Source organism: Natrialba aegyptia DSM 13077 (assembly GCF_000337535.1).
Lineage (GTDB): Archaea > Halobacteriota > Halobacteria > Halobacteriales > Natrialbaceae > Natrialba > Natrialba aegyptia.
This window is the reverse complement of sequence record NZ_AOIP01000045.1, coordinates 1-53,354: the sequence shown is the minus strand read 5'-3', so window position 1 is coordinate 53,354 and position 53,354 is coordinate 1. Positions and strand designations below refer to the sequence as shown.

The window sequence follows — 53,354 nt, the reverse complement described above, 5'->3', positions numbered from 1 at the left end:
AATTCATGCACTACTACAATCGCCAGAGACCGCATCAAGCTCTCGACGGAAAGACGCCGATCGAGGAGGTGCAGAACTAGACAGTGCCGATCTGCTGACTATAGAGGATGAATGTAGTGAAAAGAGATAATCTGTTATGCAACAGGCCAATCACATTTGCGGCAGCAGTACCTGCCTGCGGCGTCCGGATGCTTAACTATGCGCAAAACGTGACTCCGTACAATGACGATCACGACGGAATTCCGACTTCGTTCATCCGCGCTCCCGCTCGTCAGTATTCCAACGACGTTCCCACCCGACGAGATCGTGTGCTCTCACGCCCTCTGTATCGAGCCAGACGCTCGGGTGTTCATCGTTGAGATCAACGCCGAGGATGACGTCTCCGAAGCGCAACTCGCAGCACTCGACGAAGTCGTAACAGTAACCCTGCTCGGAGAACGGGGCGATAAAACTGTCTTCAAGCTCACCGTCGAACTTGATGACTCGATCTCCCCGGCCTTTAACCCTGAACGCTTCGATGGTGTGAAGATGAAATCGACGACTATCACGCCGGAGGGCTGGCACGAAACGAAAGAATTCAAAGACTACGAGACGTTCCACGACTTCCACATCACTTTTGAGGACCACGGAATCTCGCTCGACCTTATCTCCATCACATCCGACCAATCCTCGTCCAACAACGCTACAGGCGAGGGACTCACTGATCGCCAACGTGAGGCCCTGACTCTCGCCGTCTCTCGTGGATACTACGAGAGTCCACGCCAAGTGACGGCTGCGGAACTCGCCGAGGAGTTAGATATCTCACAACCTTCCCTGTCAAGCCTTCTCCGGCGCGGCGAGCGCCAGCTCCTCACCTCCTCGCTCGACATACAAGAATCCTTAAACACCCTTTCCAGATAGCATCGAAACCAAGTCACACGACACCCAACTGAAGGGTGGGTACAATCCATGGATATCACCAGAGGCTGTTCACAACCCTCCAACGAGGGGCCCGACGAGTACTTCACAGGAAACGCCCGAATCGATCCTCTGTTCGACCCACAAAACGAGGCCCGCGCAGCGGCGGCGAGCGTCACGTTCGAACCCGGTGCCCGCACAGCGTGGCACACCCACCCGCTCGGCCAGCGGCTGATCGTGACGAGCGGCTGTGGCCTCGTGCAACGCGAAGACGGAGAGATCAAGCAGATCCGAGCAGGCGACGTGGTCTGGTTCCCACCAGACGAAAAACACTGGCACGGCGCGACGCCAGACAACGCTATGACCCACATCGCCATCCAGGAGGAGCGTGACGAGGAGGTCGTCACTTGGCTGGAACACGTTACCGACGAGGAGTACGACCCAGAATCAGATAGCTAACCCAACGCCTCTATAGCTGGGCCGTCACCCGAGCATCCCTTTACCACTTTCGAGGAGAGATCACCAATGAATGCATGGCCAGAAAACGAACTAAGAGAGATTGTGGAATCCGATGACTTGCACATCACACCGTTCCGTGAGGACAATGAGACGTACGGCGCGCCGACGTGGATCTGGTCCGTTCAGGTTGACGACGACCTCTATGTACGTGCCTACAACGGCCAGAACTCCAGTTGGCACCAGGCTGCAGTCCGAGAAAACGCGGGCCGAATTGAGGCCGCCGGTATGACGAAGGAGGTCACATTCGAGCCAGCAGATGGACCAATTAACGACCGCATCGACAAGGCCTACCGCGAGAAGTACGATGGTAGCCAATACCTCGAATCGATGGTCAGCGAGCGCGCCCGCTCAGCCACCGTCAAGATACTGCCATGCGAAACAAGCGGCTAATCCTTGAGCGCCTTGAAGACACATTTGTGGTGCTAAAGATCGGCCTCGCGGAATCGGGGGTCGAGTACCTGGAGGACCCGACGAACCAGTGCCGAGCTCGTTATGAATAGTACTTAAACACCCTTTTCAGATAGCATCTAATCTAACTCATTCCATACCTTTCTTCCCGTTGATGACAGCAGAGTTTGGTTCCGAATTAGATGGACAGGTTGCAATCATTACTGGGGCGTCTTCCGGGATCGGTGAAGCAACGGCCAAGTCCCTGGCATCGCGGGGTGCGAGTGTCGCACTTGCTGCTCGACGTGAAGAGGAACTCAACGATCTCGCGGCCCAGATTGAGGGCGAAGACGGCGAGACACTTGTAGTGCCGACCGACATTACCGATGACGAGGATATCGACAACTTAGTCGAAACAACGACCGCCGAATACGGTCACATCGACATCCTCGTGAACAACGCGGGTTATATGCCACTGACACATATCGCGGATGCAGACCGCGAGACCCTCCACAACACTATCGATGTTAATCTCGATGGGGTCATCACGCTTACTCATGCCGTCATTCCGGAGATGCTGGACCAAGACAATGGGCATATCGTAAATCTGTCTTCGGTTGTCGGACGATTCGCAATGGAGAACAGTTCGCACTACATGGCTGCAAAAGCCGGTGTAGCTGGCTTTGGAGAGGCGCTACGACTTGACGTTGCCGCAGAGGGCATCCGCGTCTCGACTATCGAGCCAGGCGCTGTGAATACGGAACTTACTGAGGACATTCCGGATGAAGATCTGAGGTCAGATGTAGAGGAATACAACCAATCTATGCGGCAACTCCGGCCCGACGATATTGCCCGGACAATCACGTTCGTCGTGACCCAGCCAGAGCACGTGGATATCAATGAGGTCTTGGTCCGACCGACAGACCAAGTGCAACCGTAGCCACACCGGACGGGACTTAAATACCCAGACGACGCACGTCGAACATCATCGTGTTCTGACAGGTTCTAGGCGACATATTCGCCTACCTACATACCAGCTGATTCCTGGAGTATGGGATGAAACCAATCTTTGAAAAGAACGGCTCTGTTGAAATCCTCAGGGAGTTACAGGTACGTCCGGTAGTCTGACCGGATGGAAGCCCTCCCGAAATCGCGGTTGCTCCGGTTCGTCGAGCAGGCATTTCACTTGGCACGCCGAGCTGTCTCTCGTTACTCCTCGAAGTTCTCAAAACGACGCTATACACTCCACCAGCACATCGTTCTCCTCTGTCTCAAAGTTCGGAAGAACACAACGTATCGGATGCTTCTCGACGAACTCATCGAGATGCCCCGCATTCGGAAAGCGATCAATCTGGCCGAACTCCCGTCACCCTCAACGTTGTGTAAAGCGTTCAACCGGCTCGATATGGCAGTCTGGCGTGTCCTGCTCAACCTCTCGGTCACCCTTCTCCCGACCAATGGTGTCGTCGGAATCGACGCCTCCGGCTTCGACCGATGTCACGCCTCGAAACACTATACGAAGCGAACGAAGCTGACGATTCAGCAGTTGAAAGTGACACTGCTCGTAGACACGAGAGCGAATGCTATCCTCGATCTCCACGTGACGACGACCAGAAAACATGACTCGCAGATCGCACCGTCGCTCCTCAAGCGGAATGCCGGGAATGTGGCGATTCTCCTCGGTGATAAGGGATACGACGACCAGAAGGTTCGCGCAGTAGCCCGTGACGCTGGCGTTCGTCCTCTCATCAAGCACCGAGAATTTTCGTCGCTCCACAAGGCGTGGAATGCTCGGCTGGATGCCGACCTCTATGGCCAGCGGAGTCAGAACGAGACAGTGAACTCCCGTCTCAAACGGAAATATGGCGCATTCGTCCACTCACGACACTGGTGGAAGCAGTTCCGTGAACTCGTTGTCGGCTGTCTCACTCACAACATCGATAAAACACTCTGAACAGTGTAGGTGTAGATCGACGGTGAAGCGAACCAGGTCGGAACGTCCCTGATTTTCGTCAGAACCGCCATGACCGATACAAAGCTTGTAACTGCCAGTTCAACAGGAAGCGAATCCAGAGCACCAAATTTATGGTACGCATATACCTCTAACCGATTGTGCCACTTCTCGCCGAGTTCGACGCCTGCTGTGAACACTTGCCCTTCGTCGACATCGCCAAAGCTCTCCCCAATGCGACGGTGGTACTCGACCCACGGTTCAACCATGACGAGCTTCCGCTGTTCGTCCTTTCGGTGACCGATGGCAACCAGCAAGTGGTCGAAGATGTCCTGGACGAGGTTGGTGAAGCTGGCGAGTACACAGTCCTTGGAGAGGCCGGGAGCACGCGGCGGTATCAGGTCGTTCCCGAGCAGAGCCTTGAGGAGAATCTCTCTCCCTACATCGACGACCTGCCGAGGTTGAAAGCGCTCGCCAGTACTGAGTCCATCATCGAGCGTACCGAGGTAATACCGGCTGGCTGGCGTCACAATGGCTGGTTCGCCAGTCGAGAGGCGTTCGACGCTTTCCGTGAGTTCTGGCAGCAAAACGGTGGATTCCGATTACACCGGCTCACACACGAGGGAGACACTGAACCACCCGGTGAAGGACTGACTGATCGTCAGCGAGAGGCTCTTCGAACGGCCTACGAGAGGGGGTATTTCGACATTCCACGACGGACCTCACTTGAGGAGGTCGCTGATGAGTTGGATATCTCCTCGTCGTCGGTTTCTGAGCGCCTGCGCCGGGCACAGACCCAACTCATCGAAGAAACCATTGCGACGACGTGGCCGTCGCTCCCGGAGTAGCGTTGCCGACCAAATGGGATGGCGTGTGGGCCAATTTAAAAGGCCGGACGAATGAGAGACATGCCTACCCCGTCACATCCCGAACCACAGACTGCCATGCAGACAGTCACTTCCAACGACCGAACGGAAATCGCATACGAAATGTACGGCGAGGGCCCCCCGATAGTTCTCGTACACGGTAGTGGCGAAACGCGCCAAGCGTGGAATCCACTTTACCCACACCTCACAGACAGATTTACAGTGGTTGTTCCCGACCGACGGGGCCGTGGGAAGAGCGGTGATGCCGACGCCTACAGTCTCGACCGGGAAGTCGCAGATCTCTGTACCCTGTTGGACATCTTCGATGACGACCCCGCAGTATTCGGCCACTCATTCGGTGGACTCATCGCACTTGAGGCCGCCCAAGAGTCCTCGCTTGACCAGCTTGTGCTCTACGAACCCGCTCTCCAGACCAGCAATGATGCCAACGACTTGCCTGCGAGAATGCAAAAACGGATCGACAACGGAGAGCGCGAAGCAGCGATGGAACTGTTCTACCGGGAGGAAGCGGGACTGCCAGCGCCAACGCAGTTACCCATCTGGCCCGATCGGATTCATTTCGACCTCGCCGAAACGGTTGTCAGAGAGTTGCGCGCAGTCCAGGCGTCCGACCATGGAAGCTCCGTCGATATCGACTGCTCGACACTCTTGTTGACTGGCGAGCAAAGCCCGGACCATCTCCGAAGCAGTATCAACACACTCCAGCCCACTCTCGGACAGTGCGTAGAGCTTGATGCCGTCGGACACGTCGGTACGCAGACAGCGCCCGAACGGGTCGCAAATACGATTCAAACCGACAGTTAGGAGTCTCAAACGCGAGTCTGAGTGGGTCAGTGAAACGCCGTTGCAAACAACGTCGTCACGCATCTGGAACTGCGTCCAGGGAGGTTCAGTTTCTCGCCAACAGTCTGTTTTTGGCACACAGACAATCACTCTCTATTACAGGGGCTTGTCTGTCCCCAATCTCATACTAACCTCTCCGCAAGATGCGCGCCTTCGATTCAGCACGGCTCCGAGAACATATCACCGAACGAGGGTTTCAACAGAGCCAAAAGAACCTCTGACACCCTACACTGAGGGAAAGCCCGGCAGCACAGCGAGCTCGAAGAGAGCAATGCAGAGGGAGGGAAGGCGAGTGGGGCGTGCCGTAACCACACACCAGTCGAGGGACAGCTACAGTATCCCCACCTTCAGCTCAGCCTGGTGGGCTTTCGGTGGGAGTGTACACCTCTCTCCCTCTCTTCTCGAGCCATCTCCTCGGCGACATCGTCTCCCTCACAACCAACGTTCCGTCTCCCTCCCTCCGCTACGATCTTCCCTCACTCACCCCCATCCCTTTCGCCCTTTTCCCCTCGAGCGGCGCCTCCACGCCAACCCCGCTCTGCCCTACGTAGTCCGAGACGTTCACACGCCTATCTGCACTCACGCAACATCGTCTCCTCAAGCGTACCAGTGTGTTCTGTCTTCTCGAGTGTTCCGTTCACCACCAATATCGAACCCATCGATCGTCCACGTCGCATCCCCGTCAGGCCGATCTCAGTTGTCCAACACTCGGACTACTGTCTCGATCGTCACCCAGGGGTACCGGCCGTTCCAGCTACACAATACTCGGTCTGCCCTTAAGAAGCAAGATCACTAGACCAAGAGTGTTAGGTACAGGGCAAACATTTATCTGTGAGACGTACGTCTCACACAGTAATGAGTACTGACACCAGTGATGCCGGTGAAGGTAACGGCAACGGTACCAGCAAAATCGACGTCCGGGTTCCAAACCGGCTCCTCGAGGAGATCGACGAGGAGTACGAGCGTCGCGGGTATACCTCACGGTCGGAAGCGATCCGCGACGCACTCCGCGACTGGATTGATCCACCGACGAGGCTCTCTGACGAGACGCTCGAAGAGCTTGAAAAGAGCCGCGAGCAGCGGGAGCAGGGCGAAACGCAATCAGCCGACGATGTTCGCGAGCGCCTCGGCTTGAATGACTGACGTCAAGTACACTGAACAAGCGATCGGCCACCTTGAGAACCTTGACCCGCAAGTCGCCGATCGTGTGATGAATAAAGTCGATGAGGCGACTGACTGGACCGAACACCGACTCGAGCGTCTTTCCGGCTACCCATATTACAAACTTCGCGCCGGCGACTACCGAGCGATCATCACATGGGATCGCGACGACAACGTTCTCATCGTTGAGGCGATTGGTCACCGACGGAACGTGTATGACCGGCACCTTCCCCCATGACGCCTCTTAATGCGAAATTATCGGAGTGAAAAGATTGACTCTTTTGCGGAGTACGACAGACAGTTGTTGAGGAGAGGTACCGTTCAGTGCGCACTCTTGCATAACAAGCTAATGCTGCAGTTCGGATCACCTCAAGAAGACGCCGTGTTGTGTACAGAGGATACACCTAACAGGCTTTACCCGTTGAGCGAGAACGTTACGGTATCGTGCGCGAGTTCGTCTTCACTGTTGAATACGAGAAGGGGGCTGACGAAGTGATGGATCTCTTCATCGAACATCCAGACTTATACGCCCTGTCGATGGAGGTCAATGCGACCAGCGAGGCAGTGTGGGGAATCGACAAAATCGTCGGCCCGGCTACTGTCCTTGACAAACTTGACGGCCGCTTAGAACGCATCGCCAGTGATTCGAATACAACTGGGATGTGTGGTGCGCCCGTGACTGAGTACGAGTACACGATCCTCTCGTTGAACCCGGAGTCACGGAAAATCCATTCACTTCGCCGTGAAGGGGATGGCCCCCGGTCGATTCCACTCGTCGCCGCGAACCATGTCGGCGAGGGGCTAATAATGCGATCGGAGCGTCGTGGCAACCAATTCCGATGGCGTTTACTCATCGACGAGCCTGTAACAGCGATCCACGAAAAAGTTCGTGAGAACCTTCAGGAGGGACTATCGCTGTCCGTCGAACGGCTCGGCACGCCGCCGTGCCTGCTCGAAGACGGTCGTGTCCAGCAAACTCTCACGCCCGAACAGAAGTCGGCACTCGAGGCTGCAATCGAACGCGGGTACTACGAGGAGCCACGGCAGCAGTCGGTCACCGAGATCGCCGCCGACGTGGGTGTGTCGCGTTCGACGTTCCAGTACCGTCTTAACCGGGCTGAAGCGTGGCTGGCACAGCAGTTCGTCGCCGACTCCCTTGATGTCGACCTCGATGTGGATCTCGATCCCGAGGACATCGAATTCATTCAGTAAGCGAGCGCGTCGAACGCCGCGTGGGTTGGAATATGTCGAAATAAATCCCACCACGATGGCTTCCGTAGCTGGTCTCGTATGTCAACGACGGCTGAAGCCAACGTTCAGTTGATTCGCAACGCCACCATCCTCGTGGACGTCGGTGGCACGACGTTCCTCGTCGACCCGATGTTTACACCACAGGGTGAGATGCCGACGGTGACGGACAACCCGGCAATTCCTGACTCACTTACCACGGCGAACCAGGACCGGAACCCACTCGCTCCACTGCCCGAGGTTAACCTATCCTACGACGCCATCGTTGTCACGCACCGCCACCCCTACCACTGGGACGAGGCAGCCAAAGCGGAACTCGACGCCGACGTGGCGCTGTTCTGTCAGCCCGAAGAGGCCGACGCCTTCACCGACGAGGGCTTTACTGACGTCCGCCCCGTCGACGACGAAACCGCGTTCAAGGAAATCACCATTCACCGGACGCCCGGCCGCCACGGCCACGGTGAGCTCGCTGAGGGAATGGGGCCCGTCTCGGGGTTCGTGTTCAAGGCCGATGAGACGGTGTACGTTGCGGGCGACACGATCTGGTACGAGCCGGTCGAAGAAACACTCGATCAGTTCGAGCCCGACACGGTCGTCCTCAATGGCGGTGAGGCCCAGTTCGAGCAGGGCGAGCCCATCACGATGGGCATCGAGGACATTTCTGCCGTCCGTGACGCTACCGATACTACGGTTGTCGTTGTTCACATGGAGGCAATCAACCACTGCTTGCTCACCCGTGACGAACTGCGGTCGGCGACTGAGGATGTTCACGTTCCTGAAGATGGTGAGCAGATCACCCTGTAAGGAGAGAGAATTTACCTGACCACAGGATGTGCTTCGGGTCACGTCCTTTTGAGGGCGACACGGCAGTGTTTCCTTCAGCACTGCATGGCATTTTAAACTGCGCCTGATAATCCATGTGGCTGAAAGGATTAACAGTATTTTGGTCGGTTAATACGCCCACCTACATACCAGCTGATTCACTGGAGTATGGGGGGAGACCAATCTTTGAGAAGAACCTCTGACACCCTGCACTGGGGGAAAGCCCGGCAGCACAGCGAGCTCAAAGAGAGCGAGCGAGCAGCCCGGAACCTGGAGGTGGGCGGGTGCCCGTGGGAGGGCGGTACTGTGCGGTGCGGTCCTCCTCTGCTCGCCGCTCCATACCCACCTCACTCCACTACTCTCATCCTTCCACTATCTCAAACCGCATCGGCTCTCTACCCTCTTCTGTACGGCTTCCGCATCCACGACTTCATCGAACTCCCCCATGCTCGCAGCTGTACTCGGATCGCTCGGCGTAGATCCTGCCGTAGCACCGCCACTTCCGAGTAGTACGATCGCGCACCCCTCGGCAATTCGTGGAACCGTTCCTGGCACTCCAGACACGTGTACTCGAACTCAGCTCGAACTCTGTTCTGGTGCCCCTCGAGCTCGCCCCCTTCGCTGTAGTGGAACTCCTCGTACACGAGCTTCTTCGAGACGAATTTCCGACCATCACACCGCGGGCACTGGTTCATCATCAGCGGCTCGTCCGATCCCTGCCTCGAGACAGTACCCGGTCTCATCGATGCTATCCTGACCTGCTCACCCTCACTACTCTCCTCACCATCCTCGGCTTCGTCCGCTGCAGTGGTATCAGCCTGGCCGTCGTCTTCTGCGTCTTCCTCGCCTGGCGCTGTTCCTTCTTGAACCCAGTCGTCGAATTCCTCGCTCAGGATCTGGTCGTCGTCATCTGCGTCTTCCGTCTGGTGTTGGTCAGTCCAGCTCATATCCCGACTCACCCCTCTCAGGTGGGTGAACAACACCGCTTCGCTATCGTCTAGTCTGACGTCTTCCCTGCCACTCTAAAGGTTTCATAGAACACTTCCCAAGGATTGATTTCACCCATCACGTCGTCGAATTAGCCGATGTGTAGGTCTGCGAATACACCGTTACAAATCATGTTCTGAGGGGTCACAAAGTGCGATACGCACTTTATCGTTAGAGACGCTGACTATCACGACGTTTAACCCGTGTCTTTCAGCAATATTCTGTATGCTTTCCGGGGCATTTTCCGGGTTAGCATTCACAGCAGCACTACCCGGTAGGTAATCGCAAATTCGTATCAAGAGCGACTGGTTCTCACGTTTCAGTTTCCTCTCCCGTGCAATCTTACCGATCAACCACTCCCCGGAGAGTCCCGGTACAGCAGTCTTTCCGCTATCGAACTCGAACCCAGCATAGCCCGCGTCCCGTAGTTCCTTCTTCACCCCTTCCCAATCCATCAGTAGTCGTCTAATCGAGCGATGATGATAACTCCTTGTCCTGTATGTGACGTTCGCCGGGATCAACACAACTGGTACGCGGGCCATTCTATGACAGCATCACTCTACGTACACCACCATCACGATCACCTAGCCTGACGTTCTCCTAGCTGCTCTTCACTCACCACCGCCCTCGAATCCCACCTCACCGTCGACGTCCTCGCCCACGGCCACATTCCTCCTCTCGAGGAGAGCAACCCACACTGTACCACCTCCCCTCCAGGTCCGCTCTATCCCTATCCTCGAGTGCTCTTCCAAACTCCCCGTCACGGCCTGGCTCCTAGCTTGTACGTTCCTCCCACTCTCCCCTCTCCTCAGCTTCATCTCCAGTCCCCTGCTCCAGTCCTCTGCCCCTCCACTCCGATCACCACACTCCTCCCTGATCTCTGCCCTTCACTCGTTCTCTGCACCTCACTCTTTTCTCCCCCTCTCACCTCGAGCACCATCCTCTCTCTATTTCTCCCACCCCTCTTCTTTCTCTATTGGCTCCTCACATTCTGCTCTCCTCTCAACTTTCTATCACATCTATTACCTTGTCTCACACCCCGTCCCCTCCCACCTCTCTACCGCTCTCCACTCTCCCACTGATCGTGTTCTGAAAATGCTTCTCATTCCCCTACCGACCACCCCCTTGTTACTGCCTCTGCCTTCCACCCATTCTACACCCAACTCAATCCCTCCATTCTCGAGTCCGCACACTCCTCCAGACCGAACCTCCAGTTTCTGATATATACACCGTCCCTTGCCCTCTGAACTCGCCACGTCTCACTACCCGTCGCGCACACCTCTCTTTCTGCACAAACCCCCATTCCTTTGGACGATTTTTCGTCATTCACGACCGGTTTTAAGCCCTCAAATCGTTTTAAATTCCCGTTGCGCATATCTAAGGTCGTAACAACACGCGCAACGAGCAAAGATTTCAAGCACAAAAGTCAAAAAACGCGCAACGGGGAGTTTCAGCCACCCAACTCAGCCGATTCTAGATTTCAATGTTCAAATTGAGGAACGACAGAAGAGATAGTTAGATGTCACATTCTTAGAAGAATCCCCCTTATCCGCTGATTTCTCCATCATCAAGGCTCAGATAATGCGCAACGGGATAATATCTCTTAGACAATAGTTGTAATTAATATATTCCATATATCATATTGGTTGAGTAGAATAGCACCAAATCCGGTTTTTTAGATCTTCTGTATGGTTTCGAAAGAAATAGCCTAAAGAGAGGGTTGAATCCGACGTGAGTTTTCTCTATATTAAATGGGGTCGGTTTCCTCGAGTTGGTCGTACATGTCGTCGGGGAATGGGAGGCTGCCATAGATTGAGTAGGGGCACTGCTCTTTCCCGATACAGTACCGTTGCATATCGTCATTATTACAATTCATTGGCAGGGGGGTGTTCCCCTCGGAACCAATGCCACGGTCGCCCCGTCGGGCTTCGTACTTGATCTGGTAGGCAGAGATCTCTGGATCGAACCATGGCCACCGGCTGAACAGATCTTTGAGTTCATCAGTGATCGCGTCGACGGGCTTCTCGCGATATTGCGGAAGCCACATCACCATCCGAACGAGATTGAAGAGGTCTTTTCGGACTGGCTTTTCCTCTTGGAGCCGTTCGTCGAGTGCTGCCAGACAAGGTAATTCAAATAGGTCTTCGAGTTCCGTGATTTCAAGTGGCCGCGATCCACCGCCCGAGTGGCCGATCCGATACGTATTGACGCGGTCACTCCGATCGATCGTCACCGACCGATGTGACGTAGAATTAGCGAGTTTTTTTGCGACACTACGGTGGTTGGACAGTTGCCCCAACTGAGCTTTCTCACCCTCGTTCTCTGGTTCGTATGCCTCGAGCGCGTCGGACAACTCCTGAGCAGTATGAAACTCGCCGATCTGAGTCTGGGGTGACGCTCGCACCGCATTTTGGAGCAGTCGGACGATCTGCTCACCTTGATCCCAGTTTTTCCACACCTTCTCGTACTGGCCGATCTCGAGGGCGTAGTCAGTCCGTTCGGTGATGGCAGTTTCGTGCTCTCGAAGCCACTTGCGTTGTGGTTCACCGAGTTCATCCTCTTGAACTGCCTGTAACCGGCCAAAACACCTCTTGGCGTACGATCGATAGGTGTCATGGAGGTGGTCGAGCGGGACGTAGAGGTGGTTGTTCTTGACCTGTGTCCGAATTTTGCCCTTCTCGTCGCTACTTGTAGCTTCGGTGGATGCTCGCGCGAGACACTTTCGAGAGGCAGCCGCCATTGGGATTTCCACGTAGAGATCGGACTCATTTTCGGCAGTCTCCTCCTCGTCGAATTCGGGCATCGGTTTGACGCCCGTACAAACGCGACCCGGGTGGGGACCGTCCTGACTGGGGCCTTTCGCGTAGAGGACCTCAGCCATCTCTTGGTAGAGCGTCGGATCGTCGTACTCATGCACAAGTGCGAGGAGATTGGTCGCGAACAGCTCGCGGATGTTATGAAGGACTTGATTCCGACGAGGCGGTGTGTCTTCGAAGCGGGGTTGTTCGCTCACGCAAACGGTACTGAGAGTAGCCAACAATACGAGCGTGGCAGGTTCGTCGACGAATGGATACTCGAGCGGACGGTTGCGCTGGGAGCTCTTGAACGCAGCAGTCCCGAACTGTTCGAGATCCGAAAGCAACGTCTCTCGGTCTGGCGTATTATCGACGACGTAGCGGTCGTACCCGCGGGCGAATAGCTGGACGATCTCGTTATCGGTGTAGTTGGTTGGGACCGCTGCAGCGAGGTAGGCATCTCGGTCAGTCTCTCGTGGGTCAATCATGGGTGAGTTCAGTCTCCGTTTCAAGGAACTGTGGTCGGGCTTCCGTTCGGGGATCGAAGGTTGGGCTCTCGATCGGCTGGACGACGCGACAGACGTCAGCGTGCAACGAGTAGGGAACGCGAAGCAGACGACTCCGGTCGGCGGTCACAACGGGATCGATCGGAATCTCATAACGCTCGAGCAGGAGGTCGTTGAGCACTTCTCGGCTTTTCTCGTCGTACCCGTATTCAAGATCCTCATCAAGCAGGTAGACGTGGACGCCTTGACCGGAATAGACGACCATCGTCTCCTCGGCACCAAACACATCCATGAAGATCTCACGCGTTTTGAAGCCATACTCGATTGCACGGTCGATATCCTCAAACGAGTAGGGATACCCCGTCGGGTCGGCGTCACGAATCTCTGTCTCGGCGAGCAACGTGTCGTCACGACTCGCATCTGCTGATTGGATCTCGAGGTCGGTCTCGTCAAGCTCGCGTTCAGCGCGTGCTGTGGCGATATCTTTCGCATCGATATCGACCGCGAGGACCCACGATCGGTCCCAGTTGTCTAACCCGTAGTAGACGCCATCCGAAATCGGATCGCTCTTCTCGAGCAGATCGGGATCAGCCAACATGTACTCACTCCCTTGGAACGGGTCATACCGTGCGGGAGACTGGATAAACGAGACGAGTTCTTCGAAGTTGTTAAAGTTCTGTGAGACTGGCTCGCCATCTGAGGTGGTGCGCCACGTCGGCCGTCGGATGAAGTCTCGGTCAGGTCGCTTCTCTTTGCGGATGGGATGGCGTTCGCGGAAGCTGATCCCGAACTCTTTCGGTGCCGTTGGTGTGATGAACGGCGGCAACTGGTCTACATACTTGGGGAACTCCTCGGTATAGTACGCATAGACCTCGTCACGGGTTGCCTGTCGCCAGGTCATAAGGGTCTACCACCGGTGAATGCGAATGTCATGTCAACAGTCATTTTAACCTCGTTTAAGTCAGCTTCCTGAAGGTGTGGATAGTCGTCATTCCATCGGCTTCGAATCCTTCAACTGCCTCCTGGAGAAGTGAAAATGAGTTAGCTGTTCGACCGCTCACATTCTCAGGGAGACGTTCTGCATCGGCGAGTACATTCACGATCTCGCCAGCGTCGTCACGTGATGGGAATGCCCACACGGCATCCGCGTCGGCCGCAGCCATCTTCTCGTAGTCACTCACAACTGCTTCCGCGTTATTTGACGTCATCTCTACTTCTCCAACCCACACGAGTTCGTCATCAATGTCGAACGCGGCAACGTCGAACACCGTCTCCGAGGACTGCTGGTAGTATCGCTCCACTCGATCGACCGCTTCGAAAGTCTCGAGCCAGCACACCAGGAGTTCGACTCCAACTTTGTGTGGCGTCTTCTCTCCAAGATCACCAATCCCCGGTTGGGCGGTGACCGTCTCATCCAGAAGCTCTCGGCCAGCGGGCAGGACCGTATAGTACGGTCGTCGATCTACTTTCTCTCTTTCGAGCAGTTCGAGTTCGGTCAACACATCAACGTCAACCCCATCAAGGTCCTCTTGCAACTCCTCCATCCCTTCCAACAGCGTGTAATCCGGGAGGTCACGATTCATCGCGTCGAGGACGCGTTTGAGGAAGATCGCGTCGTCTCGCGAGAGCCCCCGCTGCCGGAGTTCATCGTCCGTGACCGGGCACTCCTCTTCGCTCGTGGCCGGGTCGAAGAAGGCGGCTCCATTTGCAACGCCAACTGGATCATCATCGGTGGTCTCCACGTCACTGCTATCATCTCGATCATCGTGCTGATCGTCGGCCCCATCGTCAGGACCGGTCTTCTCGAGCGGCTGCTGGCCGTCTGTATCCTCACTCTCTTCGTCGAACTCCACCGTCACTTCACTCTCATCTTCGTCCAGTGCTGGCGGTGCGCCAGCACGCCGATCTGTGTCGCTCCAATTCGACCACTCCATCGCGTCCTCGTGGGACGGTACGTACAACCCGTATTCGTCTTCAGTCCGCTCAAGTACTTCCGGCAGAAGCTCTTCGTCGAACTGTTGTTGTTCGGCCGCCGTCAATGGCTCGTCGCTTTCTGGGTGCCCGGTTATGATCGGGGGCGAGTGCAAGGTCAACGGCGCTGGTCGCTCCTCACCGAATCCAGGGGAAACGAGTTTCGTGAACCACTCGCCCGCTGCCATCCGGTTGTTCCGGTTCCGGACATCCTCCACAGACAACTCGTCGTGCGTGAACGTCTTCGCGAACCGATCCTTCATCGAGATATCACCAATCAATTTCGTATGCACCTCCGTCAGAAGTTCCTCGTACGCACCATTCCCATTGTGGAACTTCTTGACCTGCTCGGGGTACTGCATGATGAACCCGAGGCTCAGTCCCGACGATCGACCCTGAGGGAGCAGTTGATCGGCGACCAGTTCAGTCGCGACGAACGGTGCAGCCTCTTCCATGATGACGTTGACCACGTTCTCAGGGTTCGTCCGCCGCCGTCGTTGGATCGAATGCCACAAATCACTCAGCATGACTGTGGTGAACCCACGCTGGGCGTCGAGCGTGAGATCGCCGAGGTCGAACAGGATCGTGACATCTTCATCGAGGAACTCACTGAAGTCGAAGTGGGTCTCCTGCTGGTGGAAGCCGTAAAGATCGTCTCCGGTGGATTCGGCTTCGCGACCGGGTTTGTGTCGAAGCATCCAGTGAAGATGGCGATCCTCTTTTAGTTTGTTCAGCCGGTTCATCACCGCCCCCATCGTCGTGTCGAACTGGTTTTCGTCCTTGGCAAACTGTGCGGCGAGTGAATCGTGGATGTCGGCATTGATCTCCGAAACCTCCGGCAGCTCCTGATGATGGTGCATTCGCGTCGCGGCCTCGACGAGATCATCCAACCCGAAGACGTCGTCACCGTGTTTCGGATCGAACAACGCTTGGATCAGGAACGTCAGAATTTCGTTCGCCACGAACGCCCGTTCGTACTTCTCCGCTCCCATGATCATCCGCATCAGCTCGTGGAAGTGGTCGACTTTCTCCTTGACTGCCGTCTCGCGATCGTTCCCCTCGAGCGCTGATCGAATATCGAAGAACGAGATGGCTGGGAGTGTTCCTGGCTCCCGGAAGTAGTACACGTCGTCGAGATTCCCGAATCTCTTGTAGTGAGCCATCAGGTAGTTCTTACACATGTTGTCGCCTTTCGGGTCGAAGAGGACGTTCGGGCCGGGTGTCGTCTCGGCGAGCGAGCGTAACATGTGATACGTGACTTGGCTTTTCCCGCTCCCAGTCGCGCCACAGAGCAACCAGTGGCGCGACTGACGGTTTGGTGGTAACCGAAGCGGGCCCTCGACAGCACTGTTGGCGTCCTGACCGAGGACCATCCCCGTAGTATACTGACGGCGTTGGGCGGTGTCCAACCCGGGGAGGGCCGTGCGACTTTCGGGATTCGCGTGCGTCTCTTTGACCGCCTCGTCGGTGAGATGCTCGGTACTGGGGACAATGACCATGTTGCAGAGCTCGCCGGGATCCAGATGGAGGTCGGGTTCGGAGCGGCTCACCCGCCCACCAGCGACGACCTCACCCTCGAGAAACCGATTAAAACAGCGTCGCGAACGCTTGCGCTGACTGCGCTCGAGAACTCCTTTCTCGTGGAGTTCCTCACCTTCGAGTTTGTAGTAGTCACCGGCAAGCGGATCGAACACGGTACTCAGATTTCTCAGGTCGTGTTCGATTTCGGATGTATCGCTTAGAAACGAGTTCGTAGGGACAGTCACCGCCCGCAGGTTGGTCGTGAACGTATGTCCCCAGTCTTCGTTTTTGATCTCGTCGATGCGCTTAGATCGAGATTCACTGAGTGACTCTGACCGCGATGAGGACGACTCGGTGTTCTTTGGACCGCGTACAAACTCTTGAAAGGCCACGGCGATTTCACCAGCCAACGTATCGCGTCCTTGTTCGATTTCGTTGATGTGGTATTCACCCTCTTTCGTCAGATCGGGCTCGCCTTCGAACGCGGCCTGGAAGACGATCGGGTGATCCGTGCTTGCAAAATGATCGATCAGCACGGTCAGCGGCGCGTGTGAGGTCGCCTTTGACCGATCGTCCTCACCCATCTGCCCATCGAACTTCTTGATCGCCGCCATCGGATCTCCACTGCCGGTCCACCGCAACCCATACGGTTCAACCTCATCCGGATGGGGGCGCGCAAGCACACCCTCACCAGTATCGACTGGCGTCTCGAGGGAGAACGTGAGCGACCCTGGATCGCGGTTTTCTGCGTTCTCTTTCGCACGGAGTGCATCGAGGTCAACACTCGGGAGTTGCGTGCCGAGTGGGTGACTGGAATCAGGATCAGAACCTTCTGTATCGAACGCCTCTGTACTGATGCTCTCGTCGCCGATCTCATCTCGATCGACCTGCTCGCTCATGGTCGTCGCTCCTCCATCAGCAAGCGTCGGTTTGGAGCCACGGACACGAACGAGTGCCTCGACTTCAGCCGGCGTACACTGGAGGGTGCCGTTCTCGAGGGCGCTTTCGAACTCGTCGTAGGAGTACTGCTGGGGCGCGACGAGTTTCTCCGCAAAGTCGACCGTGACTCGCTCGAGTTCTACCGTGTCGGGATAGGCCGATTTGAGTCGGTCGTAGAGCGTGGAGAGGTGTTGCTCACAGGTGTAGTAGAATTCGATCGGCGAATCCGTCCCGTCGCTGTAAATCACAAACTCAAACGTGAGCAGGTCGGGCTCCGAAAACGGATTGAGTCGCTGCCACCACGACTGGCCGCCTCGTTGGACATCGTGCAAGGGACGGATCTGGTTGATGACTTCCTGTGGTGGTCGCTCGCCCGTCGATGGAACAACGCGAATGTACTCTTGCTTGCGCTCGAGTGGCGAGCCAGCGGACGCCTCAAGTTCGAGCAATCGTTCGTGAAGCTCTGTTGGGTTCTCGATCGCCCAACACTGGAGTTCGGGCGACGTGTGGTCGAACGTACTGAACGTGACGGTGCCAGACGACAACAGCTGGCCGAGAGGGGACTGATGAAAAGTGGTGTCGACGACACGATCGAGCGGGAGTTTCGTGAACCCATCGCCACGAATTCCCCGCGTGCGAACGTAGAGTGTCTCCGACGTGAGGACGTACGTCGTGCGAAGCGCCTGAACAATCGGACGCACGCTGATCGCGACGCCTACCAGACCAACCAAGAGCGGAACAGCACTCAACCACCAGAGTGGAATCTCGGCAGTGATGAGCTCCGTCTCGAGCGTGTAGGGCTCGAGTCCGATGAGCGACGGTCCTGTTGTGACCCCGACGATGCTCTCGGTCGCCAGAGCAAGCGCGACCGCCACGAAGACGAGTGTGACCAGATACGTCCGAAGGCCGCCTCGAAGCAGTGGCGTGCCCGTCCACTCCACGTCCAAGTCGGAGACCTGCCTCACTTGCTCGTCCTCTGCAACAATCCACTCAAAGGATTCGGCGTCTATATCGGGGGTACTCTCGGTTTTCTCAGTCGTCTGCATCGGTTGTCACCTCCGTGGTCGAGGAGGGGTCTCCAGTTGCTGTCTCCGGTTCACACATCGTGCTGGCAGCATCAGCCCAATCGTCAAGCAGCGTGAGCGGGATCGACGTCTCCTCTGAAAGTGACTCAGTATCTGCCACAGCGAGCTCGCCAACCGTCTCGATACCCGCTTCGGCGAGATATCCTGCGTACGTCTCGCCGACTCCAGAGATCGTGGTGAGATCGTCGCCTCGATCTTCTGCCGTTTCAGCACGCGAATCCTCTGCTCCCTTCTCATTCGGTTCCTCTATCGCTTCTTCATGCGGTTCCTCCGCTCCCTCATCTGCAGCTGTTGTCGCTTCTTGACCGGCCTCAGCAGTCTCACCAGCGTCCATCTCGTGGTATTCGGTCTCCACACCGGCTCGCTCCCGATCGGCGTGTTCGATGACTGCCTCGTCGGTTTCGGACTCATTGTCGATCTCATCCAGATCCACCTCCTCGAGCAACGATTCCGGGATATCGTAGTCGTCGAGCCGGTCCTCTGCGGCAAGGAATCTGGCGTCGTCGGCGTCGATATACCGGTTTTCGACGAGATACTCCCACGGGTCGAGATCATCGTCGAGGACGGAGACTTCGTAGTCGTTCACGTGGAGTGCAAGTGGTTTCGACCACTCATTGACTTCGAGCAAAAATTCCGAGTAACCCCCGTCTTCGCCAGTCTGAGCCGTCGTCAGGAACGTTTTCTCGGAAGGGGTGAGATCGTGGAAGTCGATCATATCTTCGGAGACCGACTCGTGGTGGAAGATTTGCTTGATATCGCAGAGATTGTAGACGTTGCGCGCTTTCTCGGCGGCCTCCTTGGACTGGTCGTCCGACTGGGCGACGAACTCATCGACAGTCTGGGAGATGAGCGTGATTGCCGTGTTGAAGTGGCGACTGTGCCGGATGAACAGATCGATCATATCTGTCGTCGCCTCCCGCCGCAACAGATAGTGCGCCTCGTCGATCGTCACCTGCGTCCGCCGGTCGTGATCGCTGGCCGCTCGCTGGTAGATCCAGTCGAACATCACGTGCATGAACAATGGTGCCTGCCCCGTGTCGGCAAACATCGACATGTCGATCACGACCAGTCGATTGTCGAGTTCGACGTTTGTCCGGCCGGTCAGGTTGTCGTTCTCGCCGCCTTTCTGGAACGCCTCGAGACCCAGCAGCAATTGGTAGGCGTACTGCTCGTCGCCATCTCGAAATCGTGTCTCGAGCTGGTCAATCTCGGGCCAGATCCGCTCGTCGTTCGCATCCTCGTGCAGTTCCAGGAATTCCGATGGCAGGCCACCGTCTGCGATCTCCGCGAGGATATCAAGGAGGTCCTTGATCGTCGGACTCGTGTTCTCGTGGGTCGCCGTCTCTTCCGTAATGCCGTACTGGAGGTAGGCAAGTCGGACCGCTCGCCGTAGGATCCCCACCTGTTCCTTGCTTAACGACTGCTCAGCCACCGCCGAGAAATGGATGCGAAACAGCTCCATCACCGAGCGCAATTTCTTCTTAAACGGGTCATCCACAGCGTCGTCGATACCGCGCTGGATCTCAAGGGGATTGACTGTGTTATCACCGCCAAAGCGGATCACTTGCCCACCAAGATCGTTCGCGAAGTCGACGAAATCTGCAAGCGGATCGAGAACCAGCATCTCGATCTCGGGATCCATCATCAACCGATGGTACATCTCGTGTTTCTCGGCGAACGTCTTTCCGGAGCCCATTGTGCCCGCAATCGCTTTCGAGTACGAGGAGAGCTCGTATCTGTCGAGGATTACGGGTGTGTCCGTCGTATCAAATCCATAGAATATCCCCTCGGGGTCGGTAATCACCGGCTCGATAAACGGAAACATCGTGCCGATGGCGGTCTCCTGCATCAACTGAGTCGACTTGATCGAATCGTCACCGAGCGGGCCGAGTGCGTCCTGTGATTCGACTTGCCGTTTCTCGAGGGGGACTGCTTCTGCGTTCGCAGTACTGAGCAAATCAACGACGCGTTCGGTTGCCTCGTTGAGTTCTTGTTCGGTGTCGGCGACCACTTCGATGTAGATCGCGAAGTCGAACAGCTTCGTCTCCCCGAGGATGATGTCCCAGATGAGATCCTGGACCATGTCCCGGTCGGCCTCCTCTTCGTGGGTGTCGGTCTGGCTCTTCTCGTGTTTCTTGTGGAGGCGAGCCCGTAACTGGGTGAGGCGTTTCTGCAATTTACGGAGGACGGAACCGGTATCGCGTGGCTGGATATGTTGGGTGACCCGAATGTGATCGTTCGTCGTATACAGTTCATCGAGCCAGCCCAAGGGGACGCGTTCGGGGTAGCCGTGGATCGTTAGCGTACGGACGAACTTGTCGTTGCGGATCATGTACCCCGATTCGAAGAAGTTGGAGACCTCTTTCAGCTTTCGTGGGGCGATAATATCCCGGTCGGCGAGCGACTGTTCGGTGTCGTCCTGGACGACCCCAAGTCGGAACTCACCTTCGTCGACTTCCTCGAGTTCGAGGAGATGCTCGGCTTGCTCGCGGATGTTTTCCTTGGTGAGGTCGTCGCCGTTGGCCTCGACGATCGCTGCTGCCCGGTCGAACGTCTCGTCATCGATCTCCTTGAGCGTGTGCTTACTACCCGAGGTGAGACGAGAACGAAGCCCTGAGAGAAGCCCCATCAGTACTCTCCCTCCGTCTTGGTCGCTTGATTGAACTTCTCGAACTGTGGGTCGACGTGGTTGTAGTAGTGGTACAGGATTTCCATGGTCTCCTGACGGTCGGTTACCTGGTCGATCGAGACCTCCGTCCGGCCGAGCTTGTTTGTAATCCGGCGCTGTCGCTGTCTCACTTCACGAATGCAGAGCTCAGTTCGTGCGTCTTCGTGTGACTCGCCGAACGGCGTGTGAGCAAGTACTCGCGAGCAGGCAGCACCGATGAGCGGGAGATCGCCAAGCTGGCTCAGAACGCTTCCCGTGTCGAGATTCTTGTGGACCTGATCGGCGTCGACGCGTGTGACGATGTAGAAATCGCGTTGTTTGAGGTCGGCGTCTGTGATCCGGTCACTCGCCCACTGGATGTAGAACTTCCGTCCGTACTGGAGTATCGGCGTCTCTTCTCGAGCAGTCGTACTCGACGATGCCGTGTAGAAGCGCTCGAGATGCCCCGTAAGGTCAAACGTTTTCGGGTAGCAGGGGACGGCCACGCTGAACTCGAGCGACATGAGGAAAGACATGTACGCGCTCATCGTGTCGTGTCTGGCCTGTTCACTGAGCGAGAGCCAGTTCTGCGGATGGACTTTCAAGAGGCCGATGTAGCTGTCGCCGTCGACGGCGATACCATCCTCCCGGACGTAGTCGAAGCTGAGTGTCTCCTGGGTCGTTGTCGATCCACCAAGACGATCCTTGAGGTCGAAGTGATCACGCGCTCGGGAGCGCTCTCGAGCGGTTGGGAGGTCCGTGTCGATATCGTCAAGGAATTTGTCGAGTGCTCGCAGGACCTCGAGGTCGGACTCGGGTGTGGGCGGCGTGTGATCACTGCTGGCAGTCGGCTGGACAACGGGCTCCTCGTCCTCTTCGTGTGATTCTGGGGTTGTTTCGGTAGCTGTCTCGTCGGTGGGTGCAGTTCCCATTGTCGATCACCGTCCGTCGGCTTCCGCTTCCTGCTCGGCTTCGATCGTCTCGATATCGAGGCCAGCCTGCCGAACGTAGACGACGTCCTGGGCGACGGGCGTCTCTGGTTCGGGTCGCGTTCTCCGGTTGTGGTACTCGTTCGAGCCGAGATAGTACTCGGCGGCGGCACGAGCATAGCTGATGGGTCGTTGGCCGGCAGGGGAAACCAGCAAAACGAGGATGCCGATGGCGAGTCCGATCCCGCCGGCACCCAGGAACAGTGTCCCAGTGAAGCCAAGGCTTTGGGCGATACCCATGGCCAGGAACGGAACCACGAGAACCTCGCCAGCTTCTCGGGCGGTCAACCCGAAAACCAACTTCGTATTAACGACACGCCCTGCGATTGGGAATGTTTCCATAGACAATCTGTACGTCTTAGGGATATCTAGTTAAAAGTTACCCCCGGTTTTGATATTCCAATGACGTACCGGTTTTGAACGATCTTGCGGTCCCAACCTACCTCTTGCTGGGCACGGTCTCAAGACTGTTGGTCTGGCTGGTCTGGGAGCGACATGTGGAGATCCTCGAGCGTGAGTTCGTCAGCGTCGCGTTCGGCGGCACGCATCGCGGCGTCGTCGATAATCCCGACGATATCTGCGCTACTGAGTCCCTCTGTCTGCTCGGCCATCTTCCTGGATGCGTTGTTGTCAAGGCCCGTCGGCAGTTCGTCGAGCCGGACGCGGAAAATGGCCGCTCGAGCGTCGCGATCTGGAAGGCCGAGTTCGTACTGCTGGTCAAAGCGACCCCGGCGAGTAGCCGCCTCATCAAGGAGTTCAGCGCGGTTCGTGGCTGCGATTACGAGGTAATTCGGATCGTCGGCGTCCAGATGGGCAAGGAACTCATTGACCACCTGAGCGTGCTCGCGGTGAAGATCGTTGTCGCGCGACGCGAGGAGTGCGTCGATCTCGTCGATAAAGATGACGCATCGATCGAACTGTGCAGCCTCCGCAAACAGTTGGTTGACCTGCTTGGTGGACTCATTGACCCAGCGCGATTTGATATCGCCCGCCGAGAGCTCGAGATACGGGTGGTCGAGTTCGCCGGCGATGGCTCGAGCGAACAGCGTCTTGCCTGTCCCTGGAGGACCGTAGAAGAGAATGCCGTTCGGTGGGGAGATGTTGAAGCGTTCGTAGGCGGCATCCAGCCGGGTCAGCGGACGGATCACCGAGCGCTCGACCTCCGTTTTGAGTGGCTCCATCCCACCAACGTCCGCAAATCTTGTGTCAGGCGCAGACTGCCAGCCGTATTGGAGTTGAGAAGGAGTGGGCTGTTCTTGAGCCGCTCCATCGCTGGAGTGGGACGTCTTAGGTTTGGTCTCGGCTTTCTCTCTCTGGGCAGCCGCGTCCAGTGCGGCTGTCTGCTCCCCTTCTCCCGTCGCGATTTTCTCATCGAGAAGTTCTACGGTGGTTCCAATACTCACAGATAGCATCAGTGGAACACACGCGAGCCAACTGGCTCCCATGTACCAAAAGTTATCAAACATAGAAGAGACTCGGAGCGGAGCAAGGATGCTTGCGAAAGCGGGCCAGTTATTCTCCCAAGCAGGGAGAAACCACACCGCTGTCAATATCGCTGTTCCAATGAAAGTTCCAACCAGCCAGATCCGATCCGCTTGTTCGGGCTTCTCACCATGAAGTGGGTAGAGACCACCAGTCAGCAGAAGTGCAGTAAATGGGGTCGCCATCCAAATCACAGGGATTGCAATTAGCGCTATAATTGGATCGGAAAAATACGCTACAATCCAAACGATTCCAAGTGGAACAATGACATAATTCGCAGTAAAGAGGCTGAGAGAAATGATGCCAACAACGACTTTCTTCAGGACATTCTTGGGTTGAGATGTTCTGTCCATCTTCCGTTAGTTATTGTTGTTGTCGTATTCGTCCAGTGGCTGTTGACTTGATTCCGGGTCTGGAGATGTGTCGGCGGCGTTGTTGCTGGCTTCGACTGTGCCACTACTAGTCGATTGTTGAGTTGACGTGTCGATAACGGGGTTTTCCCGATAGCGTTCCAACCCGGCCGCCGCCCACTCGGTCGGGGATTCGTGAAGATTTCGAGGTCCGTAGGAGACACCAGCTTTCACGTCCGAAGCTGCGCGTTTTCCACCTCTCTTCGCACCAGATCCTATTTTATTACTTCCGCTCACATATCTATCCGGGATTTTCGACGCGGCTGCACTCCCAACTGCTGCTTTCGTTTGGCCGACGCGTGATCCTACTCTACTGGCAGCACTGCTCGCCCTTCCACCTATCTTTCTGTCGCCCCATCTGGCCCCTCTCGCTCCTCCGTACCTCGCCTGCTCCATCAGTGCAGTACGTCTCGATTTCCCACCCGATTGGCCCATTGAAGAGGTCTGAGCTTGCGACCTCGAGCTGCTCTTTGCACTCCGACCAAGACCTCTCGGCGACATCCCTGCCATCATGGCAGCTTTGAGGCCGACGAGTGCGGGGGCGAGCAGTCCGATCAGCCAGAAGAGCATTGCTTCGATGAGTTCGCCAAACTCCGCCTCAGTTACTTCCTCTCCCTCAACGGCGACATCCGAATACGCGCCGACGGCTGCCGCACCTGTTTGTAGTAGCCCCGCCATCACGATCCCTGCAAGCAGCATGTACGCTGTCGCCCGCAGGAGCGTTTTTGCGATCGCCGAACTGTGGCGGAGTGGGCCGAAATCCAGGTAGAGCATGGCTCCGAGAACGGGGAGCAGGATGAACGTCGCGTTGAACAGGAACTCCCGGAACACAAAGACCCCGAGAGCGAGCAAAATGCCTGCGACGGAGACCGAGCTGATTATAATCCCGCCGATGATCGCCCCCGCACCCAGCGAAGCTGCCCCTTCAAATCCAGCCTCGAGCACTTCGGGGCCAAACGCGTCGCCGTAGTCGTTGGTGTAAATGTGCAGGATGATCGCGTTCGTAAGGAGCAACCCAAAGTGCATGATCTGACGACCGACGGCGACGAAGATGATTGTTTTCAGCGTTTTCCAGATCAGCATGAAGTTCGTCACTTCCCGCTGATCGGAGAACGGAGCGGAGGCTATCCCAGCCATGAAGACAATCACCAGTAGTTGAGGGAAAATTGCCAGATTATGCTCGAAGGCACCCTGCATTGCCGGATCGTTGTAGGGGCTATCGAAGATGATGAACGACTGCATCCCGCCCGCAACGAGGGTGGTAATGAACCCCAGAATACCGGTCAAAATATAGATGAAGAAGTCGGCGACCCAGTCGCCGACGAACGCGACGGTTATAGCGAGATCGCCACCTGGAAGGGCGGCGAGGCTCTTCTGGGCCAATCCCACGATACTGGGATCAGCGCCTTCTATCATACCTTTGATCGAAACGGGCAGCCTGGGAATGGTCATTGGTTTAGTGGGTTCTCTGTCGTGGTCGTTAGCGCGGAAGCTGTGGAGTGGGTGTTTGCCCACACTGTGCTGGCTCGAATTCGAACAGTCATTTGTTTGCACCTCGCATGTACGCGAACGGAATGTACAAAATCACGAAGGCGATGATCGAGACGAACGCTCCAGTGAAGCTCATCAACAGCTGGTAGATGTTGAACGCCTCTGGCTGGAATGTGGCCTCCGTCTCAGCTGGACTGTAGTACACCTCTTCCGCTGGATCGGTCTCGCCCGTGAACGACGCCCTCACGTAGAGGTCACTCCGTTCGACGACTGCAGTTCCGTCCGAGTCGGTCGTCACCTGTCCCTGGGCAGCACCGTGGAGCCAGAGTGTCTCGTCGGCAAGCGCCTCGCCGCTATCTTCCTCGAACAGGTGGAACTGTGCGTGCGTGTCGTTGAGGGTCTCCGTCTCGAGCTGGACGTCGCGCTCCTGGACGGTCTGTGTCGACACCGGGATCGGGTCGTCGTGGATATCGCGAACCTCTGTGACCGGTTGCTCTGCGTTCTTGATGATGAGCGTATTCTGTCCACGCGGGTTGACCGAGGAGAGATTGACGTTCTCATCGAGTGGTGCTGGCTCAGATGCGACACTGAAGCTGTCCGAACTAGCTAATTCTGGTGGGTTCGCAAGGTTGGTTGGTTCTCCCTCAAGCGTGGGGGTATCTCGCTGTGCGGCGAGTTGCTTCTCGAGGACATTGGGGAATGCCTCCTGGTGGGTCTCTGACGCGAGTGGCTGTTGCTCGAGCGTCTCATTCAGTATCGACTCGTCTGTCGAGGTGTCGTTGCCCGCTGACAGTGTCTCGTTCAGCACTGACCCAGTCTCGTTGAACATGTTTTGATCCGGCGAGATCGTCAGATTGTCTTCTGGCGGGTGGCCTCGCGTGGCAGTCTCGTACTGGCGCTGGGAGTAGACGCCCCAGATATTCTCGATCTTTCCGGCGTCTTCGGCGAACGTCGCCGTGCTCCAGAGTCGCCGGTCTTGGAGTGTCTCCGGCCCATCGAACTCGAGGATAATCCGGTCGAGGCTTCCATTCGATTCGACGACCGTCTGGTCAATCGAAAGCTCTTGATTCGTCGTGACGGCAACAGGAGCTTCGTCTTGGACCGTGTGGGAGATGTTCAGCGTGTCGGTATCGGTTGTATCCTCCCCCCAGCCACTATCGTCAAGTTCGTAGATGGACTCCTCGAGTGCAAGCGTCGTGGTGATTGTCGCCTCCACCTCCATCGTTGTCGGCCCACTCGCGTCCGCGTCCGCGTAGTCGATCTCGTGGGGCGTCTCTGAATCGCCACTCCACGACTGGGACCCAATCTCGAGTGTGCGGTCGACCTCCTGATCGAGGAGTGTAACGTTGAGACAGGTTCGCGTCGCATTGGTCGTGGTGCAAGTCCCCTCTGGAATGCGAGTCGTGTAATCAACGTAGGCGAAGACCGTCCCATCCTCCGGTACCAGCAGTAATTCACTCTCGGTGTCGTCTTGGTCATCCGCGTCCGACTCGAGATGGGTCTGGGTCCCTTTTTCGGATCCAAGGATCGTTATGTGAGCGTCTTCAACGAACGTACCGTTCGAGCGGTCCGAATCTGGAAACCAGAGACTCGTCGACTCGTTGCGCTCGATCGACTCGAGTTGCTCGAGGCGGTACTCATTCAGTGTCTGCTGATCCGATCCGACCTGATACGGGGGTTGGGTCGTCGAGTAGTAGAAATCGCGGATCTGACTCAGCTCTGCTACCGAGATATTCTCTTCTTCATTGACTTCCACCAGGTCTGGGAGCACGAACGGTGGGTGTTCGCCAGCCTTGGGATCCGGTTTATCAGAGATAAAGACGTCTGTTTCGTTGGCCGTCGTCTCCGCGGTGGACATCGTCGCCACACCGCTAATTGACAGTATCAGGGTGACAACGAGCAGCAGTCCAAGCGACAATCGCTGGCCATCCATTCGTGGGTGTGGGGTGAAAGGGGGTCGATTGAGGGGTAAGTCGTGATTCTGTTGGATGTGCTACTTAGAATGGAATCCAGGGGGTGACCATCCCTGGAGCGAGGTTTTCGAAGAGCGTCACGAACACATTGTAGCTGACCGAGAGGATGATCATGCCCGCACCGCCCCACATGCCTCGCCATCCCCATTGGGCACGGTCAGCATGTTTACGGGAGACGAACCAGGCAGCGGCACCAACGAGAAAGACGATGACACCGATCTGGCCGAGTGTCGTTGCGACGAATGACTCGATCTCCGACAAGGAATTGTTGATCTCGCTCTCCTGGGCAGCAGCTATCCCAGTAGTTGCAATGAAAGCGAACAGGGCGGTCAGGACTCGGGCACCTTTCGTTTTGCGTGCCATACTCGCTCTCTTAGGTGCTAGTATTTATATTTAATCCTAGATATAGGTATGGATACAAGTAGAACGATCACTGTATATAGTCACAGGCAATTGCCCATGCTCCGAGGATGACTGGCGGCCACGCAATCGTCCCAATGAGTCCGAATTCGGGGCTCAATCCAAAGTCGACCCAGGCAAATGCCGTTATCGCAGCGGCCACAATTCCCAGTACACTCGTTACGAGGAATGGTTTCGAGACGACTACCAGACTACCCAGCAGTGTCGCTCCCACCAGGAGGGCAGCCTCTCTCTCCACTGCCATCGGGGCATATCCGGCGGAGAGAGCGATTCCCCGAACAACGACGACGGCCCACAGAGCGATTGCCAGCGCTGCAAAAATCCCGCGTGCAGTCGCTCGCAGTGACCCAACCGTATACACGTGCGGACCATCACCGACCCAGTCACCAGTGAAGATATCGTGGTCGTGCTCGTTCTGGTGGCACGGCTCACACAATGTTTCCAGATTCGATAGCCGGTTCGAGCCACCCTCCGCCAGCGGAATGATATGGTGAGCGTGGAGCTGAACGCCTTCGTCACCAGCGTGCGGACCGCTTTGGCGACCGCACGATTGGCACGTCCAGTCGTCATGTCGGTAAACCGTCTTTCGACGGGCTTCCCAATCTGGCGGACGATTCCCCGAATACGTGTCGGGATCGTCATAGCGTGACTCAATCTGCGCCTCGAGTGCGCTCATTCGAGGTCGACCTCGAGTAGTTGCGTCCCCTCGATCACACTTTCGTCAGTGCCCGAGCCAGGATACCCGGCCATCCCGATCCCAGCGAAAGTGGTGCTTGGCCCAGTGAGGACTCGACGACGACGCATATCATCCGACAGTTTGTGTCCGATCATATATAGTTACCTGGGCAAGTGGCTAGGATGTTACCCCACAATGTATATGATTCTATGCGATGTGGGGTAACTCAGAATTGGGATGACCACAGAGAAACCAGAGCCACCAGATCTCCCAAAGACCCTCCGCAAGCCACTGGAACGCCAGCCACCTGACCGTCTCGACCAAGTGAGTACATATGCTGAGCAACTTGCCCGGTGGAAACGCGCCGAACGCGAGCGCGAAATCACCGAAACTCGAGAACGTGACTCGATCACTGACAATGAACAGACCACCCTCGAAGAACGCGGGATTTCGACCGATCCTTCTGATTATGAAGGTGTAGCTTCCAGTGGAGCATACATCACGATCAAGGAGACGAAACCCGGCTACAAATATTACTACTGGCAGTGGCGCGAAGGGAATTCCTGGAAGAACAAGTATATCGCACCCGTCGATCCAAGAGACACCACCGACTGAATTTATCGCTCACATCAAATCCCATGACGGGCACTCCGGCCGAATTTGTGGTGGCGATCTCGAAAAAATATGATATCGCACTATATGGTTTATACATGCAGAGCAGATTTTCATCAGATTTGGCGTGGGTTCAGCAGACTCTTCCGGTCTGCCGAACCCACAAACTGATAAGGTATCCGACTAAATTGCTGAATGACTCGAATATGCCACTCTTAGGATCGCCATACTGGACCGTGAATAGGCTTCTACCGGTTTCTTCGCCAATCCAGTTCCCAACAGTCGAAGCCCTCAGAGAAGGTTCCAATGAGTAAATCGGATATCGAGCTGGAGGGTGAGACCGAGGTGGAGCGGAGACCATCATTCGACGGTGTCCGGTGGACGTCGTGTTCGCTCGAAGACTTCATGGACCTATACTGGGACGAGATCGCCCCATGCCTCGAAGCAGAAGGTATCGATCCAACCAGCGAGAAACCAACCCACCAATGGTTTCGGGATCACGATGCACGGTCATTCCTCGCAGCACTCCGACGCCATCACGGTCGCTCCCTCGGAGAGTTCTGGAAGGAAGACCTCGAGCTTGGTGACGATGATGAGGGCTATATGTGGGCTACAGCGGACGAAGAAACGATCGACGCTCTCGAACAGTTCCTCAACCGCCGAAGATCCCGATACAGTCTGGCGACGTCATCCATCGACGCACTCCGAACGCGGCTGAACCTCTACGTCCGTGCCTACCGGGAGGCGAACGGTACAGACGACCTTCTCACACCGATTCAGAGAGAACGAGAGGCACCGGCTTACGAAGCTGTTGACGCGTGCTACGCGGCCTTTGACTGGTTGAACGAGGGAGCAGAGCGCGCGTACAGTCCTCAGACGCTCCAGCGCGTGCGGCGTGTCGCCGATTCTTGGTATCAGCATCTGGTTGGCCGCCGGATCGCCTCGATGAATCCTGCGAGCGGCCTCTATGACGAATTCAAGTGGGAAGTCGAAGAATCCCCAACGCCAGCTCTTTCAGCGACGCACATCCGGAGACTGAAACAGGCCGCAATGACGACGCGAGAACAGCTGTTGGTGGTGGCATTAGCTGGCTGGGGACTGCGAGCGAGCGAAGTCGCCGCACTCCATGTCTCACAGTTCCATCGCGACGTCCCCGAAAACGACATCCCTTTTATTGCGTTCGAGAACCGCAAGAATGGGCCCGGAGAAGTGTCGCTACTGTTCGGGTTAGCCGTGCTCGACTCCCGACTCGACGAATTAGCGGACGACGAAACGTGGGCTGGGTATCTGTTCCCCTCATCACAGGGAGAAACACCACACGTAACACGAGATACAATCCGGAACTGGTTCCAAGATTTGGCGTCGAAAGCCGATCTCCCTGAGAGAATCGAGGGAGAGCGTCCGAGTCCTCAGCTCTGTCGTCGCTTCTGGTACGATACCTATACTGCAGTCCTCGAGGGCGTTCTCGAAGGCGTCGAAGAAATAGCTGCAGAACAGGGTAGTAGCGATCCTCAGGTGGTCATGCAGAATTATCTGTCAGACTCACGATCGCGCCGAGTACGCCGCGAGTTCATGCGGGAACAGCTGGACGCTGCTTTCGGAGAAAAATCCACCTCGTCTTAACAGGAGCGCTCGAGCGTTCCGTGCAGTGGAGTCAAGAGTACTCATTCAGGCAGACTGCTGCACGTCATTACCGGAGCGACCGGGAGCCGTCCTGCGGTCGCTCCGGGAAACAGTTACAGCATTCCGTATCAGACGCTGGAATGATCACCTCATTCCCGACTATATCATATTTAATTACCCAATGGGAAATAATAATATTTATCATGAAGTGATGAACATCATATCCTGAGTTCGTGAGTTTGGTACTCCAAGAGGGGTGCATCATCTGAATAGAATGCTATTCATGCTATCCAATATTTTCCAGCGATTCACAATCCCGAAGAGAACTATTCCTCCGCCATCTTCCTTAGAAGAGAAAGAGAATGCTATTCATGCTATTTTGAAATCGAATCCTTTCGTTCTTGTTCGAATCGTTCAGCAACCTCGTCAACCAAGTCTTCCTCGACAACCGTACGCAGCAATGCGTCAGTCATCTCACGAACAACGATATTCTGATATCCACGGGTACTAAGCTCACGCTCTAGTTCGTAGTTCAGCCAAGAATCGAAGTTCTCGATAGTCTCTTCGCGCGCGTAGAACGGCCGTTGATTGGCTGCCTCGTATGAAAAGGCAGTATCTGACATCGGATCCAGTCCCTCGACGTCCTCCTCAACCGGTTCTTCGACGTGTTCAGTTGTCGTGTCTGTGGTCGATGGCTCGGTCGGTTCCTCTGTGGTTGTCGTCTCGTCTTGATCGTTAGAATCGTCTTCCAGTGTCTGACCAAGATCTGCAAACGGATCATCGTCGTCAACCATGTCGGACCACCTCACCAGCCTCAACGATGTGCGCGAGTTCATCGAAGCACGTCAGCTGATCACAGTCGGGATCGTAGTCCAACAGTGGTTTGCGTTCACCATACGCTTTTGTGATACTGGTTCGGTCGCGGATACCAGGTGTCGGACTAATGTCGCCGGTACCCACAGCCTCCCAGTCCGTGATTCGAGCGAAATTCGGGATTCGATCCTGCAAGCTGTTGTGTGAGTTCAGCCGTTCAAGGAGCTGGCGGTCCTGCGTCTGCTGATCGATACGGCCGTCGAGCATGTTCGGAACGAGCGCAAGGACGTCGACGTCCATGTGTTTTCGCAGCGGTGCAATCTGGCGCTCAATGGTCCGTTCCAGTCCGGACATCGCCTCGTTGCCGGGCGCGAGTGGAAGAACGAGATTGGACGTCGCGACGAGTGCGTTGTCGGTTAGACGGGAGCGATACGCCGGCGAGTCCGTGACGATGAAGTCGTATTCGTCGCCAAGTAGAGGTTCAACGACTTCCCGCTGCAGAAGCGCCGACGGTTGGAAGACGTCGCCAACGACGATCTCCCGCTCGACCTGCTCAAGATCCTCACTTGAGGGAAGTAGATCGAACTCGTAGTCGGTATCGTAGATGACGGATGTGGGATCTGCGTCATCGAAGAAGACCTCGCCGATGCTCTCGTCTGTGTTGTGGTAGTGATCATCGAATCCGAGACCGACCGAAGCGTGGCCATTTGGATCGAGATCAATGAGAAGGACATTATGGTCGTGGGTGGCCAGCTGACGCGCGAGGTTCACTGCGATGGTCGACTTACCAACGCCACCCTTCAGCATACAGACCGAGACAGCGCGAGAATTCCCCGCCGTATTCACCGAGTCGTATGGGCTATTTGGGCTATTCGTGCGATCTATGCTATTCCTGCTATTCGTTCCCGCCATGCTATTCTGAAATAGCGTTCTAGTCTCCCTTATATCTACGGCCGGTAAATAGCAAGAATCGTGTAGATAGTGTGAATAGCATAAATATGCTAAATGGAAGGGATAGTATGGTATTCATAAATAGCTTGAATAGCATAGGTAGTAACCGATCTATGAATAGAACACTACATGCGATTTCAGAATATCCCCGAAATGAACCTGATTACTTCGGGGCTCAGACAAGAGTCCGCACCTACTCCGTACCTCTGGCAATAACGGCCTCATCCAGTCTCTTCCATACAGTATCGAACATAGGTGGATCACCGGTGAGGTCTGGGAGCGTCGTCTCCCACTGACGGCGTATGTCCTCACGCTGATCTACCGGCAGCCCCGTGGTGAGATTGACGTCGAGATCGTCGTGGTCGCACTTTGCGTCGAAAGCAGGAAGAACAACATCGAACTCGATGTCAACGGATTCGGTCTCTAAGAGCTGATAGAGGTCGTAATAGTCCCTGGCTGCACCCCGTTGGAAGATCGCTCGCAACTTCTCTGCGAAGATCTCTTCGACACTATACGCCTGCAGTTCGAACTCGGGGATATCCTCGTAGGAGTGCGTATGGTGGACTGGGTCGAACGCAACGTACTCGTCGACCATTACGTCGAGGCTGGTCGTATTTGGATGGTCGAGCACCGCCCGATACTGGATACTCATGTCGACGTAATGTGTCGGATAGTGTTGCTGGCGGGACTCGTGGTGCTCGCGGATCGTGAACTCAATCCCGGAACGCTCAGTTACCGTGTCGAGGACGCCTCGGAGGTCATCTTCTGACCCCTGATACCGGCCTTCGACGCCGAAATCGAGATCTTCCGAGAACCGCCACGATTGAGGGAAGTACAGCTTACTGAGCGCCGTCCCACCCTTGAACATGAGGTTCTCGCCGTATCCACTCGTGAAGATACCCCAGAGAATCCACGAATTGACGTAGTTCTTCTCGGCGTAGCCCTGGCGAACACCGAGCTCCCGAGCGAGGACACGCAATCGGTTTTGACTGATCATCGGAAGTCAGGACTCCGTCGGACCGAGCGTGTCCGGGTCGACGTTGATCCGAAGGCGATATGCGCTGTCATAGGTCCCCTGCTCGCTTCGCGTGGGGTCGAGCAGCGAATACCCGCTCGTGAACGACTCGACAAGCGCCTCACGGGTCGGGAGGTCGATGTTCAGTTGATCGGCGAGGTAGACGATTCGCTTGGTCGCCGCGCCATTGTCAAGCCGCTGGAGGTACTCACCGACTGTCACCCACGAACAGTCCTGCTCGTCAGCTACGACCATCGCTTTTGCGAGTTCTCGAACACCACCGCAGTACTCAGGATGGTCGGCACAATCAACGAGTGTCTTCTCCAGGTCGGCCACGTTCACGGCGGTTCCCTCGATAGACGTCGACTCATAGCCGAAGAACTTCCGCTCGGTGACCATCGCAACTTGGTAGGGAACACCGTGGATCTCGCGACTCTGGGCCCGGGTCGGGGTGACGACGTACACAGTTCGCGGGACCTGCTTGGTCAGCCCGTGATGGCTGAGAGCGCTGTAGTAGCCGATATACATCGGCTCTGCGACGTGCGACGCAATCAGGTATTCATGAGTCGTGTACACGGCCTCCTCCCCAGCAGCAAGCGGGATGATGAGATACTTCCCGGGGAGGAGCCGGTCCAGCCATCCCTTCTCGGTGAGCCGGGAAGCGATTTCGCGAGCGGTATTGGATGTGACCTCGAGCGTCGCTTCGATGTCGTCGATCGAGATGATCTGGTGGCCCTCCGCGGCGAGGTGCGAGAGGAGCCGGCTCTCACGGGTAGAAAGTCCCTTCCGTATATTCTTCGCTTGTTGTGTGGAGCTCATACCTGCGTTTCGTACATAGACTATGAAGATTTGTAGGCTTCAACGTTGCGCCTCACCACCTCTTCGAATAGACGTCCAAACAATGTCGCTATTGACAACGCTGGCAAACATGACGATCTGCACACGGGACGTCTCGCCCCGACGTCATCCGATGTTACTGCCACAGTAATCGTGAGAACGTCCCCGGAGCGGTTAGAAGCGGGCGGGTGGCGTGCCGTCCACAAGAACATGACGGCATCAAACGTGCTCGCAACCAGGACCTCGCTGTCCATCCCGGACAAGCGACCGGAAATCATCACGAGAGTGTGTCGCCCTTGCCCACGAGGAGACAGGACAGTATGATCCGTCGTACTATGAGACGCAGCTGGTGTGGGCTGTTGAGAGGATCGTCTCACCTTCAGATGGGATTGGTCGGATATTCGACGAAGGTTGGCAGAAACACGATCAACCAAGATCACATCATTCTGACCGAGCAGCAATAACAGAATAGCGTGGAAGCACACACCCCCCTCGTTCGGAGTGAGATCCTGTACGACCTACGTAATGGATAGCAGCAGTAATCAGCTACAATTTCCAGACTAGACAAGATGTCTTCTGAAACTATATTTTAAAACTACAAGACAGCGTAGACTTCCGATGATCAGTTGTCTATCAGTTGTCTAGTTGTTAGCCTAGATTTATTACCTAGTAGTCCCAATAGTTCTCCAAGTAGAATACGCCACTAGTTAGAAGTATTCGTGAATACGCCTAACACTGGAAGTACAGCTATTCTATCCGCCGAATATAGGGGATGAATATTGAATTGAGAGTGTCCACTCGACGAATTTCAAACCCAAACCTCATGATCAAGTGGAAACACCGTCCCTAATCCGGTGGTATATAGGGCAGAATCTCATTCCGAACGAGGGGGGTGTGTCCCTAAAACTCTCACATCAATAAATCATCTCGCCGATCAGGCCCTCGGATAGCTCATTCCGAATCAGGGGTGTCAAGCTGGAATTGCTGATCATTTTGAACTAGTGGAATATCACCATCAAGAGAATAACTCACTCCGAATTAGGGGGGGTGTAGTCAGCGTACGACATATGGTTGGACGACAACTCACTCTGAATCGGGTTTCTTCGGATATAAATACGCAATCTCACGGTTTCATGCCATTCAACGCCTATAGACGGAGAATCTCATTCCGAACGAGGGGGGTAACGACTAAGTGGTTGCCTTTCGAGGGTGAATCTATGACGGACAACGAAGGATCTGAAGGAAGGGGTGACGAATCTATGACGGACCAACAGCCGGATGATTTCGATTCAACCAAGGTGGACATCTCGGCCTCTGAAAATACGTCTACCACTGAGGAAGTCCAGCAACAAGAGCCGACCGATCCAGCAAATGACCCATTGTTCGTTCGAGAAGGCGATGAACACGGTTCTTCAACCAAGATCTGGGCAGATCGAGATCTACTCTCCATTGGAACTGTTCCTGGGCCGGACCGCATTGTTGGTCGAGACGAAGAAATTAGATCGGTTGCTGGAGAAATCCGTCACCTCGTCCACGAATCCCAACCTAATCACGTCGTCATTTATGGCGAAACTGGGACTGGCAAATCACTTGTCAGCCGACACGTATCCGACCGTCTCATCGATACTGCCACTGCACGTAACGTTCCCGCTGCTAACGTCTACGTCGAGTGCAAGAAGAATAATACCGAAACGCGAGTCGCTCGAACAATCGCCCGTGCCCTAAGTGAAGCATCGGGTTCTGGCATCGAAATCCCTCGTATTGGCTTAGGATCTGCCGAATACTACGATTATGCATACGACATCATCGACGAGTACTACGATGGACTCATCGTCATCCTCGACGAGATCGATATGGTCGATAACGCTGAGGGACTCCTCCATGAACTCTCGCGAGCCCGAGAAGCTGGTCATACCGATGCCTATATCGGAATCATCGCTATCAGCAACGACATCGACTTCGGGCAAAAACTGAATGCACGCGTTCAGAGCTCGATGCGGACGACGGACTTCGTGTTTGAACCTTACCAGAGCGATCAGATCGAGCAGATCCTCGAGTATCGACGAGATGCGTTTCAAGAGGATGTCCTACAGGACGGCGTCATAACCGAGACTGCTGACCGGTCAGCGGATGAACATGGTGATGCGAGGAAGGCAGTCGACGTCCTGCGGATTGCCGGTGATATTGCTGACGACACCGATGCGGATGTCGTTAGAACGGATCATGTCGATAAAGCAGTCAAACGCGCAGAGGTCAATCGGGTCAAGGAGACAATCGAGAGTACCTCACCGCAGTCGAAACTCGTTCTCTATACGCTCGGCCGGTTGACTGACTCGAACAACCGCCGGTTCCGTACCTCTGGTATTTACGCTCAGTACGAGACGACCTGTGGTGACGTCGGCGCTGATCCCCTTTCGTATGATCGAGTGAGCCAGATTCTCAGCACGCTCTCGCTAATGGGAATTTCTGAGTCACATCAGGTTGGTGGCGGACACAAGCAGGGAGTCTATCTGGAACACCAGCTCATCAAGGACAAAGATGTAGTGATGAAAGCAGTTGTAGAGAGCGACGAACGGCTTTCAGAACTCCATAACGGATCGTACGAGATTTGATCAAGAAGGAGGGTCTGCTCTACTTGGAACCCAACCACTGAAGCTCATTCCGAATCAGGGGGGTGGTTTGGAGATACCTAGACTATCTAATCGTCTGGATAGACCGGTCCTTTATATTTCGAGATCCAAAAACGGCACATCTGAAGAACCTGCCCCTTCGATCTGGAGTTCTTTGAATAGCATCCTACTTCCCTCGAAGAACTCCATTCAGTTCAGCCTCAATCTAGCAGTGCCGTTTCGAGTGAGTTATCAAATCCAGCGTGAGAAACAGAAGCTAGTGAAGGAAAACCAGCCGTCAGAAGTGTTCCTCGAAAGAAGAAGAGACAGCCTACGTTGGAGGCCGAGTAGCCTCTCCGCTCCTGCTCTGTTCGCTAAGTAGCCGTGTCAGCGTCGATTTGATCCGTTCGGGGTCGGGCACATCTCGGAACGTAAGATCTTCGGTACTCGTTCCGGCGGTGTATATCCGGACATCGCCAAACGAGAGCATCCGCTCGAGGATCGTTTGCTCGTACGCAGTGTTCTGGACGCGATCGAGGCGGATCTGCGTGACATCGCGGGAGACAAGCCCGTGTTTAACGTAGATTTCTTCGTCGGTTATCACGTACAGCAGCCGCAACCACTCCAAATACGTCTTTCCGACGATCCCCGCGCCGACCAGAGTGAGTACGAGCGGGAGGAACCCAACCCACGCCGGCAGCGCTTGACCGTCGAATACTGACAGAAGGATCAGTGTGCCAACGATCCCGCCGAGTACGAACAGGAGGCCACCGATGATCGTGAACAGGATCGTGAATCGCGACGGCCGTCCGGACCACTGTACATTTTCATCTTCCGTCAGGTGGAGCCAGTCTGCGTCTTCGACGTTTTCTTGCGGCCGTATCAGCGCCATTGAGTCTCACGCACTGAGGATGTGTATGGATCCGTCTGCCAGTCGAGGACGCCACGGCGGCGTGCCCAGTACTGTATTCGGTTTCGGGTTACCATGGTGGTTTTTCTCCTCTTTTGGGCCTCTTATCTTGACCTATATATGAGTACTGGCGATTTCACCAACCCTCGGAGCGAGACTCACCGTTCGGTCACTGGCTGCTACTCCCTCGAGTCTCTGCATGGGGTGTTTCGACGTCTTGTCCGATTGCTTTCGCAGTCACACGGCAATGCCACACCGACGGCATTCTCGCCAGTATCGATATGGTGGCTTCTCAGTCGCCGTTTCCTTGGCTCGCTTATCCGTCTTCTTGCTCTCGTTCGAGCGTGTCGATCAGTTCTTGAGCCGTGTTGCTAATTCGATCCAGCCGATCAGCGACCGCCTCGGGATCGTCACCGCTCCACGCTGCGAGGTAGAACGCCGACCCGCTCATATCCAGGTCGAAATAGCGCCCGACGATGTAGGCCACAGCTTCCGCTTCGACTTCGCGTTTCGCTCGCTCATCACGATCATCGATATCGAAGTGCAACAAGGCGTGAGCGTACTCGTGGATAAACGTCCCAGCGAGGTCTGCCTGGTTGTCTCGATCTTTCACCTCGACGCGCGGGCGCATCGTCATGGGACTGCGGTGTTTGCAGACGCCCTTCGCTTCTCCATATTCCCACTCCTCAGGGGAGACAATCTGTGCGTCGACATCCAGGTGCTCTGCACTCTCGAGGAGGGCTGGCACCAGCTCACCGGCGTCACCGTATGCCTCAGTCTCGAGCTGTGGAAGTGGCTCTCCCTCAGTCTGTGAGATATCGAAGACAGCGGTGGGTTTGAACCCGACGAGTCCTTTCGACCACTTCTCGGATGGCGTCTCGTCGTACTCACAGGAACTGTTCTCGTGGTAGCTCGGCGAGTTTCCGCACTCAGGGCACTGTTTCGTGATGATTGGAGCCCAGATCCAGATCGCGCTCTCGCCTTCCTGGACGTGCCGGTCGAACTCGGTGCGCCACGTGTTGTACCCCGCAACCCGGGTTGCGTGGGGATACTGGTGCTTGATCAGGAGCGTGTTCCGGTAGGAGTAGTCGTGGAAGTGACTCTGCACATCGAGCCAGGCTTTGAACTCCTCACTGGCCGCCGCCTCGTCGACGAGGTCGACAAGGTCGTTAACCCAGCTTTCGATCGTCTTGTTCATCTCGTCGCTGCGCGTCTCGGTCTCGGTGAACGAAGCTGGTCGCTCTGTGGTCACAGACATTGGAATCACTCGTGTTGACGCTCTCGCCTGTTCGAAAGCGCCTCACCCCTCTCAGGGGGACGACCAACACCACGCTCATCGCACACCAGACTTCGAGTGAAAAATCGGCTCACGCCGGCATGAAGACGCTCCGCTCATCGACGATCTCCTCGAGTCGATTCTGCGTCCGATGTTCAAAGTAACAGTCGTACGAGCAGTACCCACAGACCCTGCCAGTATCGTACTCGGCAACGAACGGTCCACGGTTAGTTGTCCAGACGTTCGCTTCACATGCTGCACACGCCGCACTTGAGAGGTCGCTCGGCGTTGGTCCCTCGTACTCGAGATCGACGTCCTCGACGTGGAGCTGTGTCTCCGGCCAAATGCCCTGGGCCTGCCAGAAGGCTTTGATCCGGCCCAGGCTGTGGCGCACTAGCTTTCGGACGGTGACGTGATCGGCGTCACGTCCGCTGTCGTCCCAGCCGTCAGCTGACCAGAACTCGCCGAACTGGGCTCCACGGTGCAAGCCGTTCCAATCGAGCCCGACGATGTTTGCCGGTGGATCGCCGGAAAGCGTCGGCCGAGTGAGCTGCTCGATCGCGGTCACCTGCTTACGTGGACTGCCACCGAGGATGTGGACTCGTCGTCCACGCCAGTCTGCCGGATCCGAGAACTCGTGTGCAAGCTGATCGGAGTACCCACGCGGGTAGCCGAGCACGAGGTCTTCAGGGATCGCGTCGATCGCCTCGCGGCACTTCGGTACGATCACAAGCTCCGATTCAGGGTAACTCGCCTGAAGGTCGCGTGCAGCCCGAACATACTCGCAGGCCTCGTCGACGGAGTAGGCGTCACCGAGGACGCCAACGCGAGGCTCGTACTCTCTGAAGCACTCGATGTATCGCTCGAGGTCGGGATTGCGAAAGTCGTTGTCGAGCATCCCGACTGGCAACTCGAGCGTCTCGTACTGACCCTGCTGGTAGGTACAATCTTCGCGGAATCCGGGCAGGTAGCCGAGGTTGAGCGCATCAATCGCGAACGGGACGCGGTGGAGAAACGCGACGTAGTCAGCCTGCCGAGCGGCTCGAATCTCGGCGGCACTGTCGGCACTGATCGGTATCGGGTGTGCGGATCGTGACATAGAATGGACTTCAGAAGGCGCAGTGAGCTGTTGCTCAATTACCCCACGTCCGGAATAGGGGCCACAACCGTGGGGTAACTACGAGTAGAATGATGCTTCTCTTGCTTCGACTTTCTCACGGCTCAGGAGAGCGAACAACACGAGTCATGTGAGGGCTGAGTCAGTGGGCGACCCAGCCGAAGAAGAGCCGGACGTCGCCGTGTTTGCCTTCCAGCTCGTGCTGTTTGCGGTAACGGATGGCGGCGTTCGTCCCTGAGCAGTTGATCGCACCAGCAGGACCTCGCTTGCGTTGGATCCGTTCATCTCCGTCCTCGATCAGCTGGTGTGCGTATCGACGCTTCTGCTTTCCGTGATGCTCTCGCTTGGGGATCACTTCGAATGAGGATTTCTCGACGATCGTCCCCGTGTACCCGCCGTGGCCGTGCATGTGTTTTGCGTCCTCGACGGCGTTTCTGAACGCGTCGTCGGCAGTCTTGCCGAACGCGAGCGCCTCGAAGGAAACAGCGCCCATTAGTGATCCTCCATTTCCTGTTCGATGCGGGCCTCGTAGTGGCGATCCGGATCAACGGGTGGTTCAGGGTCGTCGGGCTCGCAGTCTTCCGGGCGAACGCCGGGAGGAAGAGTTTCGAACATCAGTTGCCGCCACCGTTCTCCGTCTGTACTGTCGTCTCTGAGTGCATTGCCATCTGTAAAACCCTCCACCCCTCTCGAGGGGCGATCAACACCACGTGCGTGCGTTATAGCAGTACAGAGACCTCAGCGAGTATACCCTCTACTCCCTCTGCTAATTTTTTCACATCCATAACCAGTGAATTACCTGTTATGTATAGGGGAAGCAGTTGCCGCTGCGGTCGAGTCCCGAGCGTTGCACCCGCGAGCGATCATCGGGAGCGAGCGGCCTTTTTAGCATAGATTTTTGGAGTCGAGTGGGACCGGAGGTCTCGCTGACCATGCGAACGGGCGCTTCGCGCCCGTGAGCAGAGAGCGGTGAGCGAGCTGCGCGAGCGAACCCGACGAGAAAAGGTACTTGCGCATACCTACGTAACGACTACCGGATCTCGAGAGACAAGCTCGAAGGTGGATATTCAGAAGGGAACTTCTTCCTAATAGTTATCCAAAACCACCTTCTTTGTAACCTACTCAGTTTATCTAGAAGGTTGTGACTCGAGCAGCGATCTATGCCTGCGTTAGTACCAGCGATCAAGACGTCTAACGCCAGCTCGACGAAACCCAGGATACCTCGGGAAACAGGCCGGAGTCGATCAGATCGTGGAGTAAAACGTAGATATCAAACTCGTCTAAAGATTGGTCTTGGTTTTCCGTGCGAAGGAGGGATTGGATCCAATGTGCCATCATTCTCCCTAGACTGGAAGAGTCAGACAGTACGCCTCAATATCTGGCGCTAGAGAGATGACCCGTTCTCGCTTCCGTAGCTCTGCCTTTCGGGACTCGATCCGGGTTTCTAACTGCTCAAGACGTTGTTTCTGGTTACGAATCGCGATGCGCATATCCGATCCCGTTGTCGCTTTTTGTTCGTACGAATCGATAAACGACTGAATCCGATCTCGCTCTGCTTGCTCGTAGGCTTCCAAGTCAGACAGTTCCTGCTGGACGTCCCGCTGGCGGGCTTCGAGTAAGTCATCACGGATGTCGGCGACCATACTACTGATGTACCTCTCCGCGGCGTCTTCGAGTTCATCACGTTGCTTGAGCAACCGAGAGACTGTACTCCCATCAGGACGAGCGTGGATCGTATCTGTATCGAGGACACGCTGGCCGAGCGATCGCTGGGCGTCGAGTCCAGCGAGGTCGACGTAGACGGGAATGAGTTGCTCGCGAATCGTCTTGCCGGTTGCATCTTCGAAGGCGACTTTGTAGACGAATGTGACGCCGGGTTGGTCGACGAACGGCAGCAGCTTCATTCCGGCCTTCCCCGCGTGCTGTTCCTGCTGGAGAACTAAATCACGGAGGGCCTGCAGAACATCCGCATCCGGGGAGAGGTACTCGATTCCGTCGTGATCGATGGCGAAATCACGACTGAAGGTGAACGGGCCCATCGTCTCAGGCTGACCGCTGTCAGTCACTTCTGGTGGGACTTCTGCCTCGTACAACTGGTTTCCACGTTTCTCGACTGACCCCTCGAACGCCTCGATAGCTCGGGTAAAGAACTCCCGGATCTCCTGTTCACTTCCGAAGACGTCCTCTGAGTCGTCGACGATCGACTGAATCTCCTGTCGACTCTCGGCGTCGAACGTACTGCAGTCGATGAGGCTCCGTTCGTACCACTCGAGGAGTGTCTGTTCACGCTCTTCCATCAACTCCTCGAGTTCCTCTTTTGTAGCTGAGGCTGGTTCCTGGTTCTGGACGGATTTCATCAAGAGGGAGTCGATATTGACGTCGTCCAGCATCCCGAGGACGTCTGCCGTCGCACCGACTTTCGACCGGATCTCCTCGACCTTGTCCTGGAGTAGCTCGAAAATCTCGGATTCCCGAGTGCCATCGAACTGGAAGTTCCACACCTTTACCTCCTTGTCCTGGCCGTAGCGATGGATCCGACCGATACGCTGTTCGAGGCGGTTCGGATTCCACGGGAGTTCGTAGTTGACCATAATGTGGCAGCTGTGCTGGAGGTCGATCCCCTCACTGGCCGCATCGGTCGCCATCAGTAATCGCGACTTCCCGTAGTTGAACTCGTCTTCGATCTGGGCTCGGTCGTCTTTGCTCACGTCCCCGTGGATGGTCAGAATCTCGTCTGCCCACGGTTCGTCGGCGAAGAGATTGAGGAGATAGTCCAACGTATCGCGGTACTCAGTGAACAAGATAAGCTTCTCGTCCGGATGCTCCTCGAAGAGCTGCTCGATGTAGCGTTTGACCTTCCGGGCCTTGGTGTCGACTGGGAGGTCCTCAGCCATGGCGACGAGCTCCTGCAAGGTGTCGATCTCTTTTTGGAGTGCCTCATCACCCTGGGCGACCGTGAGGCGTTCGAGTTCCTGCTCCGCCTGTTCACGGTCAGAGTCTTCCAGGTCCTCGCCTTCGAGATAGGCCGTTGCATCGGTCGAGAGACTCCGCTCGTCGGGTTCGAGCAGCCCGTGAAGGCGACGCCGGAGCGTCTCTCGAATGGCTCCCACGCTGCTCACGAGCCGCTTTTGCATGAGGGCCATCGCGAAGCCGACAGCGGGCTCGTTCAATTGGTCAGATCGATTGTAGACCTCGCGGACGTACTCGGTCACGCGCTCGTACAGTTGCTCCTCTGCGGGCGACATCGAGACGGTGGCCGTCTGGACATCTCGCTCGGGGAAGATGCGCTCGCCGTTGTCGTCGTAAATGGTCTCCTTCCCGCGCCGAATCATGACGCGGTTCACCGTCTCCCGTGTGAGGTCTTGGTCCTCGGCGACGAGGAACGGGTCGATATAGCTGATGAGGGATCGGAACGCCTCCCCCTTGCCGTCGTGAGGTGTCGCACTTAGCAACAGCAGGGATTCACAGTGATTGGCGACACGTTCGGCCATAAGCGAGGTTTTGCTGGGGGACTCGCCCCGCTTGCTAGCCTTGTGCGCTTCGTCGATGACGGCGACATCCCAGAAGGCACCCTCAATCTCGGACTGGAACTCGTCTTGACGGAGGAACGCCATGCTGGTGACCAGACGGAGACCTTCCTGGTCCCAGATGTTCGCCTCCTCGCCGAGTCGTCGACGCTCGGCGTCGACCCACTGGCGGTCTGCCACGGTGAGGTTGATGTCGAAGAAGCGCTCCATATCCCGAATCCACTTCTTCTGGAGGTGTGCGGGAACGAGGAAGAGGACGCTGTTGGCTCGATTTCGGGCTTCGAGTTCTTTGAGGATGAGGCCTGCTTCGATGGTCTTCCCGAGACCGACGTCGTCGGCGATGAGTGCTCGTTGGCGGAGCTTCTGCATCACCTGATTCACACAGGCAAGCTGGTAGGGTTCGAGACGGACGAGCGAGTTCGAGATGCTCAGGAGCTGCCCCTGCTCGTGGGCCATCTTGAGCTGGAGCGCCTCGGTCCGGAGATCGAACCACTCTGATGAGACTGCTTCGTGTCGGGGGTGGAGGTCTGTCACCTGATCGTCGAGGGTATCGAGTGCATCACTGCTTGGCTCGACGGAGACGTGGTCGAGACAGACCGTCTTCGCACCATCACTCTCAACGTAGACACGGAGGTACGGGAGGTTTCCGACCTCGTACGTACGGATGACCTCCGCTGGATCGCCGTTGAGTCTAATGCGGTCTCCGGGGTCGAATTCGATACTCATTGAATTGGAGGGTGATTAATTGATGACCTTGTCCTCAACAATTTCGGGGACGATCTTCTTTTCTGCAAGCGGCTGAATATTGATCGCTACTCCGTGTTTTTTCACAGGATCGTATCCTGATGTCAGTACCTCGGAGAGTGCTCGCTCCTGCCAATCTGAAGATATGGCTTTCGAGAGTTCATTACAGTCTTCTTTGATCTCCTGTCCTAATTCCACGTCTTCGTCAGTTTCGGCAGCCAACTCAGCGAGCAGTCGGATTTCTCCTTCGAGACCGTCGCGTGGTTCCCCATCATCGAGGTACTGCTCTCCTTTGCTGAAGTAGTAATTCATGAAGAAGATCCCATTACTACCGTAGTGAGTTGACCCAACGAGGTCGTCGAAATACGAGAAGAGATCATAGAGATGAGCCTCCACAGGTTGGTTTGCGTCCTTACTATAAGCTCGACAGGCCGTTTCTAGGTCTTCCAGTGCGTCGATCCACTCGTCCCTATTTTCATTTACTCGTTCAAGGAATGTGGGACTAAATAGATCCTCAAATTCGTCAGGCTCCATCTCATCAACTAACTTATCGAGGGTTTCAAGCCGTTCTTCAGTCCGGTTTCGGAATTCAGTGACTTTCGGAACTTGTTCCGCCGCGAGAGCCTGCGTTTCATCTCCCCAATCACGGGGATGCTCAGAGCTCAGTTCGATTGCGGCTTCTTGGAACTCGTCGATCTGCGCAAGAGCGCTTTCATAGCGTTCGTACTCCTCGGCTGCCTCCGTTTGTTCTGTAGTCGAAAGTTTGCTGTCAGATCGTCGCTGATCGGCGGCATTCCGCTTCGTGCGATATTCATTCTTTAGGGGTTCCAGATACCTAGACTCGATACGGTCGAAGAGACTTGTATCGAGTTGTCGATAGTCAACGAGACACGCAAATCCTTCACCCTGTGGATCTGAGACGAGACGTTCAGTTGTTAGTCTCCAAAGAACCGGAGTGTTCTCGAATCGTTTGAGGTGATACTCGAAGAGGTCATCCTGAATCCATTCTTGAAGATTAGGATAGGCACCTCCCTCAGGTTGCTTATCTCCTAACTGTTGGTCAACCTCTGCGAGCCGATCTTGGGCATACTCCCCAAAGATTCTCTCAAATTCGTTTTCAAGACGCTCTATCAACTCCAATTCTCCTTCTGGTTCAAAAGCAAGTGGAACAATTCCATCGTCGTCTTCATGAGCTATCTTAATTGTAAGATGGAGAAGGAGATCCTGTATCTGTTTATCATATTCATCGGACGGCTCTTTGATTTCCTCTAAGTCGTACTCTTGATTCACTCGTGGGTCTTCATTAGTTCGGAGGGCAACTTCACGAAGAATCTCTTGCTGTCGGTCTCTATCGATATCAAAGTGGTCAAATATTTTATTGTCTATTTCTCTAGATTTTCTTTCTAAATCACGATTTACCCGCGCTCGATATCTTGCCGCTTCGGTACCTATCTCAGATAGGCTAGCGGATGAATCAACCGTTTCTTGCGGAGATGTGGGACTTATGTCTTCCAGAAGGCTTCTGTGCGGGTGTTCGTATCCAGGTAGTTCTTCACTTATTCCGAGAACCTTGAGAAGGAGAGGCCCATCATAATACGGTGATTCAAAATCGCATTGTCGCAGGCCAAGAAGTAGACCTATGATATCTTTTGATAACTCTTCTAAGTGGCTATTGTTTTCTAAATCCTTGTCCCAAGGTAGTTTAGAGACCTCTCCTACATTCCAATGACGTCCGACAGTCTGTGCTAACATCAAATATGTAAGTAAATTGCTATTAGCATATGCTAACACGGACCACGGGCCAGAATCTGGTACAAAGACGAATCCAGTATGACTGAATACTGAATATTCATTTAAGTAACCAAACCGCCGTCCTCCCTCCTTGATGTATGTATAGGTGAGAGCTTCACGGAAATAATATTGAGTATTACGGGGGTACGATCCTTCGAACCTCTTTACCTCTTTCCCCTCATTTTGCCACCAGACGGTTTTGTTTACACGGGGAAGGATCCAAGCGTCTTCACCACCCTTTGCAAATGGAACCCAGCTATCATCTACAGATTCCCAGAAATCCCGAACAAATCTTTCGTCGTCAGCAGTCGCCAACCCCTGTTTAACAGCCCCTAGTGGTTCCCGATCAACTCTTGCGTTTTCAGCGTCAAAAACTATCCCAGAGTCATAGAGTTCTCGAATTTCAAGTGGAACCCAATAGGAGATCGGGGCTCCAGGTATTTCACCGAATTCCGATATTTCTCTGGTATACCTTCGCTGAATACCGTCTGCATCAACAGGGTCAACGTAAGCACCTTGGAGGAATCGATGTTCCTTCTCTTCTCGTTCGATATCATGAAGCCTGTAAAACTCACCGACTGCCTCGTCACTCATTTGTTGGTCCGTTCGAACTACAGTGCCGACTGTTCGAACAGTTGCGTTATCTAGTACACCAATTCCAAACTCAGCCAGGAAATCAAAGGCCCCCTGGTCACCAATAAAGTCCTCTCGGAATTGCTCAAATGATCGTTTGAACATAAAGGTACGCGGAACGAGCATACCGACACGTCCACTTTTCCGAGTGAGTCTATCACAAACCTCAAAGAAGTTGATGTAGAATTCGGGCTTGTACTTGTAGTGGTCTTCGACATAGTCCTTAACCATATCTGGCATCCGATTTCTGGACCCGTAGGGAGGATTCATTAGCGCGACGTCATAATCTTGGGAGAGTATAACGAGGACTCTCAAGAAACTCTTCAGGTCCTGTGCGAGGAAGGATTCTCCGTTCCTCTGTTCAGCGACTTCCTGATGGAGGTTGTCTAAGAAGTTACTCAGGCTGCCAGGACCAGAAATGGACTCCATTATGGTCGGCTGCTCTTCCATCGTAAACTCCTCCTCCAACGTACCTTTCACGTCAAGCAGCGAGCCAAGTCCTTGTACGTTCTCGAAAGCCCCAAGAATATCTTCTAGAGCATCACGAATCTCAGGTTGATCGCCAGCCACTTCATCGAAGACTTCAGATGCAGCTTCGATGTTAGCAATCTTGGCGTCAGCACAAACGATGCCTACCTCCGGCATCTCGAAATCGTCCTTCCCCTCTTCTTCTGCACGACCTCGGGCCTTGAGATAGAGATTCAGTACTTCACAAAGCCGCTTAGTTAGAACGTCTGCTTGCTGAGGATGTGCACTCCAAACAGCAAGCAGACAGTGAAATCCACGAGGACCAGCTTCTTAACTTCCTTGTCAACACCCTTGGCGAGGAAGTTGCCCTCGATCTAGGCAACAACGCTGAAATCGACGCTGAGGATATCTATGAGGTCCTCGTCGGCGCGTGCGCCGACGGGACCTCGGTCTCTAAGCTCTGTGAGGTCAGCGAAGACTCACCTCACCAAAACACCGTTCTGTATCACCTCCGCGAGAAATTTGGCCTAGAATCGGTTGAACATGTTGGGAACATGCTTCTCCAGAAGGACGTGCTTGAGGTCCTTCCTGAGCAGGTGGAGGTCGTCGTAGACCTCCACCTGCGGCCCTACTACGGTGACGAAGACGATACGGACGGCCTTTATCACTCGGAAGCAAAACGTGGAACTACTGCGTTCCACGCCTACGCCACACTCTACGCGCGTGTGAAGAAGAAACGCTATACGCTGGCGGTGCGCCGTCTTGAAGACGGCGACACCGCCAGCAGTGTCCTTGCAGAGTTTCTCGGTATCCTCGACGGCCTTGACGCAGAGGTCAAGGCCGTCTATCTTGATCGAGAATTCTACGATAGCAAATGTCTCACGTTGCTCCAGGCACACAACCACGCCTACGTGATGCCGATCGTCCGCTGGGGAAAGACGATCAAGCAGGAACTCTCGGAAGGCTGGAGTCGCGTCATCCAGCACGATCTAACGGCGAAACTCGACGGTCACAGTTGGACCGTCGAGTTTCCCGTCTACATCGACTGTACCTACCAAAACGGGCGATACGACGAACATGGAGTGGCGCGTCACGGCTACGCCGCTGACGCGCCGTTCATCGACTCACCACGCGACGCTCGATACCACTACGCGAAACGCTTCGGTATCGAGGCAACGTACCGGCTCTCCGAGCAAAGCATTGCAACGACAACAACGCAAAATCCGGTGGTTCGGCTGTTGTATGTCGTGGTGAGTCTGCTGTTACAGAACGCTTGGCGGTATCTGCATTGGGAATACGTGGCGACGCCCCGCCGTGGCGGGCGTCGCCTCTGGTCCTGGTCGTTCAAGGAGTTCATCAAGATGCTGTGCCGGGCAGCATGGACGGCCCTCGCGGTACGTCGGGCCGTCCCTGCAAATCGGCCACCGGACGATCGGTTCCACCGCTAATGCCCGACCGAACCAGCCTTCCTGAGAGTGGCAACGCCGTCGCGTCGGCGGCTGACCGCCGCCGACAGCGACGACTCTGCTCGATCTTTGGTCAGAACTACCGTCAAATCACTACCGGTCAGGATGAAACTGCGGCTTCAGTCTGAGTGAGCAGAGACGCTTTGTGAGGTACTGAGGTTCTCTGAGGCGCTAACTGAAACTGGATGTGACGCTCGCTGACTATCTAGGATTATGACGGGAGAAAACCCGATCGATGATGTCAATGATGATTGAAATCTGCTGGCGTGTGTGCTTGTACAGGTAACTGCAACACCGAGCGGTTGGAACTTAGACCCGGAGACTCGACACACGAATACAACATCCACGCCGAGCGCCGCGTCGAGATCGAGCCCGACCGACTCAAGGAGTGGGTCGACGCCGAGGACTACGTCTATATCCGAGAAACACGGCGCTGTCATACTCTCTCGTGGTGAGCCGATCGGATACGAGTGCCTGATCTGTGAGTACAATACCAGTCTCATCCAGATAACCGGCGGTGAACGCGAGTGGATTCATATCGACGAGGATCGGAGTTGTACGTTCGAGATGAGCGGCGGTGTCAAGTAGATCGTGCCAAAGATACTGTGGCGGCTACGTCTAACTCTCTCGGCCAGCAAGCAGACTGGCATAACACAGATACTATAGTAGAATCTGGAAGTCTTTGTAGTGCCACCCGCCGAAGATTGGCGTGTCTCGTTGTCTCTCGAAGACCTGACGAGAGGTGTGAGTAGAAATTTCTGGCGATTACTATAGTGCGTTCCTCAACCGACGTGTCGAGGAACGCACGCCATATCTTCGTTGGAATCCGCTCGAACCATGTGTGGAGAACGGTATAGTGCGGCAGCCGTGTGAGGCCAATCTCTTCGAGGACGCCGGGCATCTCGCTGAGCAAATCCACCGCAACGCGGTAGGAGTGGCCCAGCTCGATACGAAGTGCATGTAGGGTGAGCATCGCCCATTCGGCGAACCCGCCGACCCCAAAAGGGGCGGCAGGTTCGTCGGGATTAGCGACAACGGATTCAGCCTTAGCGACCATAACACGAGTGAGAAGCCGGAATTCCGAAACCAGTATTCTGTCGCTTCGCTTTCTACAGCGATAACGCAGTCGTGGCGACCACGTATAGCGAAACTACAGAACCTTTATAGCGTACCCTTACCTTCTCCCGCGACCCTGACCTTGTCCTTTGCCTTGAGACGGTCCGTTAAAGAACAGCTTGACTTTTCGTTCCTCGTCGGCAGGGATATGGACGAGGACAGCGTCCTCGTTGGGGTCGTAGGCGAACGATTCGGGGGTATCCTCGACGTCGTCGGGGTCAACCTCATCGTACTTGACCGAGGCAGCCTGGACCTTGCGTGGTGCCTCTGACCGATCGAGACTGAGCAGGTACGACGACAGTTCCGAGCCATCGTAGTTCTGGACTTCTTGCTCGCGCCGGAATGTAACGACGCCGCCCCGGTTCTCCGAGACTGTGAAGTTCGTCACGTTGTATTCGCCGTCCTCAAAGGCGCGAGTTTCACCGTCGTCCTCATAGAACGAGTAGGTGGTCTTGCCTGCCTCCGAGAGATACGTGTCCAATTCGAGGGTTGTTAGCGGGTTCTGACCCGTGTACTGCTGAACCTCGCGCATCGGGACGATCGAATCCTTACGGACATAGATCGGCAGGTGGTCGATCGGGGCGTCGACAGTCTTCCACTGGCCGCCATCGTGGACCTCGTTGGTCCAGAAGTCGACCCAGGTCTCGCCTGCTGGGAAGTAAACATCGCGCTCCGTTGCACCCTCTTCGAGGACCGGCGCGACCAGCACGTTGTTACCGAACATGAACTCGTCGGTGATGTCCCGAACTTCGGGGTCCTCCTGGAACTGGAAGACCAGCGGCTGAAAGATCGGTTTGCCGTTGTCCGTCGAATCCTCAAACTCGTTGTAGAGGTACGGCATCAGCCGGTAGCGCAGTTCGAGGTACTTACGCGTAATGTCGACGGCCTCTTCGCCAAACGTCCATGGGTGTTGATTGCGCGGTTCGTCAGGCCCGACGAACTCATGGTCGATGGCATGGTTCCGAGAGTACGGGAAGAAGGCCCCCAGTTCCATCCACCGCTTGAACAGTTCCGGGGTGGGCCGGTCGGAGAAGCCCCCAATGTCACTCCCAACGAACGGCATGCCCGACAGACCAAGATTCATCAGGATGGGCAGGGACTGACGCAGATGCAACCATGTGCTGATGTTGTCGCCGGTCCAGAGCGCTGCGTATCGCTGGCCGCCAGCATAGAGATTCCGGTTCAACGTGAACGGTCGTTCGTCCGGCCTGTGGAGATCAAAGGACATGTCGGCAGCCCTGGCCATGTCGAACCCGTACAGGTTGTGGTACTTCTCGTGGAGCATCGTATCCTCGCCCATCCCGTGGACGTTGTCAACCGGCATGGTGAGGTCGTACTTCGGGTGCTCTGCCCCGAAAACGGTTGGTTCGGCCATGTCGTTCTTGAGGCCGTCAATGCCCTCGTCGAACAGGGCATCATGATGTTCAGCCCACCACTCACGGACCTCCTTGCGGTAGAAATCAGCCCAGACAGCTTTGGGCGGCCAGATCTGACCGGCGAAGGTATCACCGTTGGAGTCCCTGACCCAGTAGTCGTTTGCTTCCCCCTCGAGGTAGGGCTCATAGGGTTCGCCGTCGACTTCCTCCACTGCGGCGACGCCTGGATTGTTGACTGCGACGGTCTGGATGCTGGGCATTTCAGCGGTGAGCGTATGGAGTGCGTCGAGGTACTCCTCTTCCCAAGTGTAGACCCGGAAATCGTCCATGTACTGGATATCGAAGTGCATCGAATCCAGTGGGATCGACTTCTCACGGTAGCGCTGTGGTGTCTCGACGAGTTCCTCACCTGAGTACCGAAACCGGCTCTGGTGAAATCCGATTCCCCATTTGGGCGGAAGTTTGATCGTCCCAGTGAGATCGGAATACCGATCGAGGACGTCGTTGATCTTGGGGCCATAGGCGAAGTAATACGTCAGCTGGCCATCGTCGGCGAGGAAGGAGTAGTAGTCCTCGGACTCGTCGGCCATGTGGAATACGGAGTGATAGGGGTCGTCGAAGAAGATCCCATATGCGCCGACGTCCTTCAGTCCGACGAAAAACGGGACCGACGCGTACATGTAATCATTATCCGGGGTGAACCCGAACTGATCGGTATTCCAGTTGCCGAGTTTCTCGCCGCGTTTGTTGATATCCAGGCCAGGCTGTTCGCCGAAACCATAGAAGGCCTCGTCCGGATCAGTTTTCTTGTAGGCATAGGGCTTGTCGCTCTCGTACCCAGCGGATCCGTTCTCGGTGTAGTCTTCATTAACGACGTTACCGTCCTCATCGAGGAACTTCACACCAAAGAGGTCCTTGTTGATCTCGACGGTAATGGTGTCAGTGCCGATGGAGATGGTAGCCTCCTCCTCTTCGACAGTGAAACGGGGGGTGTCCCACGCATCGAGTCCGTTAGCGACCCCACGGGACTCATACTCCTCTTCGCCGGGTTCGACGATCGAAACCCGTGCGAGGTCGTCCGCGAACAGCCGAATGTACCCCTCGTGGCTTCCCAGGTCCAGCTTCACGCCGTCCGCGAGGACTTCATGGTCCTCGACGGCCAGTTCCATCAGGTTATCCTTGTCCACCTCAGGTTCGTAGTGGATGGAGGAGTCATAGTGGTCAGCGCGCGCGCTCGGGATACTCGCGCCGAGCGCGCCGACTCCAAGCAGCGCTGCCGTCGATTGTAATACGGTACGTCGATCGATCGAACACGGTCTGTTATCAGTCATTTTTATAGTGAATTTAGTGGTTTCCCGGGTGCTTTCGTTCTCACCAGCGACTTTCGTACATTACTCTCTTGTTTGAGTAACAATTTGAGGTTGATAAAAGTGGGTGGTAGCTATTGCGCCCTATCGTCCGCGGCCGTTTCCGTTACCGCGACCGGAATTGTTGTCGCTGTTCCCGCGGCCACGGTTCCCGCCACCGTTGAAGAACAGCTTCACCTTGTGGTCCTCGTCGGCCGGGATGTGGACGAGGACACTATCCTCGTCGGGGTCGTAAGCAAACGATTCGGGGGTGTCTTCGACGTCATCGGGGTCAACCTCGTCGTACTTCGCCGAGGCGGCTTGGACTTTGCGCGGCGCCTCGGATTGATCGAGATTCAACAGGTACGAGGAGAGTTCCGAGTCGTCGTAGTTCTGCACGCCAAGTTCCCGTTCGAAAGTGACGACGCCACCGCCGTTGTTCTCCGAGACAGAGAAGTGAGTGACGTTGTACTCCCCGTCTTCGAAGGCGCGAGTCTCGCCGTCGTCCTCGTAGAAG

The 53,354-nt window shown here is 55.6% G+C and carries 45 protein-coding genes and 3 pseudogenes; 18 read left to right on the top strand and 30 right to left on the bottom strand.

Annotation, left to right across the window (positions count from 1 at the left end; all coding sequences use genetic code 11):
• The 12 genes from C480_RS23150 to C480_RS17770 all read left to right on the top strand — a co-directional run.
• Positions 1-80 (top strand): integrase core domain-containing protein (locus tag C480_RS23150; RefSeq protein WP_005557093.1); only part of this gene is annotated, 80 nt, incomplete at its 5' end.
• A gap of 142 nt (positions 81-222) precedes the next feature.
• Positions 223-900 (top strand): helix-turn-helix domain-containing protein, encoded by a 678-nt coding sequence (locus C480_RS17820; RefSeq protein ID WP_006667020.1) that lies wholly within the window; start codon positions 223-225, stop codon positions 898-900.
• A 48-nt stretch (positions 901-948) separates the two neighbouring features.
• The gene (locus C480_RS17815) at positions 949-1,356 is read left to right on the top strand and encodes a (R)-mandelonitrile lyase (RefSeq protein ID WP_006667019.1); all 408 of its coding nucleotides are present in this window, start codon (positions 949-951) and stop codon (positions 1,354-1,356) included.
• Between the two features lie 66 nt (positions 1,357-1,422).
• A complete protein-coding gene (locus C480_RS17810; protein WP_006667018.1) occupies positions 1,423-1,806 on the top strand; it encodes a DUF2255 family protein in 384 nt (127 codons plus the stop codon).
• A gap of 172 nt (positions 1,807-1,978) precedes the next feature.
• Positions 1,979-2,743, top strand: a complete 765-nt coding sequence (locus C480_RS17805) for an SDR family oxidoreductase (protein ID WP_006667017.1) — start codon at positions 1,979-1,981, stop codon at positions 2,741-2,743.
• Positions 2,744-2,935: 192 nt separating this feature from the next.
• On the top strand, positions 2,936-3,757 hold the full coding sequence (locus tag C480_RS17800; protein ID WP_006667016.1) for an IS5 family transposase: 822 nt from the start codon (positions 2,936-2,938) through the stop codon (positions 3,755-3,757).
• Positions 3,758-3,915: 158 nt separating this feature from the next.
• Positions 3,916-4,602: a helix-turn-helix domain-containing protein gene (locus C480_RS17795; protein ID WP_006667015.1), complete on the top strand. Its 687-nt coding sequence runs from the start codon at positions 3,916-3,918 to the stop codon at positions 4,600-4,602.
• A gap of 51 nt (positions 4,603-4,653) precedes the next feature.
• Positions 4,654-5,445, top strand: a complete 792-nt coding sequence (locus C480_RS17790) for an alpha/beta fold hydrolase (protein ID WP_338044792.1) — start codon at positions 4,654-4,656, stop codon at positions 5,443-5,445.
• 894 nt (positions 5,446-6,339) lie between these two features.
• A complete protein-coding gene (locus tag C480_RS17785; RefSeq protein ID WP_006667013.1) occupies positions 6,340-6,627 on the top strand; it encodes a ribbon-helix-helix domain-containing protein in 288 nt (95 codons plus the stop codon).
• Positions 6,620-6,883: a type II toxin-antitoxin system RelE family toxin gene (locus tag C480_RS17780; protein WP_006111185.1), complete on the top strand. Its 264-nt coding sequence runs from the start codon at positions 6,620-6,622 to the stop codon at positions 6,881-6,883. The genes C480_RS17785 and C480_RS17780 overlap by 8 nt, the downstream gene beginning before the upstream one ends.
• A gap of 206 nt (positions 6,884-7,089) precedes the next feature.
• On the top strand, positions 7,090-7,857 hold the full coding sequence (locus tag C480_RS17775; RefSeq protein ID WP_049903923.1) for a helix-turn-helix domain-containing protein: 768 nt from the start codon (positions 7,090-7,092) through the stop codon (positions 7,855-7,857).
• A 78-nt stretch (positions 7,858-7,935) separates the two neighbouring features.
• Positions 7,936-8,697 carry an MBL fold metallo-hydrolase gene (locus C480_RS17770; protein WP_006667011.1) on the top strand — a complete coding sequence of 254 codons (762 nt, stop codon included), beginning with the start codon at positions 7,936-7,938 and terminating at the stop codon, positions 8,695-8,697.
• A 413-nt stretch (positions 8,698-9,110) separates the two neighbouring features.
• On the opposite strand, the gene C480_RS17765 is transcribed toward C480_RS17770, so the two are convergent.
• From C480_RS17765 to C480_RS24585, 16 genes and pseudogenes are all read right to left on the bottom strand, one after another.
• Positions 9,111-9,662, bottom strand: coding sequence for a hypothetical protein (locus C480_RS17765; RefSeq protein ID WP_006667010.1), 552 nt, complete (start codon positions 9,660-9,662; stop codon positions 9,111-9,113).
• A gap of 162 nt (positions 9,663-9,824) precedes the next feature.
• Positions 9,825-10,157: a hypothetical protein gene (locus C480_RS17760; RefSeq protein WP_006667009.1), complete on the bottom strand. Its 333-nt coding sequence runs from the start codon at positions 10,155-10,157 to the stop codon at positions 9,825-9,827.
• A 156-nt stretch (positions 10,158-10,313) separates the two neighbouring features.
• On the bottom strand, positions 10,314-10,520 hold the full coding sequence (locus C480_RS23145; RefSeq protein ID WP_006667008.1) for a hypothetical protein: 207 nt from the start codon (positions 10,518-10,520) through the stop codon (positions 10,314-10,316).
• Positions 10,521-11,449: 929 nt separating this feature from the next.
• Complete coding sequence (locus tag C480_RS17755; protein WP_006667007.1) at positions 11,450-12,985, bottom strand: primase-associated protein; 1,536 nt, start codon at positions 12,983-12,985, stop codon at positions 11,450-11,452.
• Positions 12,978-13,904, bottom strand: coding sequence for a bifunctional DNA primase/polymerase (locus C480_RS17750; RefSeq protein ID WP_006667006.1), 927 nt, complete (start codon positions 13,902-13,904; stop codon positions 12,978-12,980). Before C480_RS17750 ends, C480_RS17755 begins: the two co-directional genes overlap by 8 nt.
• Before the next feature lie 55 nt (positions 13,905-13,959).
• Positions 13,960-18,480 (bottom strand): type IV secretion system DNA-binding domain-containing protein, encoded by a 4,521-nt coding sequence (locus C480_RS17745; RefSeq protein WP_006667005.1) that lies wholly within the window; start codon positions 18,478-18,480, stop codon positions 13,960-13,962.
• Positions 18,467-21,148, bottom strand: a complete 2,682-nt coding sequence (locus C480_RS17740; protein ID WP_006667004.1) for a helix-hairpin-helix domain-containing protein — start codon at positions 21,146-21,148, stop codon at positions 18,467-18,469. Before C480_RS17740 ends, C480_RS17745 begins: the two co-directional genes overlap by 14 nt.
• Entirely contained in the window at positions 21,148-22,098 is a 951-nt protein-coding gene (locus C480_RS17735) for a hypothetical protein (RefSeq protein WP_006667003.1), read from the bottom strand. The genes C480_RS17740 and C480_RS17735 overlap by 1 nt, the downstream gene beginning before the upstream one ends.
• A gap of 6 nt (positions 22,099-22,104) precedes the next feature.
• Positions 22,105-22,497, bottom strand: coding sequence for a hypothetical protein (locus tag C480_RS17730; protein ID WP_193787813.1), 393 nt, complete (start codon positions 22,495-22,497; stop codon positions 22,105-22,107).
• A 119-nt stretch (positions 22,498-22,616) separates the two neighbouring features.
• The gene (locus tag C480_RS17725; protein ID WP_006667001.1) at positions 22,617-23,336 is read right to left on the bottom strand and encodes an ATP-binding protein; all 720 of its coding nucleotides are present in this window, start codon (positions 23,334-23,336) and stop codon (positions 22,617-22,619) included.
• A gap of 660 nt (positions 23,337-23,996) precedes the next feature.
• On the bottom strand, positions 23,997-25,562 hold the full coding sequence (locus tag C480_RS17720) for a hypothetical protein (protein WP_241433863.1): 1,566 nt from the start codon (positions 25,560-25,562) through the stop codon (positions 23,997-23,999).
• Positions 25,563-25,587: 25 nt separating this feature from the next.
• Positions 25,588-27,396, bottom strand: a complete 1,809-nt coding sequence (locus C480_RS17715; protein WP_049903926.1) for a hypothetical protein — start codon at positions 27,394-27,396, stop codon at positions 25,588-25,590.
• 139 nt (positions 27,397-27,535) lie between these two features.
• Positions 27,536-27,874, bottom strand: a complete 339-nt coding sequence (locus C480_RS17710) for a hypothetical protein (RefSeq protein WP_006666998.1) — start codon at positions 27,872-27,874, stop codon at positions 27,536-27,538.
• A gap of 67 nt (positions 27,875-27,941) precedes the next feature.
• Entirely contained in the window at positions 27,942-28,292 is a 351-nt protein-coding gene (locus tag C480_RS24270; protein ID WP_241433865.1) for a hypothetical protein, read from the bottom strand.
• A 54-nt stretch (positions 28,293-28,346) separates the two neighbouring features.
• Positions 28,347-28,607, bottom strand: a pseudogene (locus tag C480_RS24265) (HNH endonuclease); the annotation flags it as partial.
• Positions 28,604-28,735: a hypothetical protein gene (locus tag C480_RS24585; RefSeq protein ID WP_275040288.1), complete on the bottom strand. Its 132-nt coding sequence runs from the start codon at positions 28,733-28,735 to the stop codon at positions 28,604-28,606. The gene C480_RS24585 and the pseudogene C480_RS24265, both read right to left, overlap by 4 nt.
• 109 nt (positions 28,736-28,844) lie before the next feature.
• Here C480_RS24585 and C480_RS17700 point away from each other — a divergent pair, with 109 nt between their 5' ends.
• Entirely contained in the window at positions 28,845-29,222 is a 378-nt protein-coding gene (locus C480_RS17700) for a hypothetical protein (protein WP_049903919.1), read from the top strand.
• A gap of 303 nt (positions 29,223-29,525) precedes the next feature.
• Positions 29,526-30,842: a tyrosine-type recombinase/integrase gene (locus tag C480_RS17695; protein ID WP_006666995.1), complete on the top strand. Its 1,317-nt coding sequence runs from the start codon at positions 29,526-29,528 to the stop codon at positions 30,840-30,842.
• A 374-nt stretch (positions 30,843-31,216) separates the two neighbouring features.
• Here the strand turns inward: C480_RS17695 and C480_RS17690 are convergent, their stop codons facing one another.
• The 4 genes from C480_RS17690 to C480_RS17675 all read right to left on the bottom strand — a co-directional run bounded on the left by C480_RS17690 (position 31,217) and on the right by C480_RS17675 (position 34,440).
• A complete protein-coding gene (locus tag C480_RS17690; protein WP_006666994.1) occupies positions 31,217-31,636 on the bottom strand; it encodes a hypothetical protein in 420 nt (139 codons plus the stop codon).
• Positions 31,629-32,567 (bottom strand): ParA family protein, encoded by a 939-nt coding sequence (locus C480_RS17685; protein ID WP_083873407.1) that lies wholly within the window; start codon positions 32,565-32,567, stop codon positions 31,629-31,631. Before C480_RS17685 ends, C480_RS17690 begins: the two co-directional genes overlap by 8 nt.
• 232 nt (positions 32,568-32,799) lie before the next feature.
• Entirely contained in the window at positions 32,800-33,603 is an 804-nt protein-coding gene (locus C480_RS17680) for a nucleotidyl transferase AbiEii/AbiGii toxin family protein (RefSeq protein WP_006666992.1), read from the bottom strand.
• A 6-nt stretch (positions 33,604-33,609) separates the two neighbouring features.
• Positions 33,610-34,440: a type IV toxin-antitoxin system AbiEi family antitoxin domain-containing protein gene (locus C480_RS17675; RefSeq protein WP_006666991.1), complete on the bottom strand. Its 831-nt coding sequence runs from the start codon at positions 34,438-34,440 to the stop codon at positions 33,610-33,612.
• A 236-nt stretch (positions 34,441-34,676) separates the two neighbouring features.
• On the opposite strand from C480_RS17675, the pseudogene C480_RS24795 reads away from it, so the two are divergent.
• Together C480_RS24795 and C480_RS17670 are read left to right on the top strand one after the other, a co-directional pair.
• A pseudogene (locus tag C480_RS24795) lies at positions 34,677-34,908 on the top strand (type B DNA-directed DNA polymerase); the annotation flags it as partial.
• Between the two features lie 809 nt (positions 34,909-35,717).
• On the top strand, positions 35,718-37,070 hold the full coding sequence (locus C480_RS17670; protein WP_006666990.1) for a Cdc6/Cdc18 family protein: 1,353 nt from the start codon (positions 35,718-35,720) through the stop codon (positions 37,068-37,070).
• Between the two features lie 328 nt (positions 37,071-37,398).
• Here the strand turns inward: C480_RS17670 and C480_RS17665 are convergent, their stop codons facing one another.
• The 7 genes from C480_RS17665 to pglX all read right to left on the bottom strand — a co-directional run bounded on the left by C480_RS17665 (position 37,399) and on the right by pglX (position 47,770).
• Entirely contained in the window at positions 37,399-37,959 is a 561-nt protein-coding gene (locus C480_RS17665) for a PH domain-containing protein (protein WP_006666989.1), read from the bottom strand.
• A gap of 334 nt (positions 37,960-38,293) precedes the next feature.
• Positions 38,294-39,235: an ArdC-like ssDNA-binding domain-containing protein gene (locus tag C480_RS17660; RefSeq protein ID WP_006666988.1), complete on the bottom strand. Its 942-nt coding sequence runs from the start codon at positions 39,233-39,235 to the stop codon at positions 38,294-38,296.
• Between the two features lie 109 nt (positions 39,236-39,344).
• Positions 39,345-40,352: a DUF6610 family protein gene (locus C480_RS17655; protein ID WP_006666987.1), complete on the bottom strand. Its 1,008-nt coding sequence runs from the start codon at positions 40,350-40,352 to the stop codon at positions 39,345-39,347.
• A 160-nt stretch (positions 40,353-40,512) separates the two neighbouring features.
• Positions 40,513-40,863 (bottom strand): hypothetical protein, encoded by a 351-nt coding sequence (locus tag C480_RS17650; RefSeq protein ID WP_006666986.1) that lies wholly within the window; start codon positions 40,861-40,863, stop codon positions 40,513-40,515.
• Complete coding sequence (locus C480_RS24580; RefSeq protein WP_275040287.1) at positions 40,863-40,985, bottom strand: hypothetical protein; 123 nt, start codon at positions 40,983-40,985, stop codon at positions 40,863-40,865. Before C480_RS24580 ends, C480_RS17650 begins: the two co-directional genes overlap by 1 nt.
• Before the next feature lie 728 nt (positions 40,986-41,713).
• Positions 41,714-44,623: a helicase-related protein gene (locus C480_RS17645; RefSeq protein WP_006666985.1), complete on the bottom strand. Its 2,910-nt coding sequence runs from the start codon at positions 44,621-44,623 to the stop codon at positions 41,714-41,716.
• Between the two features lie 15 nt (positions 44,624-44,638).
• Positions 44,639-47,770, bottom strand: coding sequence for a BREX-5 system adenine-specific DNA-methyltransferase PglX (gene pglX / locus C480_RS17640; RefSeq protein WP_241433864.1), 3,132 nt, complete (start codon positions 47,768-47,770; stop codon positions 44,639-44,641).
• A 44-nt stretch (positions 47,771-47,814) separates the two neighbouring features.
• On the opposite strand from pglX, the gene C480_RS17635 reads away from it, so the two are divergent.
• Together C480_RS17635 and C480_RS23540 are read left to right on the top strand one after the other, a co-directional pair.
• Positions 47,815-48,981 carry an ISH3 family transposase gene (locus tag C480_RS17635; RefSeq protein ID WP_006666983.1) on the top strand — a complete coding sequence of 389 codons (1,167 nt, stop codon included), beginning with the start codon at positions 47,815-47,817 and terminating at the stop codon, positions 48,979-48,981.
• A 320-nt stretch (positions 48,982-49,301) separates the two neighbouring features.
• Positions 49,302-49,454 carry a hypothetical protein gene (locus C480_RS23540; protein WP_161607019.1) on the top strand — a complete coding sequence of 51 codons (153 nt, stop codon included), beginning with the start codon at positions 49,302-49,304 and terminating at the stop codon, positions 49,452-49,454.
• 317 nt (positions 49,455-49,771) lie between these two features.
• Here C480_RS23540 and C480_RS22390 read toward each other — a convergent pair.
• The 3 genes and pseudogenes from C480_RS22390 to C480_RS17625 form a co-directional block, all read right to left on the bottom strand.
• A pseudogene (locus C480_RS22390) lies at positions 49,772-50,089 on the bottom strand (IS5/IS1182 family transposase); the annotation flags it as partial.
• Between the two features lie 84 nt (positions 50,090-50,173).
• Positions 50,174-52,822 (bottom strand): glycoside hydrolase family 31 protein, encoded by a 2,649-nt coding sequence (locus tag C480_RS17630; protein WP_006666982.1) that lies wholly within the window; start codon positions 52,820-52,822, stop codon positions 50,174-50,176.
• A gap of 120 nt (positions 52,823-52,942) precedes the next feature.
• A partial coding sequence (locus tag C480_RS17625; protein WP_006666981.1) for a DUF5110 domain-containing protein occupies positions 52,943-53,354 on the bottom strand: 412 nt, incomplete at its 5' end.

Excerpts from the sequence above, each read along its gene's own strand:
- C480_RS17820 (WP_006667020.1), top strand. The coding sequence starts at position 223 with ATGACGATCACGACGGAATTCCGACTTCGTTCATCCGCGCTCCCGCTC.
- C480_RS17815 (WP_006667019.1), top strand. The coding sequence starts at position 949 with ATGGATATCACCAGAGGCTGTTCACAACCCTCCAACGAGGGGCCCGAC.
- C480_RS17810 (WP_006667018.1), top strand. The coding sequence starts at position 1,423 with ATGAATGCATGGCCAGAAAACGAACTAAGAGAGATTGTGGAATCCGAT.
- C480_RS17805 (WP_006667017.1), top strand. The coding sequence starts at position 1,979 with ATGACAGCAGAGTTTGGTTCCGAATTAGATGGACAGGTTGCAATCATT.
- C480_RS17800 (WP_006667016.1), top strand. The coding sequence starts at position 2,936 with ATGGAAGCCCTCCCGAAATCGCGGTTGCTCCGGTTCGTCGAGCAGGCA.
- C480_RS17790 (WP_338044792.1), top strand. The coding sequence starts at position 4,654 with ATGAGAGACATGCCTACCCCGTCACATCCCGAACCACAGACTGCCATG.
- C480_RS17785 (WP_006667013.1), top strand. The coding sequence starts at position 6,340 with ATGAGTACTGACACCAGTGATGCCGGTGAAGGTAACGGCAACGGTACC.
- C480_RS17780 (WP_006111185.1), top strand. The coding sequence starts at position 6,620 with ATGACTGACGTCAAGTACACTGAACAAGCGATCGGCCACCTTGAGAAC.
- C480_RS17770 (WP_006667011.1), top strand. The coding sequence starts at position 7,936 with ATGTCAACGACGGCTGAAGCCAACGTTCAGTTGATTCGCAACGCCACC.
- C480_RS17765 (WP_006667010.1), bottom strand. The coding sequence starts at position 9,662 with ATGAGCTGGACTGACCAACACCAGACGGAAGACGCAGATGACGACGAC.
- C480_RS17760 (WP_006667009.1), bottom strand. The coding sequence starts at position 10,157 with ATGGATTGGGAAGGGGTGAAGAAGGAACTACGGGACGCGGGCTATGCT.
- C480_RS23145 (WP_006667008.1), bottom strand. The coding sequence starts at position 10,520 with ATGAAGCTGAGGAGAGGGGAGAGTGGGAGGAACGTACAAGCTAGGAGC.
- C480_RS17755 (WP_006667007.1), bottom strand. The coding sequence starts at position 12,985 with ATGATTGACCCACGAGAGACTGACCGAGATGCCTACCTCGCTGCAGCG.
- C480_RS17750 (WP_006667006.1), bottom strand. The coding sequence starts at position 13,904 with ATGACCTGGCGACAGGCAACCCGTGACGAGGTCTATGCGTACTATACC.
- C480_RS17745 (WP_006667005.1), bottom strand. The coding sequence starts at position 18,480 with ATGCAGACGACTGAGAAAACCGAGAGTACCCCCGATATAGACGCCGAA.
- C480_RS17740 (WP_006667004.1), bottom strand. The coding sequence starts at position 21,148 with ATGGGGCTTCTCTCAGGGCTTCGTTCTCGTCTCACCTCGGGTAGTAAG.
- C480_RS17735 (WP_006667003.1), bottom strand. The coding sequence starts at position 22,098 with ATGGGAACTGCACCCACCGACGAGACAGCTACCGAAACAACCCCAGAA.
- C480_RS17730 (WP_193787813.1), bottom strand. The coding sequence starts at position 22,497 with ATGGAAACATTCCCAATCGCAGGGCGTGTCGTTAATACGAAGTTGGTT.
- C480_RS17725 (WP_006667001.1), bottom strand. The coding sequence starts at position 23,336 with ATGGAGCCACTCAAAACGGAGGTCGAGCGCTCGGTGATCCGTCCGCTG.
- C480_RS17715 (WP_049903926.1), bottom strand. The coding sequence starts at position 27,396 with ATGTCCACCGCGGAGACGACGGCCAACGAAACAGACGTCTTTATCTCT.
- C480_RS17710 (WP_006666998.1), bottom strand. The coding sequence starts at position 27,874 with ATGGCACGCAAAACGAAAGGTGCCCGAGTCCTGACCGCCCTGTTCGCT.
- C480_RS24585 (WP_275040288.1), bottom strand. The coding sequence starts at position 28,735 with ATGCGTCGTCGTCGAGTCCTCACTGGGCCAAGCACCACTTTCGCTGGG.
- C480_RS17700 (WP_049903919.1), top strand. The coding sequence starts at position 28,845 with ATGACCACAGAGAAACCAGAGCCACCAGATCTCCCAAAGACCCTCCGC.
- C480_RS17695 (WP_006666995.1), top strand. The coding sequence starts at position 29,526 with ATGAGTAAATCGGATATCGAGCTGGAGGGTGAGACCGAGGTGGAGCGG.
- C480_RS17690 (WP_006666994.1), bottom strand. The coding sequence starts at position 31,636 with ATGGTTGACGACGATGATCCGTTTGCAGATCTTGGTCAGACACTGGAA.
- C480_RS17685 (WP_083873407.1), bottom strand. The coding sequence starts at position 32,567 with ATGGCGGGAACGAATAGCAGGAATAGCATAGATCGCACGAATAGCCCA.
- C480_RS17680 (WP_006666992.1), bottom strand. The coding sequence starts at position 33,603 with ATGATCAGTCAAAACCGATTGCGTGTCCTCGCTCGGGAGCTCGGTGTT.
- C480_RS17675 (WP_006666991.1), bottom strand. The coding sequence starts at position 34,440 with ATGAGCTCCACACAACAAGCGAAGAATATACGGAAGGGACTTTCTACC.
- C480_RS17670 (WP_006666990.1), top strand. The coding sequence starts at position 35,718 with ATGACGGACCAACAGCCGGATGATTTCGATTCAACCAAGGTGGACATC.
- C480_RS17665 (WP_006666989.1), bottom strand. The coding sequence starts at position 37,959 with ATGGCGCTGATACGGCCGCAAGAAAACGTCGAAGACGCAGACTGGCTC.
- C480_RS17660 (WP_006666988.1), bottom strand. The coding sequence starts at position 39,235 with ATGTCTGTGACCACAGAGCGACCAGCTTCGTTCACCGAGACCGAGACG.
- C480_RS17655 (WP_006666987.1), bottom strand. The coding sequence starts at position 40,352 with ATGTCACGATCCGCACACCCGATACCGATCAGTGCCGACAGTGCCGCC.
- C480_RS17650 (WP_006666986.1), bottom strand. The coding sequence starts at position 40,863 with ATGGGCGCTGTTTCCTTCGAGGCGCTCGCGTTCGGCAAGACTGCCGAC.
- C480_RS24580 (WP_275040287.1), bottom strand. The coding sequence starts at position 40,985 with ATGTTCGAAACTCTTCCTCCCGGCGTTCGCCCGGAAGACTGCGAGCCC.
- C480_RS17645 (WP_006666985.1), bottom strand. The coding sequence starts at position 44,623 with ATGAGTATCGAATTCGACCCCGGAGACCGCATTAGACTCAACGGCGAT.
- C480_RS17630 (WP_006666982.1), bottom strand. The coding sequence starts at position 52,822 with ATGACTGATAACAGACCGTGTTCGATCGATCGACGTACCGTATTACAA.